The following is a 53,549-nucleotide window of genomic DNA, read 5'->3' on the forward strand; positions in this document are numbered from 1 at the left end:
GAAGGCGTTGTCGTCGGGGGTGGTGTTGCGCTGGTTCAGGCTGGCAAAGCACTGGACTCCCTGAAAGGTGCAAACGCCGATCAGGACGCAGGCATCAACATCGTTCGCAAGGCAATCGAAGCGCCGCTGCGCCAGATCGCTGAAAACGCGGGCGTCGACGGTGCGGTTGTTGCTGGCAAGGTTCGCGAAAGCGACGACGCCGCATTCGGCTTTAACGCTCAGACCGAAGAATATGGCGACATGTTCTCGTTCGGCGTGATCGATCCGGCCAAAGTTGTCCGTACCGCTCTGGAAGATGCGGCATCGGTTGCTGGCCTGCTGGTCACCACCGAAGCAATGGTCGCTGACAAGCCCGCCAAAGAAGGCGCGCCTGCTGGCGGCGGCATGCCCGACATGGGTGGCATGGGCGGCATGATGTAAGCTGCCGTAGCCATAGTGCTTAGGGACGGGGTCGCCTTCGGGCGGCCCCGTTTCGTTTTATGAACCGTTCCCGCAGGAAAGTGAGTGTGCAAATCGCCGAGGAACCGCTATGCGATTGATATGCGTCTGTTTCTGCTCACCGCTCTGACCATGTGCGCCTTTGCGACGAACTCGATCCTGAACCGTCTGGCAATCGACAGCGGTGCCAGCGATCCCACTGGGTTTGCGGTTGTGCGGGTCTTGGCTGGGGCTGTGGTGCTGGTCGCTTTGGTCTTGCTCAGGGCCGGGCGCCTGCCGCTGCGCAACCGGCGCCGGATCGCGGGGGCAGGGGCTCTGTCGCTCTATATGATCGGGTTCTCGCTCGCCTATCTGACGCTGGACGCCGGGCTAGGGGCGTTGATCCTGTTCGGCGTGGTGCAGATCACCATGTTTACGGTGGCCTCTGTGACGGGCAGCGCTCCAACCTTGCGCCAGATTGCCGGTGCCGCGACTGCGCTGACAGGGCTGGCCTATGTGCTCTGGCCGACCGGTGCGGTACAGGTCGATCCTGCGGGCGCGGTGCTGATGACGGCCGCAGGCGTGGGCTGGGCAGTTTATTCGCTGGTCGGACGGTCTGAACCGGACGCCTTGGCGGGTACGGCGGCCAATTTCGTTGTCGCGCTGCCGGTCACGGCATTGGCTCTTCTGGCGAACGGGGCAGAATGGCAGGTGACCGGTTTGGGCTATCTGCTGGCAGCTACCTCCGGCGGCGTCACGTCGGGTATGGGCTATGCGCTTTGGTATCGCGTATTGCCACAACTGGCGCCCACCACTGCGGCGGTGGTGCAATTGAGCGTGCCTATCATCGCCATTCTTGGCGGGGTTCTTCTGTTGGCAGAGGTGGCAAGCCTGAGGCTGATCTTTGGCGCGGCGCTGGTGTTGGGCGGCATTGCGCTGGCCGTTCTGCGCCTGAAACCGCGCTAGGGGTTTCAACACAATCGGAGAAGGCTTATCTGGCGGCTATGAGATATCTGCTTGCTCTGTTTCTGTTCCTTGTCCCCGCCGTTGCCCATGCAAAATGCGTGCTGCTGCTGCACGGGCTTGCGCGGACAGAGGCGTCGTTCACCGTGATGGAACAGCTGTTTCAGGCGCATGGATACACCGTTGTTCGACCGGGCTACCCCTCGACCGACCTGCCGATTCCGGAACTGGCGAAGCAGACGCTTCCGGCCGCTTTTGCGGCCTGTGGCGATGACACTGTGAATGTGGTGGCACATTCGATGGGCGGCATCCTGCTGCGCTATTGGTTGCAGGATCATCATCCTGAAAATCTGGGCCGCGTGGTTATGCTCGGCCCGCCCAATCAGGGCAGCCAACTGGTGGATGAATTGGGCGCCTGGGAGGTGTTTGGCATGTTGCATGGCCCTGCCGGGCTGGCGCTGGGCACTGGCTCTGAAGGCGTCCCTCGTCAGTTGCCGCCGGTGGATTTTGAGCTTGGCGTAATCGCGGGGGAGAACTCGTTGAATCCGGTGTTTTCGTCAATGATCGACGGCCGGGATGACGGCAAGGTGTCAATAGAGACGACGAAGGTCGAAGGGATGAATGATCATATCGTCCTGCCGGTGACCCATACGTTTATGATGAACAATCCGCGGGTCATGGCACAGGCGCTGCATTTCATCGAATTCGGGCAGTTTGATCCCCAGATCACCTGGCTGGACGGGGTGCTGGATATCATCGACGAAATCTGCATCGGGCAGGATTGCTCGGAACCGGCCTCGGAGCCGACGCAATGACCGCATTGAACCTGACCCTGACCGGCGCAGAGGTGCTGTTGCCGGAAGGGGGTCTTGTGCCCTCCGACTTGGCTATGGCGGAGGGCGTCATTCAGCCGGGTCGCACGGGGCAGGAGATCGACCTGTCCGGCTACCTCGTGCTGCCCGGTATCATCGATCTGCACGGAGACGGGTTCGAGCGCCATATCGCGCCGCGGCGCGGGGCGATGAAGCAGATGGACGAGGGCATCCTTTCGGTCGAGGCCGAACTGGCCGCCAACGGTATCACCACCGCTGTTCTGGCCCAATTCCACAGTTGGGAGGGCGGCGTGCGCGGTCCCGAATTCGCGGGGCAGGTGTTTGACGCCATTGCCGCCGTCAAGGATCGCGTCGTGACCGACCTGATGCCTCAACTGCGGTTCGAGACGCATATGCTGGACGATTATGCGGGCTTGCCCCAACGTATTGCCGAGTGGCAGGTGCCCTATGTGGTGTTTAACGACCATCTCCCACATGATCGGCTGGCCGAGCGACGCAAGCCGCCGCGCCTGACCGGGCAGGCGCTCAAAGCCGGGCGCAACCCGGAGAAACATTTCGAGTTGTTGCTGTCCATGCATGACCGCCGGTTCGAGGTACCTGCGGCGCTGGACGCGCTGTGTGCAGACCTGGCCAAGCTGGGGGTGCGCATGGGTAGTCACGACGATACCACTGCGCAAACCCGCGCTGACTGGCGCAAGCGAGGGGCACAAATTGCCGAGTTCCCCGAAACGCTGGCGGCCGCCGAGGCCGCCCGTGCCGCTGGCGACTACATCATTCTGGGTTCGCCCAATGTGGTGCGCGGGGGCTCGCACAAGGGCAATGTCAGCGCGCTGGACCTGATCACGATGGGGTATTGCGACGCGCTGGCCTCGGACTATCACTACCCCAGCCCCAGACGGGCGGCGCTGATGCTGGCCAAGTCCGGGTTGGTCGACATGGCAGGAGCTTGGGGGCTGGTGTCTTCGGGACCTGCACGTGTTTTGGGGTTGCATGACCGGGGCACGCTGACATCGGGCCAGCGCGCCGATCTGGTCATTTTAGATGCTAATACCTACAGGGTAGCCGCCACGTTGGCAGCGGGGCGGGTGAGCTATATGGCAGGTGATATCGCGGCGCGTTTCGTAGGCTAACTACCGTGCGATACGGTTGAAATGACCCATCTTGCGACCGGCCTTGACCTCGGCCTTGCCATATAGGTGCAGAGCCACATCGCGTTCCCGTGCCAATTCGGACACCCGGTTCATGTCGTCTCCAATAAGGTTCTCCATGACCACATCCGAATGCCGTTGCCCGTCACCCAGAGGCCATCCCGCCACCGCACGGATATGCTGTTCGAACTGATCCACAGCACAACCGTTCTGTGTCCAGTGACCCGAGTTGTGTACACGCGGCGCGATCTCATTCACAATCAACCCTGCGGGTGTGACGAACAGCTCAACCCCCATGACACCCACGTAATCCAGCGCGTTGAGGATATTGGCGGCCAGCAGAACGGCATCCGTACGCTGTGCGGGGCGCAGGCGGGCAGGGACAGTCGTGGTGTGCAGGATACCATCGCGGTGCACGTTCTCGCCGGGGTCGAAACAGGCGACCTGTCCGTCCAGACCACGGGCTGCAATGATTGAAACTTCGTGGCTGAACTCCACGAACCCTTCAAGGATCGCGGGAGCGCCCGCCATATCGGCCAGGGCGGCCTCGGCATCCTCAGGCCCACGCAACCGCGCCTGCCCCTTGCCGTCATAGCCGAAGCGACGGGTTTTCAGGATAGCGGGCGTGCCGATCTGTGCGATCGCCGCGTTCAGGCTGTCCAGATCGGTGATGTCGGCAAAGGGGGCTGTTTTCAGACCCAGCCCCTGCAAAAAGTTCTTCTCGGTCAGCCGGTCCTGACTGACCCGCAACGCCTCGCGACCCGGGCGGATCGGGCGGTGGGATTCCAGCAGATCCAGCGCCTCGGTCGGGATGTTCTCGAACTCATAGGTGATGATGTCGACCGACTCGGCAAATGCGCGCAGAGCGTCGGCATCGTCATAGGCGGCGGTGGTCACTCGGTCGGCCACCTGCCCGGCGGGCGGGTTGGCACCGGGTTCGAATATATGGGTTACAAAGCCCAAACGAGCCGCTGCAACGGACAACATCCGGCCCAGTTGACCGCCGCCCAGAATTCCGATCTTCGCACCGGGTTTCAATGTGTCGGTCATTCTTTTGTCTCCAACCGTGATCCAATCGCCGCCAGGGTCGCGCGCAAAACATCATGGGCGCGACCGGACTGCAATCCATCCGTCATCTGCAGGCTCAGCGTTCCGTCGGTCGCAAGGGCGTCGCGCTCTGCGGCCAGTCGCCCCGACGTACCCGTTTCCATCGTGGACAGGAACCCTGAGAGTAATTGTGTCGTGTAGAATTCGGCGGCATCCGCGTCGCCGGTTTGTTCGGTTAACCACGCCGCACCGGTCGCCATCAGGTCAAGCATACCGGGGACCATCGCGCAAATCGCGAAATGCGCATTCAGAGCTGCCTCATCCGAAACTGTGACGACCGGGTTTTCTGGTTCGAACAGGTCGGCCAGCAAAGCGCCGTTGCCAAAGGCTGCCAAGGGGCACCCGCCCTGTTGTAAAAAGCCCAAAGGGATCGTCTGTACAAAGTTCGAAGCCGGGGCGCATAGCTGCGCCAATTGCAATGCCGATACCGCGGCCATGACCGAAACGATTTGCTGATCCGCGCGAAACGTCAGTGACTCAAGGACGTCAGGTGCAATCTGTGGACGCAGGCACAGAAACACGATTTCCGACGCATCGATAACAGACTGGGCGTCAGCGACCGCCACACCCAGTTCAGCCTTTAGGGCGACCGAAACCTCGGTGTTGCGTTCGGTGACGGATATAGAATGCCCCTTCGAGGCCAGGAAACGAACCATCGGAGCCGCAATATGCCCGGTTCCGATGAACCCGATGCGGCTCATCCCTGTGGCTCCTCGGGGATTGATGCCGACAACGCCGCGCGCCAGTCATCCAACCGTTTTGCCAGGGCATCGTCCTGTAACGCCAGAATACCGGCGGCCATCAGACCCGCATTGGCTCCACCGGCCGCACCGATCGCCATGGTCGCCACAGGAAACCCTTTAGGCATTTGAACGATGGAATACAGCGAATCGACGCCTGACAGCGCGCGAGTCTGTACGGGTACACCAATCACCGGCACGCGCGTTTTCGAGGCCATCATGCCCGGCAGATGTGCAGCTCCTCCGGCCCCGGCAATGATCACATGCAGACCGCGCGAAACGGCGGTCTTGCCATAGTCCCACAACCGATCGGGAGTACGGTGTGCCGAAACGATGCGTTTTTCGTATGCGATGCCCAGCTCATCCAGAATGTCTGCGGCTTCTTTCATCGTGGGCCAGTCCGACTGGCTGCCCATGATGATCCCCACTTTGACGTCGCTCATCCGCTTGTTTCCCTGCCTTCTGAAAGAGCGCGCACTATAGCCAAATCCAAAATCGTGGCAATGCGTCAGGCGATGATGTCAGGGGTCAAACGGTCTTCGATCAGACGAATGATGTCCTTCAGCCGCAGTTTCTGCTTTTTCAGCCGCTTGATCGTCAGTTGATCGGCTGTGCCGGTGGCTTGCAGCGCCTCGATGGCTTCGTCCAGATCACGGTGCTGACGGCGGAAAACCTCCAGTTCAACCCGCAATACCTCGTCTGTTTTCATCGAAAGATCGGTGGGCGCGTTCATGAGCGACTCAGTGCCTTTTGTGGTGCTTAGCACACAAGATAGTGTGTCAGGCTTTATCCGGCCAGACCTTGTGGACATCCCTGCATATTCCCATATTCTATTCTACGCGGTCGCCAGAACGGGGCCGCACCACACGTCGCTTTGACAATAAAGGACGAAAATACGTGTCGAAACTTACTCTTGGCTCATACCCGCATCTTTTGGGGTTCGAGCAGCTGGAACGCCTTCTGGAACGGTCTGCAAAGGCTGGCAACGAAGGGTACCCGCCCTACAACATCGAGCAGACCTCGGATTTTTCGTACCGCATCACCCTGGCGGTGGCCGGTTTTGCGGAAGAGGATTTGTCGATCACCATCGAGGATCGCCAATTGGTGATCCGGGGCCGTCAACACGACGACAGCGAGGGGCGTATTTTCCTGCACCGTGGCATCGCGGCGCGTCAGTTCCAGCGCATGTTCGTGCTGGCCGACGGTGTTGAGGTGGGCGAGGCGATCATGGAGAACGGTCTGCTGCATGTGGACCTGACCCGCGCCGTGCCGGAAACCGTGGTGCAAACGATCAACATAAGAAAGGGGTAAGAGCAATGAATACACCGATTGAGCTGAACACCGAGGGCGACCGGATCGTCTATGTGAAAGCTGTCGACGTCGCTGATCTGCCTCGGGAAGTGCGCGAGCAGGCGGGCGATCTGGATCAGCTTTATGCCGTTCACGATTCCGACGGTCAGCAACTGGCGCTGGTCGCCGACCGCAAGCTGGCATTTGTTCTGGCGCGCGAACATGATTTTTCGCCGGTGGCCGTCCACTGAGCCACACGATTTCCCCGTGACATCTGCTGCCCCGCGGGCGAGATATGCGGACCTGAAGCGGTTCGCATATCGGAAGGGGCGAGACATGAGCTGGTTTGACTTTGACTGGGTAGACGCCTTCAGCGACCGTGCCTTTGGCGGCAATGGCTGTGCTGTTGTCCACGGCGGGGCGGTGCTGTCGCAGCAAGTCTGCATGGCCTATGTTCGCGAAACCTCTCTGGTCGAATGCACGTTTACCGGACCCTCCGATGTGGCCGATATCCGGGTACGTTATTTTCTGGCCAGCCGAGAGATTCCTTTTGCCGGGCACCCCACCATCGCGACTGTTGCCGCGATGCGGTCGCGCGGCCTGTTTCAGGGCGGCACGTTGAAATTGGAGACCGGCGCCGGGATCGTCTCGATCCGATTGAACGGGGATGAGATTGAGATGACGCAGGTCGCGCCGCAATTCGGCAATTCAGTACCGGCGGATTTGGTCGCCGCCGCCATTGGCCTGCCGGACGGCGCCATCATCTCTCCGCCGCAATTCGTATCCACTGGGCTGCCATTCTGCATCACCGTTTTGCGCGATCATGAGGCTTTGCGCACCGCAAAGCTGGACGAGGACGCGTTGCACAAAATCACCGAACTGGCCGGGTTTTCCGGGTCAGATATGGCCGAACCCTTCCTTGTTACGCTCAAAGGCGCGACTGACGCAGGTGATACATTCTCGCGCCTGTTGATGGCGCCGCCCAGCCCGCCCGAGGACCCGTTCACCGGATCGGCCACCGGCGCGATGGCGGCTTATTTGTGGAAACACGGGTTGATGTCCAAAGACACATTCACAGCCGAACAGGGGCACGACATGGGGCGGCCCGGACAGGCGACAGTCACCCGTGTTGGCCCGGCGGATGCGATGACGGGCATCAAGGTCGCAGGTCGCGGCCATGTGCTTATGCGCGGTCAGGTCGATCTGCCTGAGGCCGGGCTGTGACCCAGCCCGCGATTGCGATTTTGCCCTATGGGCACCGGCTTGGGCCGAAGTTGGCCTCGGTACCGTTGTCGGAGCTGATCTGGCCCGAGGGCTGCCCCGACCGCCTGACCGGCAAGACGGTTGGTGATCTGGAACCCGCCGATCACCTGATCATGTACCCGAATTCGACCGTGCATCTACGCCTGCGCCGGGGCACCCGCGCGCGGATCTCTCTTATGATGGGAGAGCCGTCGGCCATCCACGCCAAGCATGACCGGATGCTGCGCTATACTTGGCGCCGGTTCTTCCGGGTGCTGACGTTTCATGATGTGCTGCTGCAGAGCATTCCGAACGCGGTGTTCCTGCCCTATGGTGTCACCATGGTGCCCGACTGGCAGGATCTTGATGTCAGGAAATCTAAATCCTGCTCGCTGATAGCCTCAGCCAAGCGCGACCTGGAAGGTCACCGGCTGCGTCATTCGGTGATCGACTGGGTGCGGGAAACCGGCGCGGACGTGGATATCATGGGGCGCGGCTATACGCCCTTTGATCGCAAGTCTGACGGGCTGGCCCCGTATCGCTATTCCGTGGTGATCGAGAATGTGCGGGAACGGAACTATTTCTCGGAAAAACTGGCGGACGCGATCCTGTGCTCAACGGTGCCGATCTATTGGGGCTGTCCGAATATCGGGGATTTCTTCGATACGTCCGGCATGATCCTGTGCGAATCCGAGGGCGAAATTCAGCGCGCGGTTCAGACAGCTTCAGCCGAGGACTACAATGCCCGTCTACCGCGCCTGCAGGCGATCCAGCCCCAAGCGGCAGAGTTCGGAGATTTTGAATCCCGCGCCGTCGCAGCCATCCGCGCAGAACTCTGACCAAAAAAAGGCCCCCGCGTCGCGAGGGCCTTTGAGTGTTTCGGGTGCCGCCTTACGACGCGGCGATCAGACCCATGCTTTCCAGTTTCAACAGAACCTGATGGGCGCAGTTGTCGACGTCCACATTCTCGGTCTCGACGCTCAGTTCTGGGTTCTGAGGCACGTCATAGGGGTCCGAGATGCCGGTGAACTCCTTGATCTTGCCTTCACGCGCCAGCTTGTACAGGCCTTTGCGGTCGCGGCGTTCGCATTCCTCGATCGAGGTCGCAACGTGCACTTCGCAGAAGGCGCCGAACTGTTCGACTTCTTCCCGTACGGCCCGGCGGGTGGTGGCGTAAGGCGCGATCGGCGCACAGATAGCGATACCGCCATTCTTGGTGATTTCCGAGGCGACATAACCGATGCGACGGATGTTCAGGTCGCGGTGCTCTTTCGAGAAGCCCAGTTCCGAGGACAGGTTCTTACGAACGATGTCACCATCCAGCAGCGTCACAGGACGGCCACCCATCTCCATCAGTTTGACCATAAGCGCGTTGGCGATGGTGGACTTGCCCGAACCCGAGAAACCGGTGAAGAACACAGTAAAGCCCTGCTCTGAGCGAGGCGGTGATGTGCGGCGCAGTTCCGATACGACCTCCGGGAACGAGAACCATTCAGGAATTTCCAGACCTTCGCGCAGGCGGCGGCGTAGTTCGGTGCCCGAGATGTTCAGGATCGTGACGTTTTCCTTGTCTTCGATCTCGTCATTCGGCTCGTACTGGGCGCGCTCCTGCACATAGACCATGTGTTTGAAATCGACCATTTCGACGCCGACTTCATCCTGAAACTGGCGGAACAGATCCTGCGCGTCGTAGGGGCCATAAAAATCCTCGCCCTGGCTGTTCTTGCCGGGGCCGGCGTGGTCGCGGCCGACGATAAAGTGGGTGCAGCCGTGGTTGGCGCGGATCAGACCGTGCCAGACCGCCTCGCGCGGGCCAGCCATGCGCATCGCGAGGTTCAGCAGCGACATTGAGGTGGTCGAGGCCGGGTATTTGTCCAGCACTGCCTCATAGCAGCGGACACGGGTAAAGTGGTCCACGTCGCCGGGCTTGGTCATGCCAACGACGGGGTGGATCAGCAGGTTGGCCTGCGCTTCCTTGGCGGCGCGGAAGGTTAGTTCCTGGTGCGCGCGATGCAGCGGGTTGCGGGTCTGGAATGCAACGATCCGGCGCCAGCCCAGCTTGCGGAAATAGGCGCGCAGCTCATTCGGGGTGTCGCGGCGGCCACGGAAATCATAGTGAACCGGCTGTTGAATGCCGACCACGGGCCCACCCAAATAGACCTTGCCCGCCACGTTGTGCAGGTAGTTCACCGCCGGGTGCGCATCGTCATCGGCGCCAAAGACCTTCTCTGCCTCACGTGCCTTGTTCGGAGTCCAGCGGTCTGTCACGGTCATGGTGCCGAGGATGACACCTTCCTGATCGCGCAGGGCGATATCCTGACCCAGTTCGATGGTCTCGGCAAAACCTTCGCTGACGTCCAGCGTTATCGGCATCGGCCACAGGGTGCCATCGGCCAGTCGCATGTTTTCAACGACGTTGTCGTAGTCGGCCTCGGACAGGAAACCTTTGAGCGGGTTGAACCCGCCATTCATCAGAAGTTCCAGATCGCAGATCTGACGCGGGCTGAGGTCCCAGCTGGTCAGGTCGGCGGCTTCCACTTTCAGCTTTTGGGCCGATTCATAAGATACATAAAGCTCGGAAATCGGAGCCAGATTGCTTAACATCGTCATGGGAATACTCTTGTCGAAGTGCGGTTTAACCGGTGATTCAGGGGTGCTTGCGGGGCATTTGCCCCGACTACCGGTCGAAGTCCATATACATTCACGAAATTAAGGACGATATGCGCCGTTTTTACCCGGATTGGAAGGAAATTTTGGCAGGATCAACTTTTCACGACTTTATTCCCACTGACGCGCGGTTGTTGCGCGAATTCAGCACGTCTGTTCCTAACCTGCGGTGACCGGCGACAAATCTGCGGCGCTTGCTACCGGCAGGGCTGGAATCGGGCGGGTTACGCCGCGCAATTCGAATGACTTCATACCGCTCTGGTCGCCTTCATAGCCTGCCATCTGCAGCAATTCAGTCGAAACCAGAAGCTCGACCCCCAGTGCCTTGGTTTCACCCTCAAGCCGACTGGCCACGTTGACCGCGTCACCAATGATGGTGCGTGCGGCATGGCCGGCAGCGCCGATTTCCCCCAGCACCAGATCGCCCAGATGCAGCCCCATCCCAATGCGTATCCGCGGGCTGCCTTCGGCCTCAAGCCGCAGGTTGAACTGCTCGAGGGCGCGGCTGACATCGGTTGCAGCCTTCAACCCTGCCTGGGCCGAGCTTTCGGCGTCGGGCGTTTCGAACACGGCCAGTAGGCCATCGCCCATGTATTTGTCGACCACACCGCCATCGGCAGTGATCGATGGAACAATGGCGTCGAAAAACCGGTTCAGCAGAAAGACGATGTCATAGGGCAAATGGCCGGTCGTGCGTGAGGTGAAACCGCGCATATCCAGAAACAGAACGGCCAGCTTGCGCTCCTGTCCCTGGCTTGCATGGGCACGGTGCCGCCCTCCTTCCGGGCGGAACATCCGATACGCGGTAAGTGGTTCGGTGGGGCGGATCTGGCAGGCCAGCCGCGCGCCTTTCGGCGCACCAACAGCGGTGAGACTGCGAGCCTCGACCTCAGCGGGAGCGGGGAGTTTGTCGGCACCATCCTCGACGATCACACGGCATGTGGTGCACCGCCCCTTGCCGCCGCAAAGGGCCGTGTGCGGAATGCCATTGGCCTGCGAAATCTCAAGCAAGGTCATGCCCTTTTCAGCCACGACCTCGGGGCCCTCGACATACTTCACCCGCACGGCATGCCTGCGACGCCAGAGCTTGCGGAACGCAAACACTGCCAGCGCGGCTCCCAGCGCGATCCAAAAGGCCATCAGTGCATTGTTCTTGACGCTGAACATGGCCTCAAATGCCTCGGGCGAGGGCCAGTTGTAATGCTCGATATACTGTTCGCGCAGGAATGGATCGGCAAAATCCGCCCAGATGCGCCGCCCTTCGGTCAGCAGACCGGCCAGCGCAAAGGATGGAATGAACACCGCCGCACCAATCAGATAGGGCACGGTTCTCGACCACCAACGGGTCAGCCGCAGCCACATGTGCAGCCCGATGCAGCCATGAATCCATACCAGCAGTAACAGCAGGCTTTGCATCCAAATCACGGTGCCGGGCCACATCAGGATGATGATATAGCCCATCTCGTCATTTACATCGTAAATCTCATGTGCATAGCGCGTTTGCACGATATGAGAGATCAGTTGCAGCGGGATCAGCAGGCCAAGCACAACCTGCACTCCGGTCGCAACCGGCATTCGTAACGTCCTGCGCTGGCTGATCGAGTACAACGCCAGGCCGGCATGCACCAACAGGGCGGCATACAAAACCACGCTCATGACGTCGTGGCGGGTGACGGCTTTGCGGCCATCCTGCATTCCGTGCAGGTAGTCGGTGTGAAACAGACCCAGCCCGATATTGATGAAGTGAAAGAAGGCAAAGGTAAACAGGATCAGGCCGCTGCCGATCCTCAGCCGGGTTGCCCACCCGCCTCGCCATAGAGCGCTATTCAATCAGGTCACCTGCATTCGCATTGCGTGCGCCCGAGTCTGATACGGGTGGGCGAGTGGGTCAAGCAGAGGTTGTGCGGGGAAAGGAGGGCAGAATTCCCCGAACAGACCGGGGAATTCTTAAAAGTGTTTAGTCCTGCTCCGCCAGAAAACGTTCCGCGTCCAGCGCGGCCATGCAGCCCATGCCGGCGCTGGTAACGGCCTGACGATAAATGTGGTCGGTCAGGTCACCTGCGGCGAAGACACCGGGCACCGAAGTTTCGGTCGAGCCCGGATTGGTCACGACATAGCCGCCCATGTGGGTGTCCAGCGTATCCTTGACCAGCTCGTTGGCCGGGGCATGGCCGATGGCCACAAACACGCCTTTGCAGGGGATCTCGGTGATCTCGCCTGTCTTGACGTTCTTAACGCGGACACCTTCGACGCCCAGCGGGGCATCGGTGCCGACCACCTCTTCCAGCTCGTGGAACCACAGCGGTTCGATCTTTTCGTGCTTCAGTAGGCGATCCTGCAGGATTTTCTCGGCCCGCAGTTCGTCACGGCGGTGGATCAGAGTGACCTTGCTGGCGAAGTTGGTCAGGAACAGCGCCTCTTCCACGGCGGTGTTGCCGCCGCCAATTACCACGATTTCCTGCCCGCGATAGAAGAACCCGTCGCAGGTGGCACAAGCTGACACACCAAAACCCTTGAATTTCTCTTCCGATGGCAGACCCAGCCACTTCGCACGCGCGCCGGTGGCCAGAATGACGGCATCAGCTGTGTAGGTCGTGCCGTTGTCGCCCTTTGCAGTGAAGGGGCGTTTGGAGACATCGAGATCACTGATGAAGTCACCGATCACCTCACACCCCATGGCCTGCGCGTGCTCCTGCATCTTGATCATCAAATCAGGGCCCTGAACTTCGGTGAAGCCGGGGTAGTTTTCGACATCCGTGGTGGTCGTCAGCTGACCGCCGGGTTCGATGCCCTGAACCAGGATCGGCTCCAGCATCGCGCGACTTGCATAGACGCCCGCAGTATAACCTGCCGGTCCCGACCCGATGATCAGAACCTTGGTGTGACGTGTTTCGGACATGGTACCCCCAACTCGATATGCCTGATTTGGGCGCATGGCCCTTGGCCGATGGATATAGCGACCCCAGTGCCGCGCTTAAAGCCCCTTCCTGTTTCGCATCCGCTATGTGCCCCGAGAATGGCGCACAAAAAAAGGACATTGAAAATAAACAATATTGCGCGACCGCGAAAGATTATTGCGCATCCGCCGGGTGCTGATATAACAACCGAAAAATCAGGAGCATTAGATGGTCGCGATACGGCTGGATGAGATTGACCGCAAGATTCTGGCGGAATTGCAGGCAGACGGTCGCATGACTAACGTCGAGCTGGCGAAGCGCGTTGGTATTTCGGCACCTCCGTGCTTGCGGCGTGTGCGCACGCTGGAAGAATCGGGCCTGATCCGCGGCTACCACGCCGAGGTGAACTCGCGCGAGCTGGGATTCGAGGTTCAGGTCTTTGCCATGGTCGGCCTTGAAAGTCAGGCCGAATCCGAACTGAGCGCATTCGAGGAACGCTGTCGCGAATGGCCGCTGGTGCGGGAGTGCCACATGCTGAATGGTGAAGTTGATTTCATCCTGAAATGCGTGGCACCGGACCTAAGTAGTTTTCAGCAGTTCCTGACGGGCGAGTTACTGACCACGCCAAACGTGGCCAGCGTCAAGACCTCGCTGGTCATTCGCGGTGCAAAAGACGAGCCCGGCGTACCTTTTGATGTTCTGGAAGAACGAATGAGTCGGACGGCGTGAGCGCCGCCCCCTTCGGGTGCGGCTTCATCGGTGGCAGAAAAGCTGCCACCGTCATGTAAAACACCCAACTTAACAATAACTGCATAACGCCCCCACATTGCAGAAAAAGCCCGGATTCAAGCGGTTATCGCATTCACCTCTCCGTCCCCGGCGCGCGGCAAAACCAGCGGCCCGAAATCGTTCAACGTGTCGACATGCGAAAACAGGTTCAGATAGATCGACCTCAGTGACTGGCTGACTCTGCGAACGGCGTTGATGCCGGGGTGATAGGATTCGAATTGCAGCCCGTCGACCCTGATCACCGAATGGCGTTTCAGACAGATATGAAACAGCTCTACCGGTGTTGGAGGCAGCGTTTCGATGATGCTTGTACCGTCCTGGAACTCGTGGACCGGTGTCAGAATCTGATCGTCGCCGTGAAGATGCCGCAGGTGCGCAGGCGTTCCCAGCAACCGTGCGGCAGGGCCGGCGATGACGCCCGACATCGGTTTTTGCATCCCGAAAGTGTCGGCCATAATCCGTGTCAGTGGTCGTGTCTTGCCGCGAGCGTCTTCGCGTCCGGGTACCAGAGTGACAGACCCTTTCCACAGTACCGTTTCAGAAGCACCGCTGTGCGTCAGAACGGTATCGCCGGGCAGCAGGTCTTCGATCGCCATTGGCCCGAATTCGGTTTCAACCAGAGATCCCCGGGTAAAGGCGCAAAACGCGTCTTCGAACATGGGCAGGGCGGGCGCAATGTGACGGGTCTGTACGACATCCCCGTTTCTCATCAGTGTACTGACCTCATAGCGCCGCAACTGTGCCTTTTTTTGCGTCGTCGGCCTCGGTGCGTCGCGCAGCAACGACGAGGTTTCAACGGCATTTCTTGCAGCGCGCGATAACGAACGTGGAATATCCATTTGAATTCCGTCCCCTCTAACTACCGCACAGACAAGCTGAACCCCCGTACAGGCCCGCCTGATCGGATTTACTTTTGTCTCGCAAGAAACTGGTGACTGCAGGACGACAGGCACGGTTGGCGCTTGTCGAAATAATATTCCCTATGCTTTTAGTCACCACTGGTCCCCCCAGACAAACTCATACAAACGCAGGTGAAATAACCTGCGCACACACGCCCCAAACCTGATCCGCACACAATACTCGCGGCAGGCCACACATCGGATCGGAGCATTCCTCCGCTGTGCGTCTTTACCCCCAAGAACCGGCAGCTTGGTTCAGGGGGCCTTTTGATCAGCGACGCGCCGCCAGGCGGCGTGCAACTCTGATCGAGTGGCTGGAGACCCGTTTCCACGGCATTTCCGGCTGTTGCTCTCTGGTGGCCGCAACCACGGCGCTGAGAAAGCGTGATTTCATCTTCATGCTATGTCCTGCCCATTTGGGAGCCTTTGTCCCGTTTTCCTCTGAGCACCCAATGTGAATTGTCATTGCGGCGGCGATAAGGCTGATCCGGGATGAATTCAGGACAATGGACAGCTAGCGACTCCTCTTTTGCGGATATGTCGCGCTTGGCTGGCGTCTCGGCTGATAACCATCTGAGAGCGGACAATAAAAAATGAGTTGTTGCGACTCAGGTAGACTAAAGAATTGTGGCGAAAAAGCGGCGGGATTAACGCAGTCCGGACGAGTTCTTAAAGTTTTATGGCTGAAATCAGGCGGCCATAGTCGGCCTCTTTCGCGTGGGTCGACCGGCGGTAGGAATAGAATCTGTCAGGGTCCGAGTAGGTGCAATGCCGGGTCCATTCCGCTTGGCCGACGCCGGCCTGGCGCAGCCGGTGCAGGCCAAAGGCAGGCAGGTCAAATTGCAACCTGTCACCGTTGCCATTAGCGAAGAACTGCAGGTTTTCCGGGGCATCAGCGACGAACTCGTCCAGAAACTCGGGCCCCACCTCATAAGCGCGCTGCGAGATTGACGGCCCGATCACCGCTACGGTGTTTTCCCGATTGGCACCCAAGGCTTCCATCGCATCAAGGGTTGCCTCAAGTACCCCGTCCAGCGCACCGCGCCAACCGGCATGGGCTGCCCCGATCACATTTGCGTCAGAATCGGCAAACAGGACCGGCTGGCAGTCGGCCGTAAGAATCGTCAGAGCCAGATCGGGTGTTGCCGTGACCACCGCGTCAGCCTTGGGGTTTTCGCCATTAATGGGGGCCTCGACAGTCAGCACGGTTGGGGAATGGACCTGATGAACGCCTATCAGCGCTTCGGGCACGACGTCCATCGCTTGCGCCACGCGTCTGCGATTCACGGTGACGGCCTCGGTCTGGTCGGATGAGCCATAGCCGCAGTTGAGGCCGGCAAAAACACCTGAAGATGCCCCGCCGCGGCGGCTGAAAAAACCGTGACGCATGGGCGACAGTAAATCTGAGGTCAGAATCTCGAGGGTCATGGCTCCAGTCCGGGTGGCGGTGAAGAAGGGGTAGGGTAGAGGCCCAGCACTTTGAACAGGTTTCCCATTTCCTCGGGGTGGGTCAACCGGCGATGTGCAGCAACCAGCACTTCAAGCTCAGACCCGCCGAGGGGCTCTGCCAATGTCTTTGCGCGAGTGGTAATTCCCAACCGTTCAAGGAACACACCCTGCGGTGTCAGACGCGAGTGGGCGCATCCAGCGGCCCGGGTCGCCAGGGCCAACGGTTCAAAATCCACATGCGCCGTCAGGTCGGCCTGACCGGGCAGGGCCAGAGGATCAGTGTGTTCATGCGCCTTCAGCGCCTGAAGAGTATCGCCCAGAGAATGCCAGTCACCGTAATCCACGATCAGCCCTGCGCCGCCATGGGTGCCGATTCGCCCTGCGATCACGGTGATGATGGGAATCGCCGCTGCGCACAGTTCGATCAGATCGCCGTCTTTGGTGTCATCCAGCCTATCCTTCAGGGCAACCTGTTCGCCCCGTGGCCCCAGCCCCCAAGTCAGGGTTTCGCCATCCAAACCGATCAGACGTTCGCGCCAGCCATCGCCGTCACGCAGGAACTGGCGGACGGGCAAGGCGTCGAAAAACTCGTTCGCGACCAAAAACAGGGGGGCCTCGGGCAGGTCTGCAACCGAACCCATCCAGCGTGGGTTATAGTCCTTCAATGTCTGCGCTTGAATGTCCCGCAGGGTAGGCGAGGCCTCGACCAGCACAATTTCGGCTGCATCAAGAAATCCCGGCACGCGGGCCGCGGCGCGCAGCATATCGGCCATCAGCGTACCGCGTCCCGGACCAAGTTCGGCCAGAACGAAATGGTCCGGGTGCCCCTGATCCAACCAACTCTGCGCCAGTGACAGACCAATCAGTTCGCCGAACATCTGGCTGATTTCCGGAGCGGTGATGAAATCCCCCCGCGCGCCCAGCGGGTCGCGAGTGGTGTAGTAGCCATGCGTCGGGTGCAGCAGGCATTCGGTCATGTAGTCGGCCACGTTCATCGGGCCGTCCTGCGCGATACGCGCCAGCAGATGATATTTCAGGCTCATGGTGCCGATCTTGCACGCAAGGCAAACCACAAGCCAAGCGCGATCATCGGAAGCGACAGCAATTGTCCCATTGTCAGGCCATAACCACCGACCTGCAGGGCCAGCCCCAGCGGGTTACCGGCTGAGATGAACTGTGCGTCTGGCTGCCGGAAGAACTCGACAATGAATCGCGAGGCACCATAACCCGCCATGAACAGGCCCATGATCAGACCTGGCTTGTGAAAGGCACCGCGCCGATAGGCCAGCCACAGCAGCAGGGCGCCCAGCAGCAGCCCTTCCAATGCGGCCTCGTACAGTTGCGACGGATGCCGTGCGCACATGCCCGTCACTACGCCCGGGCAATCCTGTGCGGCCGCGCCCGGGAAGATCACGGCCCAGGGCAACTCGCTTGGTCGCCCCCAGAGTTCCGCATTGATGAAATTCGCCAGCCGCCCCAGCAACAAACCAGGCGGCACGGTATGGGCGATCAGGTCCGCCATGGACAGAACCGGAATCTGGTGACGACGTGCATAGAGGAAAGATGCAATCACTACACCCAGAAGCCCGCCATGAAAGGCCATACCGCCTTGCCAGACTTTCACGATCTCCAGCGGATTAGAAAGGTAGTAGGACGGCTGATAGAACAGCACGAACCCCAGGCGCCCCCCGAGAATCACGCCGAGGATGATCCAGGTGATCAGATCTTCAAGCTGTTCGGGTTTCATCGGCGGTGTCTTGTCGGGCCACAGTGCCGGGCGCTTCAGCGCCATAACGCCCAACCGCCATGCAATCAGGATACCGGCGATATAGGCCAACGCGTACCACCGGAGCGCGAACTCCATCCCAAACAGCGAGATCGAGAACAATTCGGGAGACAGATCGGGGAAATTCAAAACAGCCTGCATGTGCGTCTCATTGCCCGGGGTTCGCAGGGCAAGTCAACCTTGAGCCCGCGCCAATCATTCCCCATATAGAGGCCAACCACGATTTCGGAGTAAAGCCATGCAAACCCGCAACAAGATTCTCGACGACGTATCCCAGCTGATGACCAATGCCATGGGTGTGGCTCAGGGAGCGCGGGAAGAGGCAGAGAATGCGATGAAATCGATGATCGACCGCTGGCTGGCCGACCGTGATTTCGTCACGCGTGAGGAATTCGACGCCGTTCGCGCAATGGCCCAGAAGGCGCGCGAAGAGAATGCGGCGCTCGAAGCACGCATTGCCGCGCTTGAGGCGAAGCTGGAAAAGTAAGGCCACGTTCATTTCTTGATAAAAGAAAACCGCCGCGCAATCCGGACCCGGGTTGTGCGATGTCGGGCATCATGCCGTCTTGCGGAATTTAATCAAGTCAAAGCTGCGTGATGAGCCAATATTTTGATCGCAGTTGCCTTCTGTCCACAACTTATTGCTGTTATCCCCAATAAATAGGGTTGCCAGAACCCATCTTGCGTCGCACCATATTTAGTACAGGCCTACGGGGGAAGCCCGGCTTGTAGAGCAGGCAACTAGCGCTGGGGCGCTGCCAGCCCCGAAATGCTAGAGATTAGTGAGGTGGCATAATGGCCCTTTCCGAGCAGTTTCTCGAAGAAGACCTTCATCCGATCGATATTGTTGAACATTTGGCCGAACACCACGACTGGGATTTTGACCGGATCGGGGATGATCAGATCGCCATGGCTGTCGAAGGGCAGTGGCGGACATATTCGATCACTCTGGCCTGGTCGCACTATGATGAAACCCTGCGGATGGTCTGCTCCTTTGAAATGGAGCCTCCGTCCGAGCGCGAAAGCGAGCTGTACGAGCTGCTGAACAAGATGAATGATCAGTGCTGGGCAGGGGCGTTCACCTATTGGGCCAAGCAGAAACTGATGGTCTATCGGTACGGTCTGGTTCTGGCCGGCGGTCAGATGGCCAGCCCCGAGCAGATCGACACCCTGATCAACGCAGCGGTGCTGAGCGCCGAACGGTTCTACCCGGCAATCCAATTGGTCACATGGGGCAACCGTACCCCCGAAGATGCGATGCAAGTCGCCATTGCAGAGGCCTACGGCCGCGCGTAAAGCTTGCCCCAAACCGAGTAAGGGGAGGGGCAATCATGGACATGTCACGCGTCGCCGAGCAGGGGCTGGTGCTTCTGGGATGCGGCAAGATGGGATCGGCCATGCTCGCCGGATGGTTGGAGCATGGCCTTCCTGCGTCAACCGTCTGGGTGATCGACCCGAACCCCTCGGACTGGCTGAAGGCGCAGGGTGTCAATATCAACACACCTTTGCCCGAAGCGCCCGCGGTGGTGCTGGTGGCCGTCAAACCGCAGATGATGGGTGAGGCCCTGCCCGCCATAAAAGCTTTGGGAGGGGGGCGCAGTCTGTTCGTGTCTGTCGCTGCGGGCACGTCGATCGCCACATTCGAATCCGTTTTGGGTGACGGCACACCGATCGTGCGCGCCATGCCAAACACTCCGGCCGCGATCCGGCAGGGAATCACAGCCTTGATCGGCAACTCGGTTGCGTCGGATGCTGATGTAGCGCTGACCGAAAACCTGCTGTCGGCCATTGGTGAAACGGTTCTGTTGCAGGATGAGGCGCAGATGGACGCCGTCACCGGCCTCAGCGGCTCAGGTCCGGCCTATGTCTTCCATTTGATCGAAACACTGGCAACTGCCGGGCAGGCGCAGGGCCTGCCGCATGAGTTGGCGATGAAGCTGGCCAAGTCGACCGTTGCCGGGGCAGGCGCCTTGGCTATGGCAGCCGAGGAAGACCCGTCGCAACTACGCATCAACGTGACCTCGCCAAACGGCACCACGCAAGCCGCGCTTGAAGTGCTGATGCACGAAGAAGAAGGCTTCCCCGACCTGCTGCACCGCGCCGTCAAAGCGGCAACCGACCGATCCAAGGAGCTGTCCCGTGAGTGAGATTACCTTCGACGACTTTCTCAAGGTCGATATCCGCGTGGGTGAGGTGATCCGCGCCGAACCCTATCCCGAGGCCCGTAAGCCTGCGATCAAGATGTGGATCGATTTCGGTGATGAGATCGGCGAGCGGAAAACCTCGGCGCAGGTCACCACGCATTACGATCCTGCAACGTTGGTAGGTAAGCAAGTCATGGCCGTCGTGAACTTCCCGCCACGCCAGATCGGCCGGTTCATGTCTGAGGTTCTGGTACTGGGTCTGCCCGATGAAAACGGTGAAATCGTCCTGATCGGCCCGGATGGCGAGGTTCCTGTCGGCGGGCGGATGCACTGATGAAACTGTTTATCGCTCGCCCGATGACGGCTGCCGTCGAAGCCCGCGCCCGCGCAAAATTCGATGTCGAGTTTCGCAGTGAAACGCTGCCGATGACGCGCCATGAGATGCTAAGTGCGCTGATGGACTTTGACGTGGTCGTGCCCACTCTGGGCGACATTTTCTCGGCTCAGGTGTTCGCAGAAGCGCCCAATCCCCGCTGCAAACTGCTGGCGAATTTCGGCGTCGGCTACAATCATATCGACGTGGACGCGGCCCGTGCCGCTGGCGTTGCCGTCTCCAATACGCCCGGGGCAGTAACCGATGCCACCGCAGACATAGCCATGACCCTGCTGTTGTCGGCCGCGCGCCGCGCGGGCGAGGGTGAACGGCTGGTTCGCTCAGGCGACTGGCAGGGTTGGCACCCGACACAGATGCTGGGTCATCACGTCACCAGCAAACGAGTCGGCATCGTCGGCATGGGACGGATTGGTCAGGCCATCGCACGTCGTTGCCATTTCGGGTTTGGAATGCAGGTCGCCTATCAGTCTCGCAGCCCGAAGGACTTGGACTTTGCCGCCGAATTTATCCCCGACCTGGTCGCTTTGGTGGCGTCGGTCGATTTTCTGGTTCTGGCCGTCCCCGGCGGTGCCAAAACCCGCCACCTGATCAACGCACAGGTGTTGGAGGCCATGAACCCTTCCGCCATCCTAGTTAACATCGCGCGCGGAGAGGTTGTGGACGAGACCGCCCTGATCGCCGCGCTTCAATCGGGCCAGATCGCGGGTGCGGGGTTGGATGTCTACGAATTTGAACCCGCGGTTCCGCAGGCTCTGTGCGATATGGAGAACGTGACCCTGTTGCCTCATCTGGGTACCGCTACCGAAGAGGTGCGCACTGATATGGGGCATATTGCGCTGGACAACGTCGCCGCCTTCGTCGCGGGCCGCGCGCTGCCGAATCCGGTTTAAGACCCGATAGCCTCGCGCCAGTGTTTGCGGCAGAGCGAGACATAGGTCTCGTTCCCGCCTATCTGTACCTGTGCGCCCTCGGTGATGGTCTTGCCGTATTCGTCCTGGCGAATCACCATCGTTGCCTTGCGGCCGCATTTACAGATCGTGCGGACCTCTCGCATCTCATCCGCCAGTGCCAGCAGGGCCGCTGAGCCTGGGAACAGGTGCCCCTGAAAATCCACCCGCAGCCCATAGGTCAGGACCGGAACATGCAGATCGTCCACAGCGCGGGCCAGTTGCCAGACTTGCTCTTCAGTCAGAAACTGTGCCTCATCCACGAAAACACAGGCGATCTGACTTCGGTTCAGGCGCGCCTCAATCATAGCAAACACGTCATCGCCCACTGAGAACGTATCGGCATCGGCGGAAATCCCGATCCGCGAGGCGATCTTCCCTACGCCGTCCCGTCCGTCCAACGCAGCGGTCATCAGATAAGTGTCCATGCCCCTTTCACGATAGTTGTGCGAGGCCTGCAGCAACACGGTCGATTTACCCGCGTTCATGGTCGAATAATTGAAGTACAGCTTTGCCATGCGCCCGGGTCTAAAACGCCTTACCCCCTTGGGCAAGATACGAAACAAGCGACGTCGCCGTTGTTGCTACAGGGGCCGAGCCTAAGCTCAAGGGGGATGGATCCCCCGCTTTCACAACAACGACGCCGTTGGCCGACATGCGGCCAAAACAGAGCGAGGCTGGAATTCTGCCCCGCAATTACTCATCACCAGCCAAAACGGCCGCCACTCACTCACAAAACCCCCGAATATCTGAGGGATAGCCAATGTATGACATTTCAATTAAGACTCGAGTATGGGAAATTTCTTTTCCCTTTCCCCCACAGTGGCAGATGTTGTGGGAGAGACAGGCAGAAAAGGTAAAAACATGGCAGATATCGGGGCCTATCTGAAAAAACACACAGAAGCATTGGTCAAGGACGTCGGCATTGAATCCGCATGTGAGATCACCGGCAAATCCAAGGCGACTCTGGGCCGGTATTATTCAGACAACGCCGAACATGTTGATCGGTTCATGCCGGTGGATGCCGTGGCGCGGCTTGAGGCCGTGTCGAACTATCCGCACGTCACCTCGGCGCTGGCCGATCTGAAGAACATCACCTTGTCCTATGACGGCCGCAACTCGGAGAAACCGCGGACCGGAGGGGTAAACTCGGACGTCATCGCCCTGAGTCAGCGGTTCGCTATGCTGATGACCGAATACCAGGCTGCCATCGAAGACGGCATCATCACCGTAAACGAAGCCAAGCGCCTGCTGAAGGAAACCAGCCTGCTGCAACAGGTGTTGATCGAGATGAAGCTGCATCTGGAAGAGGAAAGCGTGAGCTGACACCTTCCGCAATGACCGACTACAAGGCTTGGTTTCCGTGCGCCGTGGGCGATTGATTCTGCTATGTTTACCTTCCAAACCCCCCGTTTGCCCAAGCCTTTGGAACTGGACCTTGCGACCCTGACCGGTGGAGGGTCATGCCCCAGTCAGTTTTACGGTCAGACGCATGATGATCTTGACGTCTATGTGCGCTACCGAGGAGGTCGCCTGAGTGTTCGGGTCGGCGCGCAGCTTGGTGACGGCGCTGTGCGGGCTGAGCCTTTGCTGGAGGTCGACATTGGCCCGACATATGACGGTTCAATCACACTGACCCAGTTTTGCAGATTGTTTGGCGTGACGGTTTGCGGAGAGATCCCGCCTGAAGCGAACCGGGAGGCTGATCACAGCACCGACCTGTCAGGCAAAACAACCTATTTGCGGGCTTATCTGGACCGTGTGACACCACCGACGGCTAATACTATCCTGAAGGCCGCGACGGAATGTTTCCCTGATGCACTTTTGGTGCAGCCCGTTGTGAACGAGAAATTCAAGCTGGAGGCATGGGCCCAAGCGGTGCTCGACGGATCAAATGACAGCTTTTGGTTGGTGGATGGAATCACCGATACGTCTCAGATCAAATCGACGCCGGAAAGGTTTATCTTGCCGGTCGACGGCCAATTGCAGATTGCGCTGGGATATACGCCCTGGAAATGGCCGGGGCCACGTTACTCCGGTATGGCACTGGAACGCGCGCATCAGGAATTGGGCAGACCGTTCTTCCAGCCAGGTATCCGAGGTGTGCCGCCAGAGCATGAATTGACGATCGACAGCTTTCAGATCAGCACCGCGTTTCCGACGGCCGATGCACGTATACGCGAACGGCTTTCTGCGCTGGGAGAGCGGTTAAAACCAGTCCTGCCAAGTACCGAGCTTGTCCAAGTCAACCTGACCACGGATCAGGTGATCGCCAAAATGATCCGCAGGCTTGATCTGGTAGTAAATGAATGGTGCCGGTCTGCGCCCAATCGTTGGCTCTCGATCCAGAAAGAAGGGCGGGATGGGGACTGGACTGGTGTTCGCCCGGCCTGACCCTTGCGTTACCCGTGTCGCTTCACGATCACCGATCCCACTGAATACCCCGCACCAAAGGAACAGATCAGCCCGACATCCCCGTCCGTCAGATCGTCGGAATACTTCGAGAACGCGATGATCGACCCGGCCGAGGACGTGTTGGCATAGTCCTGCAGGATATTGGGTTGCTCGCCAACCTCGGGTTCTCTGCCCAGAACCTTTTTGCCGATGAAATCATTCATCGTCTTGTTGGCCTGATGCAACCACAGGCGTTTCAGATCACCGCTGCCAACCCCTTCGGATTCCATGTGATCCGAGATGTGCTTGCTGACCATCGGCAGCACTTCCTTGAACACTTTGCGGCCGTTCTGCATGAACTGCATATCGCGCCTATCAACCACCCCGTCGGGGCGCGATCGGCGCAGGAAGCCATTGTTGTTGCGGATGTTGTTCGAGAACGACGTGGCGCAGCGGGTCGAGAGGATTTCGAAATGCGGGCCCTGCGCGTCTTCGATCCGCTCGATCAGGGTGGCCGTCGCCACATCGCCAAAGATGAAATGGCAATCGCGGTCGCGCCACTCCAGATGGCCGGAACAAATCTCGGGATTCACCACTAACGCCGACCGCACCGAACCCGAACGGATCATGTCCGCCGCCGCCTGTATACCGAACGTGGCCGAGGAACAGGCGACGTTCATATCAAATCCAAAGCCGTCAATGCCCAAAGCCTGTTGAATCTCGATCGCAATTGCCGGATAGGCGCGTTCGTGGTTCGAGGCGGCGCAGATCACCAGATCGACATCTTCGGCGCTGCGCCCGGCCTGCGTCAGCGCCTTTTTGCAGGCATCCACGGCCATCTCGGTCATAATGCCGGGCTCTTCATCGCTGCGCTGGTGCAACAGGGGGTGCATCACGCCCGGGTCCAGAACACCCGACTTGTTCATCACATAGCGGTTCTCAATTCCCGAGGCCTTTAGGATGAACTCTTCGGACGAATGCTGGATCGGCTCCATCTCGCCAGCCGCTATCGCCTCGGCATTCACAGCGTTCTGCTTGTCGGCATAGGCGTTGAAGGCGGCGACAAGCTCGGCATTGGTGATAACGCTTTCGGGCGTGAAAACACCGGTGCCGGTGATTGCAGGGGTATACATGGCTGGTCCTGGACGTTTCGAGTCTGCCTAAAATGCAGTCACAGCAGGGTTTGATCAAGGTATGGTGACCTAACGGAATGCACGGGGTTCAATCTATTTCAGCTTCATATCTTGAATAGTTCGAAATTCGAAGTATATGACCAGCCTGAATCATCCGGAGGGTTCGTATGTCAGACGATATCAGCACCCGGCTTAGCCGTCTCAGTCCTGAAATTCAGGCCATCATGGGGGTGTATGCGCTGTATTGGAAGCTGGAGGAGGCATTTGATTGCGTCGAAACCGATCTGAGCCATCTCGAATGCCATATGCTGATTAAACTGGATCAGCCGAAACGCATGGGCGTATTGGCTGCGGATATGCTGACCGTCCCTTCGACCATTACTGCAACAGCGGACGGTTTGGAAAAGGCGGGGCTGCTGATCCGCGAACGTGACCCGGAAGACCGCAGAGCCTGGCTACTGGTTTTAACAGAGCAGGGCCAGAATCTGCGCAACATGCTGGTGTCCGTGGCCGGAGACCTGTTCCACCGCTCCTCTGGTCTGAATGCGGAAGAAACTGCCCAATTCGCGCGGCTGGCGCGCAAAATCCGAGACAACATTCTGAAAACGGGAATTCCCGAGGGATTGACGAAATGAAACTCCTCTCTGTTCTGAGCGTGACACTGATCGCGCTGGCGACCACGGTTGCGGCACAAGACACGGCCAAGCCGGTCAAGCTGATGCAGGTGCGGGAAACCTCGCCCGGGTTTTCGCGGCAGTTTTTCGGGCGCGTGGCCGCCCTACAGACTGTTGACCTGGCCTTTCAGGTATCTGGTCAGATCGTGGAAATGCCGGTGAACGAAGGCTTTGTGATCCCCAAGGGTGAGTTGATTGCGCAACTGGATCAAGCCCCGTTCAAGCGCCGCTATGACCGGGCCGTGTTGCAAAAGGATCAGGCGGATCGAACCCTGGCCCGTCTGTCGCGCCTGCGCGGAACGACGGCCAGCCAGGTGGCAGTGGACGATGCGGAAACCGCAGCACAACTGGCCGAGATCGCGGTGCGGGATGCGGAATACGATTTGGAACACGCCACGCTGACAGCACCGTTTGATGCGCTGGTGTCCAGCCGGGCAGTCGAGGCCTTTACCACGGTGTCAGCCGGTGCGCCCATTGTCCGCATTCACGACATGTCCGAGTTGCGGATCGAGGTCGACGTACCAGAAATTCTGTTCCAGCGATCCTCTCAGGAGGATGAGCTGACAATCACCGCGAGATTCCCCGCCAGTGATGAAGTATTTCCCCTTGAAATCCGAGAGTTCGATGCCGAAACGTCCAGCGTGGGGCAGACGTTTCGTATTCAGTTTGGACTGACCCCGCCAGAGGGGCTGCAGATTCTGCCAGGCTCGTCTGTGACTGTGAACGTGAAGGTGCAGGATGCCCGGACCGGCATTATCGTACCGGCTTCTGCAATCGTTACCGATGCCGATGGTGCGCTGGGTGTCATGGTATTCTCTCCGGTCGGCGCCGATGAGGGCTCTATCCGTTACGTGCCTGTCACTATCGAACCGACCCAAACGGGTGATGTTCGGGTGCTGACCGGCCTGTCGGATGGCGATGAAATCGTTGTCGCCGGTGGGGGAGCACTGACCGATGGTCAGGCTGTGCGCCGCTTTGCCGGTTTCGCAAACTGAGGGTTGACAGATGAACATCGCACGCGCCTCAATTGACCGGCCACTTTATACTTGGCTGATCATCCTGTTCGCCCTGTTTGGCGGTATCTGGGGGTTCCTGTCGCTGGGCCGTCTGGAAGACCCGGCCTTCACCATCAAAAACGCCGTCATCGCAACCCAGTACCCGGGTGCCACTGCGGAGCAAGTGGCGTTGGAGGTTTCAGAGCCGCTGGAATCTGCCATTCAGCAGATGGGCGAAGTCGATACCATCACATCGGTCAACCAACCCGGTTTCTCGCTGATCGAGGTCGAAATCAAATCTACCTATGACGGCACGGAACTGCCGAGTATCTGGACCGAACTGCGTGCCAAGGTGCGCGATGCGGCGCGAAGCTTGCCTCCGGGTGTTGGCACGCCTTTGGTCAATGACGGGTTCGGCGATGTGTTTGGCCTGTTTTATGCAGTAACAGCCGAAGGCTTTACAGACGCCGAGAAACACGAGCTGGCGACCTTTCTGCGGCGCGAGCTGCTGACCGTATCCGGTGTGGCGGATGTCGAAGTTATGGGCCTGCCTCAAGAAGCCATCTTTGTTGAACCCGACCTCGCCATTTCCGTGAACCAGAATGTGCCCATTCCGACCATCAACGAAGCCATTGCCAATGCGGATTCGGTGAACGCATCCGGTTCGGTTCGGTCGGAGAATGACCGCACCACGATCCTGACGGCCGAAGGGTCGGACTCCGTTTCGGCCATTGCCGGGTTGTCGGTGGGCTCGCAAGGGCAGGTGATCAACCTGTTCGACATGTCCCACGTTTATCGGGGTCGTCAGAGCGACCCGGATGTCATGATCCGGTTCAATGGCGCCGAGGCGTTCACTCTGGGCATCGCGGGGCTGTCGACCGAGAATATCGTCGAGGTCGGCCAACGCGCCGATGCCAAATTTGCCGAGCTGGATTCTCAAATCCCCTTTGGCGTAGAGATTCTGCCGATCTATCAGCAGCATGTGGTCGTCGAGCAGGCCTCGAATGACTTTCTGCTGAACCTGGCGATGTCCGTCAGTATTGTGGTTGCCGTGCTGGGTATCTTCATGGGTTGGCGTGCGGCGGTGGTCGTTGGCTCGACCCTATTACTGACCGTTGTGGGGACGCTGCTGTTCATGTCGATCTTCTCGATCGAGATGGAACGGATTTCGCTGGGCGCGCTGATTATTGCGATGGGGATGCTGGTGGACAATGCCATCGTTGTCGCCGAGGGGATGCAGATCGCCATGCTGCGCGGTAAGAACTCGCGCGATGCGGCGGATGAGGCCGCGTCCAAGACGCAGATACCGCTGCTGGGGGCCACGGTAATCGGCATCATGGCGTTTGCCGGGATCGGTCTCAGCCCCGATGCGACTGGCGAATTCCTGTTCTCGCTGTTTGCGGTGATCGGAATCTCACTGATGCTGAGCTGGGTGCTGGCGCTGACCGTGACACCTTTGTTGGGGCACTACTTCTTCAAACAGGGCAAAGCAGGTGAGGTTGATGCCTATGGCGGTATCATGTTCCGTGTCTACGGGGCGATCCTGCGTTGGTCGCTGCGGATGCGCTGGCTGGTGATTGCCGCCTTGGTCGGGATCACGGTGGCCTGTTTCGCGGGTTTCGGCCTTGTGAAACAGCAGTTCTTTCCGGACTCGAATACGCCGCTTTTCTTCGTGCATTACAACCTGCCGCAAGGCACGCCGATTGCCCGCACGGCCGAAGACATGGCCGTGTTCGAAGACTGGTTGGCCGAGCGCGACGATGTTGTGTCCGTCACCACCTTTGTCGGGCAAGGTGCGACCCGGTTTCTGCTTACCTATTCGGCGGAAAAGCCAAACCCCAGCTATGGCCATATGATCATTCGTACCAATACGCTGGATGAAATCCCGGCGCTGCGGGCAGAACTTGAGGCATTCGGTCAGGCGCAATTCCCCGAAGGTCAGTTCCGCACCAAGCGTCTGATCTTTGGTCCGGGCGGAGGTGATCCGGTTCAGGCGCGGTTCTCGGGCAGTGATCCGGCGGTGTTGCGTGAACTGGCCGACGCTGCGGTGCTGAAAATGCGCGAGGCTTCACCAAACGCGCTGAACGTCTATCACGACTGGCGCGAGCAGGAGCTGGCAGTGCAGCCGATCTACGCGACCGAGAGGGCCCAGACCGCCGGTGTCTCGCGCGAGGACATTGCAGCAACATTGCAGTTTTCGACAGATGGCATCACTGCCGGGGGATTCCGCGAGCGGGACCGCCAGATCCCGATCATCCTGCGCCGCCCTGCCGACGGAGACTACTCAATAGTGGATCAGGTCGTGTACTCGGATCAGTCGGAGAAGTTTGTTCCCATCGAGCAAATGGTCGATGGGTTCGAATACAAGGCGCTCAACACGTTGGTGCATCGCCGTGACCGGGTGCTGACGATCACCGTGGGCGCTGACATCCCGCCGGATTTGACGGCAGCACAGGTTCACTCCGAAGTCCGCGCTGCCATCGAGGGCATGGAGCTGCCGCCGGGGTATCGGATGGAATGGGGGGGGGAGTTCGAAAACGCTGGAGAAGCGAATGAAAGTCTTGGCCGCCAGCTGCCGCTGAGCCTGCTGATCATGGTGCTGATCTCGGTGTTGATCTTCAACGCAATCCGTCAGCCGATCATCATCTGGCTGCTGGTTCCGATGTCGGTGAACGGCGTGGTGATCGGTCTGCTTGGCACCGGTCTTCCATTTACCTTTACCGCGCTGCTTGGATTGCTCAGCCTGTCGGGGATGCTGATCAAGAACGGCATCGTTCTGGTCGAAGAGATCGATCTGGTCCGCGCCACCGGCAAACCCTTGAGAGAAGCGATTGTCGAGGCTTCAGTCTCGCGTCTGCGCCCCGTGATGCTGGCGGCAATCACCACCATTCTGGGGATGGCACCGCTGCTGACCGATGCGTTCTTCCGGTCCATGGCGGTGACGATCATGGGGGGCTTGGCCTTCGCCACGATCCTGACAATGGTTGCCGCGCCGGTCTTTTACCTCGTGTTTTTTGCACGGGATGAAAAGCGCGAGGCCGCAACGACCTGACGAATACCGGGTGGCTGCTTCAGTCGCCCGGATCTTCTGCCGGGTCGTAGTGATAGAAAAAACACGACAGCTTGTTGCCATCCGGGTCGCGCAGATAGGCGACATAGAAATCGGGCGCGTAGGAATCACGTGTGCCCGGAGCACCTTCGTCGGTGCCGCCGTGGTGCAGCCCCGTCGCGTGAAACCGCCGGACCTGCGCGGCACTTTGGGCAGGGAAGGCCATCATGGTTCCGTTGCCGACGCTGGCGGCCCTGCCGTCAAAAGGGGAACAGACCCAAAATCCGGTTCCGTCTTCCGGTTGCTTTCCCCAACCCGCGCGATTCCCGGACCATCCTGGCAGGCGGGGCTGTACCAGAATAGCAAAGATCGCGTCATAGAACCGGATGGCCCGTTTCAGGTCATTTGTGCCGTATGTGGTGTAAAGGCGCATGGCGCTCCTGCTGGTTTCAAGAAAGCATCATGCAGCGCACGTACGCACAGGGACATCAAAAACAGTGCTGAAGGCCGCTTCAGATCAGCGGAACCAGCGGTATGTCACACGCGGCCAACGTCATCAGAGTGGCGAAAACCATAAACCTGCGCATTTCTTTATCCTTCTGCTCGTTTGCAGAAAAGATGCGCGCCCGAAGACTCGGGGTCAACGGGCGCGTAAAAGGTGTTGGATATAAGCGGGTTCGGGCCGATCAGCCCTGCAGCGACTTCACCTCGACATCCCCTTCGGCCTGCGCCTTGATCGCCAACGCTGCGGCATGGCTGGCGGCAGCGGTGGTGAAATAGGGGATCTTGTCATAGAGCGCGATCGAGCGGATGGATTTACTGTCCTCGACCGCCTGTGCGCCTTCGGTGGTGTTCATCAGCAGTTGAACCTGACCGTCTTTCAGCATGTCAACGACGTCCGGACGGCCTTCATAGACCTTGTTGACCACGTCGCAGTTCACGCCGTGATTGGACAGCCAGCTTTGGGTGCCGCGGGTCGCAATCAGCTTGAACCCTTGCTGGGTCAAGACCTGAACGGCCTCGAGCATCGCGGCGGTCTTGTCAGCATCCTTGATCGAGATAAACGCGCGGCCCGAGGACGGCAGCACCATACCGGCCCCCATCTGTGCCTTAAGAAAAGCGCGCGGGAAGTCGCGGTCCCAGCCCATCACCTCACCGGTCGAGCGCATTTCCGGGCCCAAAATGGTGTCAACGCCGGGGAAACGGGCAAAGGGCAGCACGGCCTCTTTCACCGAGAACCACGGCATGTCCGGATCGGCCAGGGTCATCTGGTCGGCGATCTTGGTGTCCTTGCCTTCCTGATACGGCGGACGCATCGGGAAGTTCGACAGTTTCTCGCCTGCCATGACTCGCGCGGCAATCGAGGCAATCGCGCTGTCTGTCGCCTTGGCCACAAAGGGCACGGTGCGCGAGGCACGCGGGTTGACTTCGATCAGGTAGATTTCATCATCCTTGATCGCGAACTGTACGTTCATCAGGCCAACGACATTCAGTGCCTTGGCCAGTTTGAAGGTCTGATCCTTGATCTGTTCGATAATCTCTTTTGACAGCGAGTAGGGCGGCAACGAACAGGCCGAGTCACCCGAGTGAACACCGGCTTCTTCGATGTGCTGCATGATGCCTGCGACGTGCACGTCGGTGCCGTCGCACAGCGCGTCGACGTCCAGTTCGACCGCACCGGCCAAATAGCTGTCCAGCAGAACGGGGCTATCGCCTGAGACCACCACTGCCTCGTTGATGTAACGCTTCAACTGATCCATATCGCGCACGATTTCCATCGCGCGGCCACCCAAAACGTAAGAGGGGCGGATAACCAGCGGAAAGCCAATCTCTTCGGCAATTTCCAGCGCCTTTTCGTCGGTCGAAGCGATGCCGTTTTTCGGCTGTTTCAGGCCCAGATCGTTGACCAACGCCTGGAACCGCTCACGGTCTTCGGCCAGATCGATGGCGTCAGGCGTGGTGCCGAGGATCGGGATGCCCTCGACCTCGAGCGCATTGGCCAGTTTCAGCGGGGTCTGGCCGCCGAACTGAACAATGACGCCGTGCAGAGTGCCGTTTTCCTGTTCCTTCGCCAGGATTTCCATGACGTGTTCGAAGGTCAGCGGCTCGAAATACAGACGGTCCGAGGTGTCGTAGTCGGTCGAGACCGTCTCGGGATTGCAATTGACCATGATGGTCTCATACCCAGCCTCGGTCAGCGCGAAGCAGGCATGACAGCAGCAATAGTCGAACTCGATGCCCTGACCGATCCGGTTCGGACCACCGCCGAGAATGACAACCTTCTTACGGTCACTCGGACGAGCCTCACACTCGACTTCACCCATCATTGGCGCTTCATAGGTCGAATACATATAAGGTGTCTGAGCCTCGAACTCGGCCGCGCAGGTGTCGATGCGTTTGAACACAGCGGTGACGCCCAGATTGCGGCGGGCACGGCGGACGTTGTCCTCGTCCCGGCCCGTCAGGTTACCCAAGCGCGCATCAGTGAAGCCCAGCATTTTCAGCCTACGGATGCCTGCTTCGGTGACGGGCAGGCCGTCTTTGCGGACCTGGCGCTCGGCTTCGATAATCTCGCGAATACGGGCAAGAAACCATGGGTCGAACTTGGTGACGCCAAAGATCTCGTCATCAGTCAGGCCGTGACGCATCGCCTGTGCGATGGTGCGCAGACGGTCGGGCGTCTGCTGGCTGATTGCCTTGATCACAGCCGCCTTGTCGTCGGCTTCTTCCCAGACACCGACATTCAGGCCGGGAATCTCGATTTCGTCAAAGCCGGTCAGGCCGGATTCCATCGAGGCCAGCGCCTTTTGCATCGACTCGTGGATGGTGCGGCCAATGGACATGGCCTCACCCACCGATTTCATGGCGGTGGTCAGGTAGGGTTCTGAGCCTGGGAACTTCTCGAACGCAAACTTCGGGATCTTGGTGACGACATAATCGATGGTCGGCTCGAACGAGGCCGGGGTGACCTTGGTGATGTCGTTGTCCAACTCGTCAAGGGTGTAACCTACGGCCAGCTTTGCGGCGATCTTGGCAATTGGGAAACCGGTCGCCTTGGACGCCAGCGCGGACGACCGCGACACGCGCGGGTTCATCTCGATCACGACCATCCGGCCATCTTCAGGATTGATCGCCCACTGAACGTTCGAACCGCCGGTTTCGACCCCAATCTCACGCAGAACGGCAATCGAGCCGTTACGCATGATCTGGTATTCCTTGTCGGTCAGCGTCAGGGCAGGGGCCACGGTGATCGAGTCACCAGTGTGCACGCCCATCGGGTCAATGTTTTCGATGGAACAGACGATGATCGCGTTGTCGGCGGTGTCGCGCACCACCTCCATCTCGTACTCTTTCCAGCCCAGCAGGCTTTCGTCGACGAGGATCTGGTTGACCGGCGAGGCATCCATGCCAGAGCGGCAGAAATGGATATAATCCTCGCGGTTATAAGCCACACCGCCGCCGGTACCGCCCAAAGTAAAGGCGGGGCGGATGATGGCAGGCAGGCCGATCTCTTCCAACTCGTCCAGCGCCATCTGTACGCCTGCGTCCAGATCGGTGCCGCCGTTTTCGGTCTTGGGCGCGGTTATGATAGTAGCCTTGGGATTTTCCAGACCCAGCCGGTCCATCGCCTCGCGGAACAGTTTGCGGTCTTCGGCCATCTCGATAGCGTCCCGCTTGGCTCCGATCATCTCAACGCCGAATTTGTCTAAAACCCCCATCTCTTCCAGTGCCAGTGAGGTGTTCAGGCCGGTCTGCCCGCCCATGGTGGGTAGCAGCGCGTCGGGACGTTCTTTTTCGATGATCTTGGCAACAACCTCGGGGGTGATAGGCTCGATATAGGTGGCGTCCGCTAGCCCGGGGTCGGTCATGATCGTCGCCGGGTTTGAATTCACCAGAATGACCCGGTATCCTTCTTCGCGCAGCGCCTTACAGGCCTGAGCGCCGGAATAGTCGAACTCGCAGGCCTGACCAATAACAATGGGGCCCGCCCCGATGATCATGATCGACTTGATGTCGGTTCTTCTCGGCATGGCCCTGTTCCTTCGATTGTCCGCGAGTCAGGGCACCCCCAAGTGCCCAAATTGTCCTGCGTTATAGGGACCGCGCGAAAAGGTTCAAGGGGTATCGGAATTGGGTGTGAAATTGCCGCTTTCCCCTCTTTCCCTTGCCGCCCTATCCTCTATACCGCGCAACACGGCAAATGAGGATGCAATTGCGTATTCGTTTTGATCAGGGGCCGGCCGGGCCCGGAACCAATTTCGACCGGCCTGCTAAGGTGATCCGCGCGGACAAGGCGGAAGACGTGCCCCACGCGTTGGCGGCGCTGGATGAGGCGCGTGTGGAAGGGGCGTGGCTGGCGGGCTATGCCAGCTACGAGTTGGGCTATGCGCTGGAGCCCCGACTGACCGACCGTTTACCACAGGATCGCCGCCTGCCTTTGTTGTGCTTTGGCGTCTATGATGCACCTGCCCAACATGAGCTGCCTGCGGCCTCGGGCGGTGTCACCGGATTTGAGCCGCGCTGGGACGAACCCCGCTATACCAGAGCCTTTCAGCAGGTTCACGATGCCATCGGGGCCGGGGATATCTATCAGGCCAACCTAACCTTTCCCATCGACCTGACCGTCGAGGGTGACAGCGCCGCGCTTTATGCTGCTTTGGCGAGCGGGCAGCCGGTAGGTCACGGTGCGCTGGTTCAGCAGGACGGTCTGCCTGATCTTCTCAGCCGCTCGCCCGAGTTGTTCTTTCGCACCGAGGCGGATCGGATGATCGAAACCCGTCCGATGAAGGGTACCCAACCCCGCAGCGAGGATATGGCCGAGGACGCTCGGCGGCGAGCCTTCCTTTCGATCGACGAAAAGAATCGGGCCGAGAACCTGATGATCGTCGATCTGCTGCGCAATGATATCAGCCGCGTCGCGCTGCCCGGTTCGGTTAAGGTGCCCGAGCTGTTCAAGGTCGAAACTTATGCCACCGTGCACCAGATGATCTCTCTGGTGCAGGCGCAGCTGCATCTGGGGGCTGAACTGTCAGACATCCTGATGGCACTGTTTCCCTGTGGTTCGATCACTGGCGCACCGAAAATCCGCGCGATGGAGATCCTTTCCGACCTCGAACCCTGGCCCCGCGACATTTATTGTGGCGCCATTGGCTGGGCCGCGCCCGACGGGCGTTCCGAATTCAACGTGGCAATACGAACACTGATGGTTGAAGATGGCACGGCTACCCTTAACGTGGGTGGCGGTGTGGTCTGGGACAGCACGGCCCCGTCCGAATATGAGGAAGCGCTATGGAAAGCCCGCTTTGCCCACCAGCTGACCCTGAATTCCGCCTGATAGAGACTCTGGCCTTTCGGCCGGGGCAGGGGTTTGTTCGGTGTGACCGTCATCTGGCCCGCATGGCCCGGTCGGCCAAAGCTTTTGGGATTCCATTCGATGCCGGCCTGGCTGCTGAATTGCTTAGTGATGTTGTGGATTCATCGACGTTGCGGTGCCGGTTGACGCTGGCAGCAAACGGACGGTTGGATGTGACGACTGGAGCACTGGCCGACACCCCTCCGGTCTGGCGGATGGCCATCGCAAAGCCACGTCTGACCGCGTCTGACATCTGGTTGCAGCACAAGACGACACAACGCGCGATTTATGACACCGCCCGCGCGTCGCTGCCGGAAGGGGTCGATGAGATCCTGTTTCTCAACGAGCGTGATGAGCTGTGCGAAGGTACGATCACTAACCTGTTTCTGCGTATGCCGGACGGCCGCCAATTGACGCCTGCCTTACGCTGTGGGGTTCTGCCGGGTATCCTGCGCGAAGAATTGCTGGAAAGTAAGCAGGTTACCGAAGCCTCCCTGACCTTGACCGACCTGAAAAACGCAACAAAGGTCTATATGGGAAATTCGTTGCGTGGTCTGATCCAGACGGAGTTGGCAATACAGTGAGCAAACAAACAGATTGGGCGGGCAATGCTGCCGCACATCTGCGATTGCGACTGGAATTCGGTTTGTTTTTCATCGCCGCACCAGTTTTGATCGCGGTGTTTCTTCCACCGAACTGGATGTTTCCGTCACTGTTTGCCTTCACGGCCATTGGGATTGTCCTGTTACATATTACGCCGGGATTTGCCTGGGCCGAGCTGCGGTATAACTGGCGCAACTGGTCCTGGAGCGAGATCACTGCCTTTGCGCTTGCCATGACGGCCGTCTGTTCTGCCCTCGTGATGGCCACGCGCCCCGATGCCGCTTTTTTCCTGCTGCGAAACCGCCCCGAGTTCCTGATGGTAATCTGGTTTGCATACCCGATCATGTCAGCGCTGCCACAAGAACTGTTGTTCCGGTCCCTGTTCTTCCGCCGTTATTACGCGATCCTGCCAGATGGGCGGGCGGCTTATCTTCTGAACGCTTCGCTGTTTTCACTGGCGCATCTGATGTACTGGAGTTGGCTTGTCGCCGTCATGACCTTTGCCGGAGGGTTGCTGTTCACCTGGGCATATCGCAAGCGCGGATCGTTTTTCTATGCGGTCCTGCTGCACGCAATTGCGGGGAACGTCATCTTTGCGGCAGGTCTTGGCATCTATTTCTACTCGGGCAACGTGCAAAGGCCGTTTTGAGCGGGATACTTGCCTTGACTTTCCAAGCCTGACGGGGTGTATCGGCGCGACGAATTCTGCGCCCGAAGGGATATGATCCATGCACGCCTATCGCAGCCACACCTGCGCCGCTCTGACCGCCGCCAATGTCGGCGAAACCGTTCGCTTGTCCGGCTGGGTACATCGGGTTCGAGATCACGGTGGCGTTCTGTTCATCGACCTGCGCGACCATTTCGGCGTAACGCAGGTTCTGTGCGACGGCGACAGCGCGGCCTTTGCCGAGTTGGAGAAGGTGCGTTCGGAATGGTGTATCCGGATCGACGGCACCGTTAAAGCGCGTGATCCGGAACTGGTGAACCCAAAACTGCCCACCGGTGAAATCGAAGTTTACGTGCGTGGGCTTGAGGTTCTGGGTGCCGCCGATGAGCTGCCGCTGATGGTGTTCGGCGATCAGGAATACCCCGAGGAAACCCGCCTGCGCTATCGCTATCTGGACCTGCGCCGTGAGGCGATGCAGCAGAATATGACCCTGCGTTCGGACGTCGTGGCCTCGATGCGCCGCCGTATGTGGGATCAGGGCTTCCGTGAGTATCAAACGCCGATCATCACGGCATCCTCGCCCGAAGGTGCGCGTGATTTCCTGGTGCCTTCGCGTCTGCATCCGGGCAAGTTCTATGCGCTACCGCAGGCACCGCAACTGTTCAAACAGCTGATCATGGTGTCGGGCTTTGACAAGTATTTCCAGATCGCACCGTGTTTCCGCGACGAAGACCCGCGCGCCGACCGCTCGCCTACCGATTTCTACCAGCTTGACCTCGAGATGTCGTTTGTCGAGCAGCAGGACGTGTTCGACACCATCCAACCCGTTCTGACCGGCGTGTTCGAAGAGTTCGGCGGTGGCCGCAAGGTTGACCAGGACTGGCCGCAGATTTCCTATAAGGACGCGGCGCTGTGGTACGGTTCTGACAAGCCCGACCTGCGCAATCCGATTAAAATGCAAGTGGTCTCCGACCACTTCCGCGGGTCCGGCTTCGCGATTTTCGCGAAGCTGCTGGAGCAGGAAGGCACCGAAATCCGCGCCATCCCTGCACCAACTGGCGGCAGCCGCAAGTTCTGCGACCGCATGAACGCCTTTGCCCAGAAAGAGGGTCTGCCCGGTATGGGCTACATCTTCTGGCGCGATCAGGGTGAGGGTATGGAGGCTGCGGGACCGCTGGCCAAGAACATCGGCCCCGAGCGGACCGAAGCGATCCGGCAGCAGCTGGGTCTGGGCGTCGGCGATGCTGCGTTCTTCCTCGGCGGCAAGCCGAAAGCCTTTGAAAAGGTCGCAGGCAAGGCGCGCGATGTGATCGGTGAGGAACTGAACCTGACCGAAAAAGACCGTTTCGCCTTTGCCTGGATCGTGGACTTCCCGATCTACGAGCAGGACGAGGAAACCGGCGCGATTGATTTTGAACACAACCCGTTCTCGATGCCGCAGGGTGGTTTGGATGCCCTGAACGGTAACCCGCTGGATGTTCGCGGCTATCAGTACGATCTGGCCTGCAACGGCTATGAGCTGGTTTCGGGCGCGATCCGGAACCACAAGCCCGAAATCATGCTGAAAGCCTTTGAACTGGCAGGTTATGGCGAGGACGAAGTAAAATCTCGCTTTGGTGCTTTGTTCAGCGCTTTCCACTACGGCGCCCCGCCGCACGGCGGCTGTGCTGCCGGGATCGACCGGATCGTGATGCTGCTGGCTGATGAGGCCAACATCCGCGAAGTCATGATGTTCCCGATGAACCAGCGCGCCGAGGACCTGATGATGGACGCGCCCTCGGATCCGACCTCGGATCAGTTGATGGAACTGGGATTGCGCATCATCCCGCAGGATTGAGCAAAGGCCCGTCGCAAACTATGCGGCGGGTTTTTCGTTTGGAACTCTCTCGGAGAGTGCGTGGTTCAATCACTTACCGGGCCTGACAAGCGCGGGGCTGCTGTCTGACGCGGTACACATGGGGCAGGGGGTTGTTCCACGCGCGACCCGGATGTTCCTGGCCGTCGTTCTGGTCTGATAATAGGCCCAGATACTCAGGATCGTGGCGGTCAGAAAGTAAGCTGTCGCCATCTCAGATCGCCTCGCGCTGTTCCAGCCGCGCCTGAACTATGCCGGCAACCTGAGCGGCCAGCGCGGTAACGGGCGTACCACGTGCACGGGATTCCGCCAGTTTTTGGGCCGCACCGGCCAGAATCGTGTCCTCGGCATCCCGGGCAACGCCGCGCAGGAATTGCGCCGCATAGTCCAGTGTGCGGCGATCGTTCGGCCCGGCCAGAACATCCGCGATATGTGCCATGTCGTCCTGATAGGCCATCGGGTCGGGGCGAATGACCTCATCCCGAATGGCATGCAGGCTGTTGGGACGGCGGTCTTCGGGCAAGCTTTCTAAAATGAACTGCTGGAAGTGCGACAGTGATTTCAGCGGTTTGGCCAGAAACCCGTCGGCCCCCGCCTGCAGTGCGGAGTTCTGTGCATGGTCATCCCCGGACATCCCCAGAATGGCACCGATACGCGGGCTGGCCGCGGTCAGTTCGGCGATCAGATCAGCCCCGGAGCCATCCGGAAGGCCGATATCCACCAGGATGACCGACGGACGATAAATCTGAAGGTGACGTCGCGCCGATGTCAGGCAATCGGCGCGCCGGATGCGGGCACCGCTGTGCAGGCACATAAGCCGGATCGCATCGCAGGCATAGCGGCTGTCTTCAACAACCAGGATGGTTTGACCCAGCAGAGGCCGCGTGGCCGTCGGCTGCGCGGGGGAGGTGAAGGGGCTCGAATCGTCCATGGCAGAACTCCTAATCAGCAGATGCCCCACGCTAGGAAGTTCTGGCTAACACGACGTTAACGGCAATTTGGCGCACTTGTTCTTTGGTCAAACAGTCCCCATAACCGCTGCAACGCAGAACGGAGGAGAGTTCCATGATTGGTCGTCTGAACCATGTCGCCATTGCCGTGCCCGATCTTGAGGCCGCATCCGAGCAGTATCGCAGCGCACTGGGTGCCAAGGTCGGCGCGCCGCAAGACGAACCCGATCACGGCGTGACTGTGGTGTTCATTGAACTGCCCAACACCAAGATCGAACTGCTCTATCCGCTGGGCGACGACAGCCCGATCAACGGATTTCTGGAAAAGAACCCGGCCGGCGGCATTCACCATGTGTGCTATGAGGTTGAGGATATCATCGCGGCCCGCGACCATCTGAAGGAATCCGGTGCCCGCGTTCTGGGATCAGGAGAACCCAAGATCGGCGCGCATGGCAAGCCGGTGCTGTTCCTGCACCCCAAGGATTTCAACGGCTGCCTGGTCGAACTGGAACAGGTCTGAACCAAGCGAGGCTGTCATGACGATCACCGCTGCACTGGTTTTGTTTGCCGTCATCTGGTTCATGACACTGTTGGTTGTGCTGCCGATCCGCATCAAGACGCAGGGTGATCTGGGCGACATCGTTCCGGGCACCCATGCAGGTGCGCCGGAAGTGCATCACATGAAGAAAAAGCTCTGGATCACCACCGGGATTTCGGTGGTGCTCTGGGCGATCATTGCCGGGATCATAATCTCGGGCGTGATCTCGGTGCGCGACTTTGACTGGCTGAACCAGCTTGAGCCGCGGGATTAAGTGTCAGGACGCAGGCCCCGACAGCTTGTGATAGATATGGGTGAAGGTGGCTGCCCCGAGGATCGGGATCACCAGATTCACCAGCGGCACCGACAGTGGTATGGCCATCAGGGTGCCGGCCAGCCAGATAGTAGGTGTATGCTTGGCGCGCAGCTTGCGCGCGCCTTCACGTCCGATCCGACGCATCGCGGCCAGTGTGAAATACTCCCGACCCAGCAGAAACCCGTTCATCGCCCAGAAAATGAACGGGGCCAGCGGCGTGAAAATCGCATATAGGATCAGCGCCAGCAGGTTGGCAATAATCAGAACGCCCATAAAGCTCAGAGCGTCGCGCATTCCTTCGCTGAGAGGAATGCCGGGCACGGTGGGCAGTGTGGGATAGTGCTTGTCCTCAACCGCCTGCGCGACCTCTTCCAGAAACATCGAAATGATGGCCGAGGCGACAGGCATCATCAGGAAAACCGGCAGGATCAGCACCACGAATATGCCGGAGTAGTTCAACACGTCGTTCAGCCACGGCACAGCGCCGATCCAGGGCAGCGAAATCTCATCCCCGGACAGCCAGTTGATCAGCCAGATTGCACCGGCACAGGCTGCGATCAACAGCACAATCGTCAGACCAACACCGCGCAGCAGAACGGCGCGGAACTTGGGATCTCCGATCTGACCAAGCGCTGCGAAGAACGCGTTGAAGATCATCATTCCGAGACCCACTCGGTCAGTGCCGTCACATCGGGGCGTGGACGTTCGGGCGGGGCGCTGCCTTCTGTTGCAATATGGATCAGGCCGGCGATGCGTTCGTTGTTTTGCAGCCCAAAGGCCTGACGACAGAACGCGGGGTCATGGACCTGCCAGCCGGACAGCCAGTTCGCGCCCCAACCGGTCGCCAATGCTGCATTCAATAGCGCCAGGCACACAGCACCTGCGGAGTAGGTCTGTTCGATCGCCGGGACCTTTTCCGACGGCTTTTGGACCTCGACCACCGCCACGGCCAGATGGCCCATGTCAAACTGGCTCCGGGCTTTTGCGATGTCCTCGGGTGCTTTTCCCAGTCTCTCGCCACAGTCCTGCGTTAATGCCGACAGGCGGTCCATTGCGCCTTTTTCAAGTACGATAAAACGCCAGGGTTCCAGCTTGCCGTGATCCGGGCTGCGGGCGGCGGCAGTCAGCAAGGGCAAAAGCTCTTCGCGTGTTGGTGCCGGAGCGACCAGCGTCTTCGCAGGACGGGACCGGCGCGATTGAAGAAATTCCAGGGCGGCCGGGTTTTTCAAGGACATATGTTAACTTCCTTTACATGGGCAGTCTGTATCTGGTTGAGCATCTGGCGCGTTTCAAGTGCAAACAGCTGGAGATGCGGGATCAATTTCATTCCCCGATCCGCCGTGCAAGAGTGTTTGCGAGCAAGAGGAAAAAGATGGCAAAACCTAAACTGCGCGATGTGCCGGATTTAAGTGCCCATGCCACTGCCGGCGCGGCAATTCCGGTCCGGGTGACGCCCAAAGCGGCAAAGGACAGCATTGTCTTGGAAAAGGGCACAATCCGCATCACCGTGACCGCTCCACCCGAAAACGGCAAAGCGAATGACGCCGTGCGTCGGATACTGGCCGTTGCCATGGGCGTTGCCCCGTCCGAATTGACCCTGAAACAGGGGCAGACCGCGCGGGACAAGCTGTTTGTCTATGCGCCCTGATCCGGTTTTTCGTGGATCTGATACACGCCCTCGGGCAGGTCCAGCGCGGCAGCCAGATCGCGCACCTGTTCGGGCGACAGGGTTATCTTCTGAATCTGGTCCGTACGAGGGTCCAATTGCTCAAGCGTCACACATTCGGCGAAGCTGTTGATGACGACATCCTCTTGCAAAGGCTTGGGGCCTTCGTCCACCAGAGTAATGACTGTCGAGTCGAATTCATGCTCAATCGAAAACATGAAACCAAAGTGCAGGGCGTTGGGCGGCAATGCAACCCGTTCCCTTGCAGTCACGTGGTGGCAGTCCCGCGCGGGGCGCGCTATGGTTTTTCAAACGGGATCGCCGTTTCAAAGGAATATGAATGCGCCGTCTGACCTATTTACTGTTTCCTCTGGTGCTGGCGGCCTGCAGCACCGGTGTCCTGCGTGTACAACCGGCGGCGGAATGGTCGCAGGATTCGAGTGAATTTCTCGTCGATGCGAAAACCTTTCAGGAGATCAGCCGCGCAGTTGGCAAAGAGGCCCGGACGGAGTGCCTGCGCCAGGCCCGGGTCAGCAATTGTGATTTCACGGTTCTGGTCGATCTGAATCCGCGTGCACCGGCTAATGCGTTTCAGACTCGCGACGACAGGGATCAGCCAGTGATCATCTTTACTCGTGCGATGATTCAGTCGGCGGAAAATGCCGACGAGCTGGCCTTTGTGATGGGGCATGAAGCGGCCCATCACGTGTTGGGGCATATCGACCGGCAATCGCAAAACGCGCAGGAAAGTGCCGCGATCTTCAACGATCTGGGCAAGCTGCATGGCGAGGATGGCGAAGACCTCGAGCGCTCGCAGAAGCTGGGGGCCGAGGTCGGCGTGCAGGTGAATGTAAAGGCCTTTGAACTGGAAGCGGATCAACTGGGAACAATCATCACCCACAACGCAGGATATAACCCTCTGATCGGCGCAAAATATTTCGACCGCCTTCCTGATCCGGGGGATAAGTTTCTGGGCACACATCCCCCAAATGCAGCGCGGGTTCAGATCGTTCAGGATACAGCAAGACAGTTGGGTCTGACACAATGACGTCTGTGACACGACTGGGCGTGATCCTGACGGACCGGGGATCCAAATATGCAGTGACGGGTGCACGCGTCAGCACGCGTGCGGATGTTGACGCGGTGTTGCAGGACCTCAAGTCGGACAAGGCCTATGCGAAGGCCACGCACAACACCTGGGCGGCTGTTTTGTCCACGGGTGCGCTCAAGGCGGATGACGGCGAAAGCGGCGCTGGCATGGTGATCCTGCGTATGTTGGAACGTGCAGGGATGGATAACCACGTGGTGATCGTCACCCGCTGGTATGGCGGAAAAAAGCTGGGTGGGGACCGTTTCCGCCGCGTGCAGGATGCCACCCGGGCCTATCTGGATCACATCGGAATGGGGTCTTGACCTGAGTCAAAGGCCCGTTTGGGGCGTTGAGCTATCCTGTTCTGGACGCGTGACAGAAAGGATCTTCGATGCCCAACCGAGAAGTTCTGAAACTCCATGCCGGTCTGGTGGACCGGATGGCCTCCAAACTGGGGGTGGATTTGCAAGAGGCGGCTATCGGTGGCGACGTGTCGATCGACCAGCTGTCCGACGCTGTACTGAATTGCACGGACTGCCCGAACCCCGGCCATTGCCTGCGTTTTCTGAATCAGTCCGCCTTGGTTACCCGAACGCCGGAATACTGTCGCAACCAGGAACTGCTCGGCAGACTTACCCCCTAACCACCGGAGAACCCGATGCCGCATCTCGGAGAGATCATGACCCATCTGCGTCTTGTCCTGCATATGGGACAGGTGACCGGAACGGACATGGTCGAGGCGCACCAGAAAGGGCACCTGACCCAGCAGGACTGGTCAGAGATGATACAATATTGTCGGGGCTGCAGTTGGGCCAACCGGTGCCCCGACTGGCTGGATCAACATGAAACCGTAGCTGGCGCTCCGCAAACCTGCAAAAACCGACAACGGTTTGCGGCGCTCAAAGCAAGACAAGTGCAGGAAAACGCATGAAACGGGTTGCTCTGGGAGATGTCGAGAAACACTTTTGGCTCAGCCGGTCTGTGGCGCGGTGCATGAATATCTCGCTGACCGAAGCGATGGCCGAAGGTCGACTGTCACCGGATCGATACGCTGAACTGGTGACTCGCTGCCGAGCATCGAGTTGCAGTGGCCAATGCGCAATATGGTTGTCCGAACAACAATCCGAGGCCCACGCGGCCCCGGATTTCTGCGCCAATGCCGATCTGTTGAACGCGCTGAAGTCCTGATCAGACCTTGGAGTGAGTCCCGTCACATAGCGGCGGTTTTGCGCTGTGCTTGCACCCACAGAAAAAGACTTTCTTGCTGCCGTTCGCCGTGTATTTGACCGGCTCGAACCCGGTGCCCTTGTGGGATCCGTCGCAAAACGGTTGCCGCTTGGATTGGCCGCACGCGCACCAGAAATAGCTTTTTCCTTCGGTTACCTCGACCGGGAAGGGACCTTTTTGCGCGATGGTGGGGCTGTCTGACATGGGGCTACTCCGTCTTTGGCTGATGTCATCCCAAGAGTGTAGACCGATGCGTGGAAAACGGTAGCTTATACTCATAAATCCGCTGTTTCTGAGGGGGTTACCAGCGTGGTTCCGCCTTTACTCACAAACCTGTGATTGAATTCGTTGCAAAAAAATCTTCAAGGCCCTATTCTATGCCCGGCCCCGAATTCTTGGGCAATATCAGGAAATTAATAGAGGAATGACGGACATGAAACTCAAATTTGCTGCCGTAGGTGCATTTGCCCTTGTTTTGGCTGCTTGCTCTCAGCAGGAAGAGCCGGCACCGGTATACATCACGCCTGAGTATGACAAATACGGCACGCCGAGCTGCCCGGCAGGGACCGAGCTGGCCACGACCGAAGCTGGTCAGACCGTCTGTAACCCGGTCGCTCAATAAGAACTCCGCGGGTGGCTTTTTGCCAAAGCCGCCCGCACAAATATCACTGACATGGCCGCCCACTGGGCGGTTTCTTCTTGTCTGCCGGGCACTATTTCGGTTTCAGTTTCAGCCAGCAAAAGTTGAGGGCAGATGAGAACCTTTTTTACCCGTCTCAAGGACCGCACCCGCTGGAGTTGGCAGGGCGTCGTCGCCACATGGCATGCAGAATACTCGTTCCGGTCGTGGGTCTGGGCGAACCTGGTGTCCGCAGCATTGGCGCTGTGGTTGCCGGTGGGCGATGGAATACGCGCATTGATACTGGCTTTGGGGCTGCTTGTCCTGGTGGCCGAATTGCTCAACACCGCGATTGAGCGTGCCGTTGACCACACCTCAACCGATCACAATGTGCTGGCCGGTCAGGCCAAGGACGCAGCCAGTGCAGCAGTTGCGTTGACGGCTGTGGCCACAGGGGTGGCCTGGATAGTCGGGTTAGTCAGCCTTCTCTGAGGCAAGCCGCGGCTTTCCTACCAGCCAAAGCGAAAACCCCGGCGCTGTATGCCGTAGTTTTGTGGAATGTGGTAAGGCGAGGTGTGTCTCTTTGGGAATCCCCGCGCCGAGCGGTGGTGTCGTTTCGTCGGTTTCAGGTAATAAGCTTTGGGCTTGGTCTTTTGGTAGTAGACCTTGGGTTTCGCCTTGTGATGATAAACCTTGGTCTTAGGCTGATGAACCCTGGCCTTGGAGTGATAGGCGTTGGGCGCGCCATAGTATCTGTGCACGTGGTGCTTGCTGCGAAGATGAAGGCTCAGCGGTTTGGAGCCGATGATAATGAACCCGCCCGAGCTGACGCTTTCGGCAATGGCGGGCACCGCATAAAGCTGGGCGGCAAGGATCGTTGCTATACATTTCAGGCCGAAGGGGCGCGGACAAGACATTGAACCCTCCTTCACACAAGGCGGAATGTCCTGTCATCATCCACGAATCGCGTCGTAAACGCCAATAAACTTGGCTCACGCTTTGCCCAGACAAGGTGAATGGGTCAGACCAGCTTGCCCCACAGGTCGTATTCGCCGGCCTCATCGACCTCGACCGAGACGATATCGCCGGGTTTGAGGGTTTCAAAGCCTTCGTCGATGAACAGATTGCCATCAATCTCGGGCGCGTCGGACTTAGTACGGCAGGTGGCGGCCTCGTCATCGACCTCGTCTACGATCACGTCAATTGTCTGGCCAGCCTTTGCGGCCAGCTTGGCCTCAGAGATCGCCTGCGCCTTTTCCATGAACCTTTCCCAGCGATCCTGCTTGACCTCGGCCGGAATGTGATCGGGCAGGTCGTTCGACCGCGCACCATCCACGTTTTCGTATTGAAAGCATCCCACACGATCCAGTTGCGCCTCATCCATCCAGTCCAGCAGAGTTTGGAACTCGGCGTCGGTCTCACCGGGATAGCCAACGATGAAGGTCGACCGCAAGGTGATGTCGGGGCAGGTCGCGCGCCACGCCGCGATTTCGTCCAGCGTCCTGGCGGCCGCAGCTGGCCGGGCCATGCGCTTCAGAACGTCCGGGTGGGCGTGTTGGAACGGAATGTCCAGATAAGGCAGCACGTTACAGCCTGCATCTGCCATCAGCGGAATCAACTCACGTACATGCGGGTAGGGATAGACGTAATGCAGGCGGACCCAGGCATTGAGCTGCCCGAGTTCACGCGCCAGATCCGTGACGTGGCTGCGCACCTCACGGTCTTTCCACGGGTTCACATCATATTTTCGGTCGAGCCCATAGGCCGAGGTGTCCTGCGAGATCACCAGCAATTCACGCACGCCATTGGCGACCAGCTTTTCGGCTTCACGCAACACCGCATGAGCCGGACGGCTGACCAGTTTGCCGCGCATGTCCGGGATGATGCAGAACTTGCACTTGTGGTTACAGCCCTCGGAGATTTTCAGGTAGCTGTAGTGGCGCGGGGTCAGTTGCACACTGGCGGCGGGCAGCAGGTCCACGAAGGGGTCTGGGTCGGGTGGAACAGCGGTGTGCACGGCATCCAGCACCTGTTCGTACTGATGCGGCCCTGTCACGGCCATGATACGGGGATGATGTTCGCGGATGTAATCTGGCTCAGCCCCCAGACATCCGGTCACGATGACTTTGCCGTTTTCCACTAAAGCTTCGCCAATAGCATCCAGAGATTCAGCCTTTGCGCTGTCGAGGAACCCGCAAGTGTTCACAATCACGGCATCGGCCCCGGAGTAATCCGGCGAAATACCGTACCCTTCTGCTCGCAGGCGGGTCAGAATCCGCTCGCTATCGACCAACGCCTTGGGGCAACCCAGTGACACCATACCAATGGTCGGCTGGTTCAGACGCGGCGTGTCGGTGATCCGGGCAGCAGGTGCCAGGTCGGGGCGGAGGTTTGGCGGGTTTGAGCTCATGGCGCGGCATATAGTGGGGAAAGCTTCCCCTTGCAAATGGGGGCTAGGCTTTGAATGATCTTTTCAACGCATGCCCAATAAGCGGAGAGCAGAAAAATGAAGTGGCTGTTGCGCATTCTCTTCCTGTTTGTGGTCGCCATCGGCCTTGTCATCGGCGCGTTATTGCTGATGCCGGGCGACAAGCTGGCCGCGATCCTGGTCGAACAGGTCAAAAAGGAGACGGGCCGCGAGTTGACCCTGTCCGGAGAAGTGAACCTGTCTTTTTGGCCGGTTCTGGGGGTTGAGACCGGTCCTGTTACGTTCGGCAATGCGCCTTGGGCAGGGCCGGACCCGATGCTCAGTGCCGAAAGCCTGGCGGTTGGGGTTGATGCTGCCGGATTGTGGAATGGTGACTTCCGGATACGTCGAGTCATTGCAGACAAGCCGGTCCTACGGTTGGAACTGTCAGACGGGCGCGGGAATTGGGAGCTAAGCACCGCCAGCCCTCAGCCGACCTCTGGTGGCGGCACTGCACCTTCCGAAGCGTCTTCGCAGGGGGTGGTGACTCTGGACCGTCTGGAACTGACCAACGCGCGCCTTCTTTATATCGAGAATGGCACGACGACGTATGATTTTTCGAATGTTGATCTGTCCGCCAACTGGCCTGACCCGACTGCTCCTATGATAATGGAGGCGCGGATGGCCGTTCCGGGCGGCAACGTGAAGGTGGATTTGGAAATCCCGGACCTGCCCGCCTACGCCTCGGGTGCTGTAACGCCGCTGCAACTGGCCCTGACAGCGCCGGGAGGAGAGTTCGGGTTTGACGGCCGCGTCAACACTGCAGGCGAGATGGACGGAAATCTGGAGGTTAAGACCAAAAGTACAGAAAAGATGCTGGCCGCATTCGGGCAGGACGGTGTCGGGGTGCCGTTGGGGTTGGGTCGTGCCGCCGATGTGACGGGACATATGACCTATACGAGTGATGGCCGTATATCGTTGCGAAACTTGGTGGCGCAGCTGGATCACAACCGTTTCACCGGTGAGGCGGATATCGAGATTTCGGACCCACCCAAAATCACAGCGCGGCTAAAGGGCGGCGATATCGACCTGTCCCGCTACAACGACCCACCTACTCTGACCGGGGGTGAATCCGATACGACATCAACACCGGAAAGCGGTTGGTCAGCCGTTCCAATCGATGCTTCTGCCTTGGCCTTGGCGAATGGAGAGATTCGCCTGACGGCTTCATCCATTGCCGTACCAGAACTGACATTGGGGCCAAGTGACCTGACGCTCAGCCTCGACCGGTCGCGGGCGGTGCTGCGGATGAGCCCGGCCACTTTGTTTGCAGGTCAGGTGAACGGGCAGGTGGTTGCCAATAACAGGAACGGTCTGTCAGTCGGCGGTAAGCTGAACGCCCAAGGCATCGACCTGAAACAAGCCCTGTCCGCAGTGGCCGGGATAAACCGTTTGACGGGTGCAGCTTCCGGTGATTTCGAGTTTTTGGGCGTCGGGCAGACCGAGGACCAGATTATGCGATCCCTCAGCGGCAAAGGTAGCCTGAATGTAGGGCAGGGTGTAATTTCGGGCTTTGACCTAGACCGCCTGATGGGGCGGGGCAAGGGGGCTGGCGGGACGACGGTGTTCAACAGTCTGACGGCCAGCTTCATCATCGATCAGGGTATTCTGACCAACAATGACCTGTTGATGTCGCTGGATAATTTCCGGGCTGACGGAACTGGACAGGTCAATATCGGGGCGCAAACGATTGACTATCTGTTCACGCCTACTGCTCTCAGGGCCAATTCCGGGCAGGGCTTGTCGGTACCGGTTCGCGTTGTTGGGCCGTGGAGCGACCCGTCCATCAAGCCTGACCTGACAAAAGTGATCGAAGCCGCAGCCGAGGGGCAACTCAAGGACCTGGAAGACGACGCCAAGCAAAAGGTGCTGGACAAGGTCAGCGATGAGTTGGGCACCGTGGTGACCGACAGTGAAAGCGCAGAGGACGCTTTAAAAAACAAGCTGGAAGAAGAGGCTAGGAAAGGCCTGCTCAAGCTGTTGGGCGGAGACTAAAACGGGGCGCCCACGGGCACCCCAATTCTGTTTCCGATCAGATGGTCTGGTCGTAATCGCCGACGCCGGGTTCGGTCCGGATCACGGCGTCGATATCGGCGAAGATGGCGCGCATTTCGTCTTCGCTGTGGCTGCTTTCGCAGACCACAACAAGGTTGGGCGTGTTCGAGGACGCGCGCACCAGCCCCCAGCTGCCATTGTCCAGAATGACCCGCGCGCCGTTGACGGTGACTACCTCCTTGATCGCGCGACCCGCAAACGCCTCGCCCGCGTCGGCTTTGGCGACCAGCTTGTCGACCAGACGCTTGAGGATGTCGTACTTTTCGGTGTCGGCGGCATAGGGCGACATGGTCGGGGTCGACCAGGTTTTCGGCAGCGCCTTGCGCAGGTCCGACATGCTTTTGTCCGGGTTACGATCCATCAGTTTGCAGATTTCAACCGCGACCCGCATGCCGCAGTCATAGCCGCGCCCGATCGGCTCGGCCAGGAAGTAGTGGCCCGATTTCTCAAACCCGGCCAGAGCGTTGATTTCCTTGACCCGGCGCTTCATATGGCTGTGACCGGTTTTCCAATAGTCAGCTTTGACCCCATGGGCCTGCAACTCGGGGTCGCTGGCGAAAAGACCGGTTGATTTGACATCAGCCACAAACGTCGCGTTGGGGTACAGCTTGGCCAGATCGCGGGCCATGATCACGCCGACCTTGTCGGCAAAAATTTCTTCACCCTCGTCATCAACAACGCCGCAACGGTCGCCGTCCCCATCAAACCCCAGCGCCATGTCAGCGCCGCTGGATTTCACGGTGTCGGACATGTCGTGCAGCATCTCCATGGCCTCGGGGTTGGGGTTGTAGTTCGAGAAAGTGTAGTCCAGTCGGTTGTGGCTGGGCACCACCTCGACACCCATCCGTTCAAAAACCTCCGGTGCAAAGGCCGAGGCCGTTCCGTTGCCAGTCGCGCATACGACCTTCAACGGACGGGACATTTTGAAATCACCGACCAGATCGTCGATATACGCCTCTTTCACGCCATCCACAAATTCGTACGAGCCGCCTTCGTGCGGATCACCTTCGCCGTTCAGAACAATATCGCGCAGCTCCGACATCTCGTCCGGGCCATGGGTCAGCGGGCGCTCAAAGCCCATCTTCACACCCGTCCAGCCGTTGGGATTGTGGCTGGCGGTGACCATGGCCACGGCGGGCACGTCCAGATGGAACTGGGCGAAATAGGCCATGGGGCTAAGCGCCGGGCCGATATCCTTGACTTGGATTCCTGCCTGCATCAGGCCCAGGATCAGCGCGTTTTTGATCGCCAGAGAATAGTCGCGATAATCATTGCCGACCGCAATCACAGGCTCGATCCCGCGTTTGCGCATCTGGGTGCCCAGACCCAGACCCAATGCTGTCATACCGGGCAGATTGATCTCTTCGGGATATTTCCAGCGGGCATCGTATTCCCGGAAACCCGTGGGTTTTATCATTGGGTCGCGTAAAAAGCTCCAGGTGTTCGGGGTCACCTCAGGGATGGGTTTGGTCATGCTATCGCTCTTGATTAAATCTGAATTGGGTTGGCTTTGGCCAATGCATCAAAGCGCATCAATGTGTCAATCAATTGAGGCATTTGGTCCAGATAGATCATATTCGGACCATCACAGGGCGCGTTGTCCGGGTCCTGATGCGTTTCCATAAACACAGCTCCAGTACCAACCGCCACCGCAGCCCGTGCCATGACCGGGGCAAATTCTCTCTGTCCGCCAGACGAACCGCCCTGTCCACCGGGTTGCTGCACCGAATGGGTGGCGTCCATCACCACCGGGTACCCAGTCTGGGCCATCTGCGGCAGCGACCGCATGTCGGCAACCAGCGTATTGTATCCAAACGACGAGCCGCGTTCCGTCAGCAGGATTTTCGTGTTCCCGGTGCTTTCGATCTTGGCCACGATGTTCGGCATTTCCCACGGGGCAAGAAACTGACCCTTCTTGACGTTGATCACAGCGCCGGTGTTGCCAGCAGCCAGCAGCATATCGGTCTGGCGGCACAGGAAAGCCGGGATTTGCAGTACATCAACCGCATCGGCGACAATGGCGCACTGGGTCTCAGTGTGAACGTCAGTCAGAACCGGAATGCCCATCGTCTTGCGGATATCGTCCAGAACCTTCAGCCCGGCATCAATCCCCATGCCGCGCGCGCCGGACAATGATGTCCGGTTGGCTTTGTCATACGAAGCCTTGAAGACATACTGCGCACCGGCGGCATCGCAGGCCTCTTTCATTTTACCGGCGATCATCTGGGCATGATCTGCGGTTTCAAGCTGGCAAGGACCGGCAATGATCGTCAGAGGCAGATCATTGCCGACCGTGAGATCGGAGATTTTTACATGTTTCATGGGTCTTAAGAGGATACCTGTTCACGAAGGACCGACGCGGTAAGCGAGATCATCAGGTAGATACCAGCAAACAACAGGAAAGCCAAAATCGTATTTTCGAACTTGCGCGGATAGGTCGGTTCTTCGCTTGCGACGGGGTTCACCGAAACCGTCAGGTAACGCACTTTGCGGTTGGCCTCGGTCCGCGTGGTTTCCATCTGCTCCATTGCGGTTTGCAGCATCAAATCGCGTGCCACAAGGTCGGCCTGCGCCATCTGAATCCGCACACTCAGCCGTGCCAACGAGTTTTCACCTGCCGAGACGTCCAGCATTTCGTCATTCAGTTCGGCCAATACGACCTCGAGCCTTTGAATGTCTGCGCGGACACCGTCAACCTTGGCCTGGTTCGGGCGCAGGTTGTCCAGAAGAGCGGCGAGCTGCAGTTCCTTTTCCTGCAATTCGATTTCGATCACATTGATCCGCGCCCGCAGCCCGGCAAGGACGTTTTCCGGATCCAGCACCGCCCCCTGCAATTGCAGTTCAATCAGTTCTTCCTGCGCTTTTCTGCGTTCTTCCTGCGCCAGTTCAAATCCGGCCCGGGCATCGCGCATCTGATCTTCGCGCTTCAATTCAGTCAAACCGTTGATGGTTTCCTCGGCGTAAGACAGCAGAAGAGAGGACAGCTCGACCGATATTTCCGGGCTTGGGGCCGCTACCTCCATACGGATGATGCCGTCACTTGGGTCATACCCGATGGTGACCATCCGTTTGTACAGCTTATAAGTATCCTCCAGCGTCGCGTCCTGAGGCAGGCGCTGAATCGGGTCTATCCACTCCTGCTTGAAAATCTCCGAGAAATCAGTGTCGTTCTCAAGCCGGACCAGCGCGTCCTTTGATTCCAGAAACTCCTGTGTGGCGACCGAGTCCTGCGCGGTGGCGTATTGGGTGCCTGCCAGGAACCCGCCAAAGGACGCACCACCGCCATCTGCCTGCAGGATCGAAAAGGCCGAGTCGCTTGCATACATCGGTGTTGCAACCCGGTAGAAATAAGTACCGACGGTCACAGTCGGGAGCAGAACAAACACCGCGAGCCGAGCGAACAGCGCAAACAGTTTACGTCTGCGACGGCGCGCGATGTCCCTTTGGATTTCACCGATTTCCAGATTGCGCCGTTCTGCAGGGCTCAACTCGGGGCCCGGCAGGGTTTGGGGTGATTCTTTGACCGTCTGCGGCAGCTGGATGGTGATTTTGTCCCTGGCCTTGTCTTCCACGTCTTTCTTCTCGGCCGCCAGATCCAGCAGATTGGCCCTCTCGAAGGGGTCGATGCCCTTTTGACGCAGCAGTCGCACCGCGTCGTAATCCGACGTCGCTGCTAGGCCGTTTTTCTGCGCCAGGCGCCGCGCCACGCGAAGTTGCCGCCCGGTCAGACCCTCACGCTTGATCGCATCTATATCGGTCGCGGGCTGAGGATCATTTGCAACCTCAGATGTTTGCGTTGCCTTTCTTATGCGCGAAATGGCATCGGCACGCGCGTCCGCTGAGCTCGCGTCCTGACGGTCGCGTCGCCAGCGGTATTTCTTAGCCTTGGGCTTGGTAGTCATATAGCTGTCGTGCCTCTTCCAAGGTTTCGAACATGTAAAGCTGCCCGTCCAGAAGAACGGCAGCTTGCTGTGCAAACTTCTCGAGAACGGTGGGGCTGTGCGATACAATGACCAGAGTCGTTGTGCGCAACCGCTCTTTCAGGATGTCGCCCGCCTTTCGGTTGAATTCCACATCCGTTGTTGCCGGCATCCCTTCGTCAATCAGGTACATGTCGAAATCCAACGCCAACATCAGGGCAAAGGTAAAGCGTGCCCGCATACCGGATGAATAGGTGCCGAGCGGT

The 53,549-nt window shown here is 59.0% G+C and carries 61 protein-coding genes (1 of these 61 running past the window's edge); 34 read left to right on the top strand and 27 right to left on the bottom strand.

All coding sequences use genetic code 11. From position 1 onward, the window contains the following. From AC2FEE_RS11140 to AC2FEE_RS11155, 4 genes are all read left to right on the top strand, one after another. Positions 1–420 (top strand): TCP-1/cpn60 chaperonin family protein (locus AC2FEE_RS11140; protein WP_496865212.1); only part of this gene is annotated, 420 nt, incomplete at its 5' end. 120 nt (positions 421–540) lie between these two features. Next, a complete protein-coding gene (locus tag AC2FEE_RS11145; RefSeq protein WP_496865214.1) occupies positions 541–1,383 on the top strand; it encodes a DMT family transporter in 843 nt (280 codons plus the stop codon). A 38-nt stretch (positions 1,384–1,421) separates the two neighbouring features. Then, a complete protein-coding gene (locus AC2FEE_RS11150) occupies positions 1,422–2,195 on the top strand; it encodes an esterase/lipase family protein (protein WP_496865216.1) in 774 nt (257 codons plus the stop codon). Then, a complete protein-coding gene (locus AC2FEE_RS11155) occupies positions 2,192–3,343 on the top strand; it encodes an alpha-D-ribose 1-methylphosphonate 5-triphosphate diphosphatase (protein WP_496865218.1) in 1,152 nt (383 codons plus the stop codon). Before AC2FEE_RS11150 ends, AC2FEE_RS11155 begins: the two co-directional genes overlap by 4 nt. Here the strand turns inward: AC2FEE_RS11155 and AC2FEE_RS11160 are convergent, their stop codons facing one another. The 4 genes from AC2FEE_RS11160 to AC2FEE_RS11175 all read right to left on the bottom strand — a co-directional run bounded on the left by AC2FEE_RS11160 (position 3,344) and on the right by AC2FEE_RS11175 (position 5,941). After that, on the bottom strand, positions 3,344–4,411 hold the full coding sequence (locus AC2FEE_RS11160) for a 5-(carboxyamino)imidazole ribonucleotide synthase (RefSeq protein WP_496865220.1): 1,068 nt from the start codon (positions 4,409–4,411) through the stop codon (positions 3,344–3,346). Beyond that, on the bottom strand, positions 4,408–5,169 hold the full coding sequence (locus AC2FEE_RS11165) for an NAD(P)-binding domain-containing protein (RefSeq protein ID WP_496865222.1): 762 nt from the start codon (positions 5,167–5,169) through the stop codon (positions 4,408–4,410). The genes AC2FEE_RS11160 and AC2FEE_RS11165 overlap by 4 nt, the downstream gene beginning before the upstream one ends. Then, complete coding sequence (gene purE, locus AC2FEE_RS11170) at positions 5,166–5,651, bottom strand: 5-(carboxyamino)imidazole ribonucleotide mutase (protein WP_496865224.1); 486 nt, start codon at positions 5,649–5,651, stop codon at positions 5,166–5,168. Before purE ends, AC2FEE_RS11165 begins: the two co-directional genes overlap by 4 nt. Positions 5,652–5,716: 65 nt before the next feature. Beyond that, the gene (locus tag AC2FEE_RS11175; protein ID WP_170325931.1) at positions 5,717–5,941 is read right to left on the bottom strand and encodes a YdcH family protein; all 225 of its coding nucleotides are present in this window, start codon (positions 5,939–5,941) and stop codon (positions 5,717–5,719) included. Between the two features lie 164 nt (positions 5,942–6,105). Here AC2FEE_RS11175 and AC2FEE_RS11180 point away from each other — a divergent pair, with 164 nt between their 5' ends. The 4 genes from AC2FEE_RS11180 to AC2FEE_RS11195 all read left to right on the top strand — a co-directional run bounded on the left by AC2FEE_RS11180 (position 6,106) and on the right by AC2FEE_RS11195 (position 8,579). Next, entirely contained in the window at positions 6,106–6,519 is a 414-nt protein-coding gene (locus AC2FEE_RS11180) for an Hsp20 family protein (protein ID WP_480590255.1), read from the top strand. Between the two features lie 5 nt (positions 6,520–6,524). Continuing rightward, entirely contained in the window at positions 6,525–6,749 is a 225-nt protein-coding gene (locus tag AC2FEE_RS11185) for a DUF1150 family protein (RefSeq protein ID WP_170423088.1), read from the top strand. A gap of 85 nt (positions 6,750–6,834) precedes the next feature. After that, positions 6,835–7,722, top strand: a complete 888-nt coding sequence (locus AC2FEE_RS11190) for a PhzF family phenazine biosynthesis protein (RefSeq protein ID WP_496865227.1) — start codon at positions 6,835–6,837, stop codon at positions 7,720–7,722. Beyond that, on the top strand, positions 7,719–8,579 hold the full coding sequence (locus tag AC2FEE_RS11195) for a hypothetical protein (RefSeq protein ID WP_496865228.1): 861 nt from the start codon (positions 7,719–7,721) through the stop codon (positions 8,577–8,579). The genes AC2FEE_RS11190 and AC2FEE_RS11195 overlap by 4 nt, the downstream gene beginning before the upstream one ends. A gap of 52 nt (positions 8,580–8,631) precedes the next feature. On the opposite strand, the gene AC2FEE_RS11200 is transcribed toward AC2FEE_RS11195, so the two are convergent. The 3 genes from AC2FEE_RS11200 to trxB all read right to left on the bottom strand — a co-directional run bounded on the left by AC2FEE_RS11200 (position 8,632) and on the right by trxB (position 13,306). Further along, a complete protein-coding gene (locus AC2FEE_RS11200) occupies positions 8,632–10,350 on the bottom strand; it encodes a bifunctional sulfate adenylyltransferase/adenylylsulfate kinase (protein ID WP_496865230.1) in 1,719 nt (572 codons plus the stop codon). Between the two features lie 216 nt (positions 10,351–10,566). Beyond that, positions 10,567–12,237, bottom strand: a complete 1,671-nt coding sequence (locus AC2FEE_RS11205) for an adenylate/guanylate cyclase domain-containing protein (protein ID WP_496865231.1) — start codon at positions 12,235–12,237, stop codon at positions 10,567–10,569. Between the two features lie 127 nt (positions 12,238–12,364). Then, entirely contained in the window at positions 12,365–13,306 is a 942-nt protein-coding gene (trxB, locus tag AC2FEE_RS11210) for a thioredoxin-disulfide reductase (RefSeq protein ID WP_496865232.1), read from the bottom strand. A 226-nt stretch (positions 13,307–13,532) separates the two neighbouring features. Here trxB and AC2FEE_RS11215 point away from each other — a divergent pair, with 226 nt between their 5' ends. Further along, on the top strand, positions 13,533–14,033 hold the full coding sequence (locus AC2FEE_RS11215; protein WP_058280045.1) for an Lrp/AsnC family transcriptional regulator: 501 nt from the start codon (positions 13,533–13,535) through the stop codon (positions 14,031–14,033). A 116-nt stretch (positions 14,034–14,149) separates the two neighbouring features. On the opposite strand, the gene AC2FEE_RS11220 is transcribed toward AC2FEE_RS11215, so the two are convergent. The 5 genes from AC2FEE_RS11220 to lgt form a co-directional block, all read right to left on the bottom strand. Beyond that, positions 14,150–14,932: a Hint domain-containing protein gene (locus tag AC2FEE_RS11220; protein WP_496865233.1), complete on the bottom strand. Its 783-nt coding sequence runs from the start codon at positions 14,930–14,932 to the stop codon at positions 14,150–14,152. Between the two features lie 331 nt (positions 14,933–15,263). Then, entirely contained in the window at positions 15,264–15,392 is a 129-nt protein-coding gene (locus AC2FEE_RS11225; protein ID WP_496865234.1) for a hypothetical protein, read from the bottom strand. A 269-nt stretch (positions 15,393–15,661) separates the two neighbouring features. Next, positions 15,662–16,420, bottom strand: coding sequence for a peptidoglycan editing factor PgeF (gene pgeF / locus AC2FEE_RS11230; protein WP_496865236.1), 759 nt, complete (start codon positions 16,418–16,420; stop codon positions 15,662–15,664). Beyond that, on the bottom strand, positions 16,417–17,484 hold the full coding sequence (locus AC2FEE_RS11235; RefSeq protein WP_496865237.1) for a class I SAM-dependent methyltransferase: 1,068 nt from the start codon (positions 17,482–17,484) through the stop codon (positions 16,417–16,419). The genes pgeF and AC2FEE_RS11235 overlap by 4 nt, the downstream gene beginning before the upstream one ends. Further along, positions 17,481–18,368: a prolipoprotein diacylglyceryl transferase gene (gene lgt / locus AC2FEE_RS11240; protein ID WP_496865238.1), complete on the bottom strand. Its 888-nt coding sequence runs from the start codon at positions 18,366–18,368 to the stop codon at positions 17,481–17,483. Before lgt ends, AC2FEE_RS11235 begins: the two co-directional genes overlap by 4 nt. A gap of 97 nt (positions 18,369–18,465) precedes the next feature. Here lgt and AC2FEE_RS11245 point away from each other — a divergent pair, with 97 nt between their 5' ends. The 5 genes from AC2FEE_RS11245 (at position 18,466) to AC2FEE_RS11265 (ending at position 21,655) form a co-directional block, all read left to right on the top strand. Continuing rightward, positions 18,466–18,714: an accessory factor UbiK family protein gene (locus AC2FEE_RS11245; protein ID WP_171669487.1), complete on the top strand. Its 249-nt coding sequence runs from the start codon at positions 18,466–18,468 to the stop codon at positions 18,712–18,714. Between the two features lie 308 nt (positions 18,715–19,022). Further along, positions 19,023–19,523 carry a type III secretion system chaperone family protein gene (locus AC2FEE_RS11250; protein WP_496865240.1) on the top strand — a complete coding sequence of 167 codons (501 nt, stop codon included), beginning with the start codon at positions 19,023–19,025 and terminating at the stop codon, positions 19,521–19,523. A gap of 35 nt (positions 19,524–19,558) precedes the next feature. Continuing rightward, positions 19,559–20,374 (top strand): pyrroline-5-carboxylate reductase, encoded by an 816-nt coding sequence (gene proC, locus AC2FEE_RS11255; RefSeq protein ID WP_496865241.1) that lies wholly within the window; start codon positions 19,559–19,561, stop codon positions 20,372–20,374. After that, the gene (locus tag AC2FEE_RS11260; RefSeq protein ID WP_496865242.1) at positions 20,367–20,705 is read left to right on the top strand and encodes a tRNA-binding protein; all 339 of its coding nucleotides are present in this window, start codon (positions 20,367–20,369) and stop codon (positions 20,703–20,705) included. Before proC ends, AC2FEE_RS11260 begins: the two co-directional genes overlap by 8 nt. Then, complete coding sequence (locus tag AC2FEE_RS11265) at positions 20,705–21,655, top strand: 2-hydroxyacid dehydrogenase (protein ID WP_496865243.1); 951 nt, start codon at positions 20,705–20,707, stop codon at positions 21,653–21,655. The genes AC2FEE_RS11260 and AC2FEE_RS11265 overlap by 1 nt, the downstream gene beginning before the upstream one ends. On the opposite strand, the gene AC2FEE_RS11270 is transcribed toward AC2FEE_RS11265, so the two are convergent. Further along, positions 21,652–22,230: a thymidine kinase gene (locus AC2FEE_RS11270; protein ID WP_496865245.1), complete on the bottom strand. Its 579-nt coding sequence runs from the start codon at positions 22,228–22,230 to the stop codon at positions 21,652–21,654. The two genes, AC2FEE_RS11265 and AC2FEE_RS11270, sit on opposite strands and share 4 nt — an antisense overlap. A gap of 346 nt (positions 22,231–22,576) precedes the next feature. On the opposite strand from AC2FEE_RS11270, the gene AC2FEE_RS11275 reads away from it, so the two are divergent. Both AC2FEE_RS11275 and AC2FEE_RS11280 read left to right on the top strand, forming a co-directional pair. Next, positions 22,577–23,038, top strand: a complete 462-nt coding sequence (locus AC2FEE_RS11275; RefSeq protein WP_496865247.1) for a hypothetical protein — start codon at positions 22,577–22,579, stop codon at positions 23,036–23,038. 99 nt (positions 23,039–23,137) lie between these two features. Further along, the gene (locus tag AC2FEE_RS11280) at positions 23,138–24,106 is read left to right on the top strand and encodes a hypothetical protein (RefSeq protein WP_496865249.1); all 969 of its coding nucleotides are present in this window, start codon (positions 23,138–23,140) and stop codon (positions 24,104–24,106) included. 8 nt (positions 24,107–24,114) lie between these two features. Here the strand turns inward: AC2FEE_RS11280 and AC2FEE_RS11285 are convergent, their stop codons facing one another. After that, entirely contained in the window at positions 24,115–25,239 is a 1,125-nt protein-coding gene (locus AC2FEE_RS11285; protein ID WP_496865251.1) for a beta-ketoacyl-ACP synthase III, read from the bottom strand. Between the two features lie 167 nt (positions 25,240–25,406). Between AC2FEE_RS11285 and AC2FEE_RS11290 the strand changes: the two genes are divergently transcribed. From AC2FEE_RS11290 to AC2FEE_RS11300, 3 genes are read left to right on the top strand one after another with little or no spacing between them, the layout of a single operon-like run. Then, positions 25,407–25,874 carry a MarR family winged helix-turn-helix transcriptional regulator gene (locus AC2FEE_RS11290; RefSeq protein ID WP_496865253.1) on the top strand — a complete coding sequence of 156 codons (468 nt, stop codon included), beginning with the start codon at positions 25,407–25,409 and terminating at the stop codon, positions 25,872–25,874. Next, positions 25,871–26,908 (top strand): efflux RND transporter periplasmic adaptor subunit, encoded by a 1,038-nt coding sequence (locus AC2FEE_RS11295; protein WP_496865255.1) that lies wholly within the window; start codon positions 25,871–25,873, stop codon positions 26,906–26,908. Before AC2FEE_RS11290 ends, AC2FEE_RS11295 begins: the two co-directional genes overlap by 4 nt. 10 nt (positions 26,909–26,918) lie before the next feature. Continuing rightward, entirely contained in the window at positions 26,919–29,960 is a 3,042-nt protein-coding gene (locus tag AC2FEE_RS11300; RefSeq protein ID WP_496865257.1) for an efflux RND transporter permease subunit, read from the top strand. Between the two features lie 19 nt (positions 29,961–29,979). Here the strand turns inward: AC2FEE_RS11300 and AC2FEE_RS11305 are convergent, their stop codons facing one another. Continuing rightward, positions 29,980–30,390: a VOC family protein gene (locus AC2FEE_RS11305; protein WP_496865259.1), complete on the bottom strand. Its 411-nt coding sequence runs from the start codon at positions 30,388–30,390 to the stop codon at positions 29,980–29,982. 253 nt (positions 30,391–30,643) lie between these two features. Next, entirely contained in the window at positions 30,644–33,988 is a 3,345-nt protein-coding gene (carB, locus tag AC2FEE_RS11310; protein WP_496865261.1) for a carbamoyl-phosphate synthase large subunit, read from the bottom strand. 176 nt (positions 33,989–34,164) lie between these two features. Here carB and AC2FEE_RS11315 point away from each other — a divergent pair, with 176 nt between their 5' ends. The 4 genes from AC2FEE_RS11315 (at position 34,165) to aspS (ending at position 38,417) form a co-directional block, all read left to right on the top strand. After that, complete coding sequence (locus AC2FEE_RS11315; RefSeq protein ID WP_496865497.1) at positions 34,165–35,292, top strand: aminodeoxychorismate synthase component I; 1,128 nt, start codon at positions 34,165–34,167, stop codon at positions 35,290–35,292. Beyond that, positions 35,247–35,894 carry an aminotransferase class IV family protein gene (locus tag AC2FEE_RS11320; protein ID WP_496865263.1) on the top strand — a complete coding sequence of 216 codons (648 nt, stop codon included), beginning with the start codon at positions 35,247–35,249 and terminating at the stop codon, positions 35,892–35,894. The genes AC2FEE_RS11315 and AC2FEE_RS11320 overlap by 46 nt, the downstream gene beginning before the upstream one ends. Beyond that, positions 35,891–36,562, top strand: coding sequence for a CPBP family intramembrane glutamic endopeptidase (locus tag AC2FEE_RS11325; RefSeq protein ID WP_496865265.1), 672 nt, complete (start codon positions 35,891–35,893; stop codon positions 36,560–36,562). The genes AC2FEE_RS11320 and AC2FEE_RS11325 overlap by 4 nt, the downstream gene beginning before the upstream one ends. 79 nt (positions 36,563–36,641) lie before the next feature. Then, complete coding sequence (aspS, locus tag AC2FEE_RS11330) at positions 36,642–38,417, top strand: aspartate--tRNA ligase (protein ID WP_496865267.1); 1,776 nt, start codon at positions 36,642–36,644, stop codon at positions 38,415–38,417. Between the two features lie 232 nt (positions 38,418–38,649). Here the strand turns inward: aspS and AC2FEE_RS11335 are convergent, their stop codons facing one another. Then, the gene (locus AC2FEE_RS11335; RefSeq protein WP_496865269.1) at positions 38,650–39,366 is read right to left on the bottom strand and encodes a response regulator; all 717 of its coding nucleotides are present in this window, start codon (positions 39,364–39,366) and stop codon (positions 38,650–38,652) included. A 134-nt stretch (positions 39,367–39,500) separates the two neighbouring features. Here AC2FEE_RS11335 and mce point away from each other — a divergent pair, with 134 nt between their 5' ends. Continuing rightward, on the top strand, positions 39,501–39,905 hold the full coding sequence (gene mce, locus AC2FEE_RS11340; protein WP_170452613.1) for a methylmalonyl-CoA epimerase: 405 nt from the start codon (positions 39,501–39,503) through the stop codon (positions 39,903–39,905). A gap of 16 nt (positions 39,906–39,921) precedes the next feature. Continuing rightward, positions 39,922–40,197, top strand: coding sequence for a DUF1467 family protein (locus AC2FEE_RS11345; RefSeq protein ID WP_496865271.1), 276 nt, complete (start codon positions 39,922–39,924; stop codon positions 40,195–40,197). A 3-nt stretch (positions 40,198–40,200) separates the two neighbouring features. On the opposite strand, the gene AC2FEE_RS11350 is transcribed toward AC2FEE_RS11345, so the two are convergent. After that, positions 40,201–40,896, bottom strand: coding sequence for an EI24 domain-containing protein (locus AC2FEE_RS11350; protein ID WP_496865498.1), 696 nt, complete (start codon positions 40,894–40,896; stop codon positions 40,201–40,203). Then, positions 40,896–41,474: a nitroreductase family protein gene (locus AC2FEE_RS11355; protein ID WP_496865273.1), complete on the bottom strand. Its 579-nt coding sequence runs from the start codon at positions 41,472–41,474 to the stop codon at positions 40,896–40,898. Before AC2FEE_RS11355 ends, AC2FEE_RS11350 begins: the two co-directional genes overlap by 1 nt. A gap of 137 nt (positions 41,475–41,611) precedes the next feature. On the opposite strand from AC2FEE_RS11355, the gene AC2FEE_RS11360 reads away from it, so the two are divergent. Beyond that, positions 41,612–41,887: a DUF167 domain-containing protein gene (locus AC2FEE_RS11360; RefSeq protein ID WP_496865274.1), complete on the top strand. Its 276-nt coding sequence runs from the start codon at positions 41,612–41,614 to the stop codon at positions 41,885–41,887. Here AC2FEE_RS11360 and AC2FEE_RS11365 read toward each other — a convergent pair. After that, positions 41,875–42,123 carry a DUF8831 family protein gene (locus AC2FEE_RS11365; protein WP_496865276.1) on the bottom strand — a complete coding sequence of 83 codons (249 nt, stop codon included), beginning with the start codon at positions 42,121–42,123 and terminating at the stop codon, positions 41,875–41,877. The genes AC2FEE_RS11360 and AC2FEE_RS11365 overlap by 13 nt on opposite strands. Before the next feature lie 122 nt (positions 42,124–42,245). Here AC2FEE_RS11365 and AC2FEE_RS11370 point away from each other — a divergent pair, with 122 nt between their 5' ends. From AC2FEE_RS11370 to AC2FEE_RS11390, 5 genes are all read left to right on the top strand, one after another. Continuing rightward, positions 42,246–42,953 carry a M48 family metallopeptidase gene (locus AC2FEE_RS11370; RefSeq protein ID WP_496865278.1) on the top strand — a complete coding sequence of 236 codons (708 nt, stop codon included), beginning with the start codon at positions 42,246–42,248 and terminating at the stop codon, positions 42,951–42,953. Then, the gene (locus AC2FEE_RS11375; RefSeq protein WP_496865280.1) at positions 42,950–43,318 is read left to right on the top strand and encodes a YigZ family protein; all 369 of its coding nucleotides are present in this window, start codon (positions 42,950–42,952) and stop codon (positions 43,316–43,318) included. The genes AC2FEE_RS11370 and AC2FEE_RS11375 overlap by 4 nt, the downstream gene beginning before the upstream one ends. Positions 43,319–43,386: 68 nt before the next feature. Next, on the top strand, positions 43,387–43,638 hold the full coding sequence (locus AC2FEE_RS11380; protein ID WP_496865281.1) for a DUF6455 family protein: 252 nt from the start codon (positions 43,387–43,389) through the stop codon (positions 43,636–43,638). Positions 43,639–43,653: 15 nt separating this feature from the next. Next, on the top strand, positions 43,654–43,926 hold the full coding sequence (locus tag AC2FEE_RS11385; protein ID WP_496865282.1) for a DUF6455 family protein: 273 nt from the start codon (positions 43,654–43,656) through the stop codon (positions 43,924–43,926). Next, positions 43,923–44,183: a DUF6455 family protein gene (locus tag AC2FEE_RS11390; RefSeq protein ID WP_496865283.1), complete on the top strand. Its 261-nt coding sequence runs from the start codon at positions 43,923–43,925 to the stop codon at positions 44,181–44,183. The genes AC2FEE_RS11385 and AC2FEE_RS11390 overlap by 4 nt, the downstream gene beginning before the upstream one ends. Here the strand turns inward: AC2FEE_RS11390 and AC2FEE_RS11395 are convergent, their stop codons facing one another. Further along, positions 44,184–44,426, bottom strand: coding sequence for a CDGSH iron-sulfur domain-containing protein (locus AC2FEE_RS11395; protein WP_496865285.1), 243 nt, complete (start codon positions 44,424–44,426; stop codon positions 44,184–44,186). It lies immediately after the preceding gene. A gap of 229 nt (positions 44,427–44,655) precedes the next feature. On the opposite strand from AC2FEE_RS11395, the gene AC2FEE_RS11400 reads away from it, so the two are divergent. Beyond that, complete coding sequence (locus tag AC2FEE_RS11400; protein WP_170325890.1) at positions 44,656–44,844, top strand: hypothetical protein; 189 nt, start codon at positions 44,656–44,658, stop codon at positions 44,842–44,844. Positions 44,845–44,976: 132 nt separating this feature from the next. After that, the gene (locus tag AC2FEE_RS11405) at positions 44,977–45,333 is read left to right on the top strand and encodes a diacylglycerol kinase (protein WP_496865287.1); all 357 of its coding nucleotides are present in this window, start codon (positions 44,977–44,979) and stop codon (positions 45,331–45,333) included. Between the two features lie 17 nt (positions 45,334–45,350). Here the strand turns inward: AC2FEE_RS11405 and AC2FEE_RS11410 are convergent, their stop codons facing one another. Together AC2FEE_RS11410 and rimO are read right to left on the bottom strand one after the other, a co-directional pair. After that, positions 45,351–45,758, bottom strand: a complete 408-nt coding sequence (locus AC2FEE_RS11410) for a hypothetical protein (protein WP_496865288.1) — start codon at positions 45,756–45,758, stop codon at positions 45,351–45,353. Positions 45,759–45,862: 104 nt separating this feature from the next. Continuing rightward, positions 45,863–47,251, bottom strand: a complete 1,389-nt coding sequence (gene rimO, locus AC2FEE_RS11415) for a 30S ribosomal protein S12 methylthiotransferase RimO (RefSeq protein ID WP_496865289.1) — start codon at positions 47,249–47,251, stop codon at positions 45,863–45,865. 96 nt (positions 47,252–47,347) lie between these two features. Here rimO and AC2FEE_RS11420 point away from each other — a divergent pair, with 96 nt between their 5' ends. After that, complete coding sequence (locus tag AC2FEE_RS11420; protein WP_496865290.1) at positions 47,348–49,303, top strand: AsmA family protein; 1,956 nt, start codon at positions 47,348–47,350, stop codon at positions 49,301–49,303. Between the two features lie 37 nt (positions 49,304–49,340). Here the strand turns inward: AC2FEE_RS11420 and AC2FEE_RS11425 are convergent, their stop codons facing one another. The 4 genes in view from AC2FEE_RS11425 to AC2FEE_RS11440 are tightly spaced (at most 14 nt apart) and all read right to left on the bottom strand, a layout consistent with a single transcriptional unit that may run on beyond the window. Next, on the bottom strand, positions 49,341–50,837 hold the full coding sequence (locus AC2FEE_RS11425) for a phosphomannomutase/phosphoglucomutase (RefSeq protein ID WP_496865292.1): 1,497 nt from the start codon (positions 50,835–50,837) through the stop codon (positions 49,341–49,343). A gap of 14 nt (positions 50,838–50,851) precedes the next feature. Then, a complete protein-coding gene (gene kdsA, locus AC2FEE_RS11430) occupies positions 50,852–51,685 on the bottom strand; it encodes a 3-deoxy-8-phosphooctulonate synthase (RefSeq protein ID WP_496865293.1) in 834 nt (277 codons plus the stop codon). A gap of 5 nt (positions 51,686–51,690) precedes the next feature. Continuing rightward, entirely contained in the window at positions 51,691–53,265 is a 1,575-nt protein-coding gene (locus AC2FEE_RS11435; RefSeq protein WP_496865294.1) for a KpsE/RkpR family capsule polysaccharide export protein, read from the bottom strand. After that, a protein-coding gene (locus AC2FEE_RS11440) for an ABC transporter ATP-binding protein (RefSeq protein WP_496865295.1) crosses the window boundary here: on the bottom strand, positions 53,243–53,549 show its end. It continues 353 nt past the right edge of the window; 307 of the gene's 660 nt are visible here — the last part of the coding sequence; its start codon lies beyond the right edge, outside the window; its stop codon occupies positions 53,243–53,245. The genes AC2FEE_RS11435 and AC2FEE_RS11440 overlap by 23 nt, the downstream gene beginning before the upstream one ends.

It is taken from the genome of Ruegeria sp. YTSC199, assembly GCF_059609725.1.

What these genes read in the sequence shown, in the direction of transcription:
- AC2FEE_RS11145 (WP_496865214.1), top strand. Translation starts at nt 541, where the DNA reads ATGCGTCTGTTTCTGCTCACCGCTCTGACCATGTGCGCCTTTGCGACG.
- AC2FEE_RS11150 (WP_496865216.1), top strand. Translation starts at nt 1,422, where the DNA reads ATGAGATATCTGCTTGCTCTGTTTCTGTTCCTTGTCCCCGCCGTTGCC.
- AC2FEE_RS11155 (WP_496865218.1), top strand. Translation starts at nt 2,192, where the DNA reads ATGACCGCATTGAACCTGACCCTGACCGGCGCAGAGGTGCTGTTGCCG.
- AC2FEE_RS11160 (WP_496865220.1), bottom strand. Translation starts at nt 4,411, where the DNA reads ATGACCGACACATTGAAACCCGGTGCGAAGATCGGAATTCTGGGCGGC.
- AC2FEE_RS11165 (WP_496865222.1), bottom strand. Translation starts at nt 5,169, where the DNA reads ATGAGCCGCATCGGGTTCATCGGAACCGGGCATATTGCGGCTCCGATG.
- purE (WP_496865224.1), bottom strand. Translation starts at nt 5,651, where the DNA reads ATGAGCGACGTCAAAGTGGGGATCATCATGGGCAGCCAGTCGGACTGG.
- AC2FEE_RS11175 (WP_170325931.1), bottom strand. Translation starts at nt 5,941, where the DNA reads ATGAACGCGCCCACCGATCTTTCGATGAAAACAGACGAGGTATTGCGG.
- AC2FEE_RS11185 (WP_170423088.1), top strand. Translation starts at nt 6,525, where the DNA reads ATGAATACACCGATTGAGCTGAACACCGAGGGCGACCGGATCGTCTAT.
- AC2FEE_RS11190 (WP_496865227.1), top strand. Translation starts at nt 6,835, where the DNA reads ATGAGCTGGTTTGACTTTGACTGGGTAGACGCCTTCAGCGACCGTGCC.
- AC2FEE_RS11200 (WP_496865230.1), bottom strand. Translation starts at nt 10,350, where the DNA reads ATGACGATGTTAAGCAATCTGGCTCCGATTTCCGAGCTTTATGTATCT.
- trxB (WP_496865232.1), bottom strand. Translation starts at nt 13,306, where the DNA reads ATGTCCGAAACACGTCACACCAAGGTTCTGATCATCGGGTCGGGACCG.
- AC2FEE_RS11215 (WP_058280045.1), top strand. Translation starts at nt 13,533, where the DNA reads ATGGTCGCGATACGGCTGGATGAGATTGACCGCAAGATTCTGGCGGAA.
- AC2FEE_RS11220 (WP_496865233.1), bottom strand. Translation starts at nt 14,932, where the DNA reads ATGGATATTCCACGTTCGTTATCGCGCGCTGCAAGAAATGCCGTTGAA.
- AC2FEE_RS11225 (WP_496865234.1), bottom strand. Translation starts at nt 15,392, where the DNA reads ATGAAGATGAAATCACGCTTTCTCAGCGCCGTGGTTGCGGCCACCAGA.
- pgeF (WP_496865236.1), bottom strand. Translation starts at nt 16,420, where the DNA reads ATGACCCTCGAGATTCTGACCTCAGATTTACTGTCGCCCATGCGTCAC.
- AC2FEE_RS11235 (WP_496865237.1), bottom strand. Translation starts at nt 17,484, where the DNA reads ATGAGCCTGAAATATCATCTGCTGGCGCGTATCGCGCAGGACGGCCCG.
- lgt (WP_496865238.1), bottom strand. Translation starts at nt 18,368, where the DNA reads ATGCAGGCTGTTTTGAATTTCCCCGATCTGTCTCCCGAATTGTTCTCG.
- AC2FEE_RS11245 (WP_171669487.1), top strand. Translation starts at nt 18,466, where the DNA reads ATGCAAACCCGCAACAAGATTCTCGACGACGTATCCCAGCTGATGACC.
- AC2FEE_RS11250 (WP_496865240.1), top strand. Translation starts at nt 19,023, where the DNA reads ATGGCCCTTTCCGAGCAGTTTCTCGAAGAAGACCTTCATCCGATCGAT.
- proC (WP_496865241.1), top strand. Translation starts at nt 19,559, where the DNA reads ATGGACATGTCACGCGTCGCCGAGCAGGGGCTGGTGCTTCTGGGATGC.
- AC2FEE_RS11265 (WP_496865243.1), top strand. Translation starts at nt 20,705, where the DNA reads ATGAAACTGTTTATCGCTCGCCCGATGACGGCTGCCGTCGAAGCCCGC.
- AC2FEE_RS11270 (WP_496865245.1), bottom strand. Translation starts at nt 22,230, where the DNA reads ATGGCAAAGCTGTACTTCAATTATTCGACCATGAACGCGGGTAAATCG.
- AC2FEE_RS11275 (WP_496865247.1), top strand. Translation starts at nt 22,577, where the DNA reads ATGGCAGATATCGGGGCCTATCTGAAAAAACACACAGAAGCATTGGTC.
- AC2FEE_RS11285 (WP_496865251.1), bottom strand. Translation starts at nt 25,239, where the DNA reads ATGTATACCCCTGCAATCACCGGCACCGGTGTTTTCACGCCCGAAAGC.
- AC2FEE_RS11290 (WP_496865253.1), top strand. Translation starts at nt 25,407, where the DNA reads ATGTCAGACGATATCAGCACCCGGCTTAGCCGTCTCAGTCCTGAAATT.
- AC2FEE_RS11295 (WP_496865255.1), top strand. Translation starts at nt 25,871, where the DNA reads ATGAAACTCCTCTCTGTTCTGAGCGTGACACTGATCGCGCTGGCGACC.
- AC2FEE_RS11300 (WP_496865257.1), top strand. Translation starts at nt 26,919, where the DNA reads ATGAACATCGCACGCGCCTCAATTGACCGGCCACTTTATACTTGGCTG.
- AC2FEE_RS11305 (WP_496865259.1), bottom strand. Translation starts at nt 30,390, where the DNA reads ATGCGCCTTTACACCACATACGGCACAAATGACCTGAAACGGGCCATC.
- carB (WP_496865261.1), bottom strand. Translation starts at nt 33,988, where the DNA reads ATGCCGAGAAGAACCGACATCAAGTCGATCATGATCATCGGGGCGGGC.
- AC2FEE_RS11315 (WP_496865497.1), top strand. Translation starts at nt 34,165, where the DNA reads ATGCAATTGCGTATTCGTTTTGATCAGGGGCCGGCCGGGCCCGGAACC.
- AC2FEE_RS11320 (WP_496865263.1), top strand. Translation starts at nt 35,247, where the DNA reads ATGGAAAGCCCGCTTTGCCCACCAGCTGACCCTGAATTCCGCCTGATA.
- aspS (WP_496865267.1), top strand. Translation starts at nt 36,642, where the DNA reads ATGCACGCCTATCGCAGCCACACCTGCGCCGCTCTGACCGCCGCCAAT.
- AC2FEE_RS11335 (WP_496865269.1), bottom strand. Translation starts at nt 39,366, where the DNA reads ATGGACGATTCGAGCCCCTTCACCTCCCCCGCGCAGCCGACGGCCACG.
- mce (WP_170452613.1), top strand. Translation starts at nt 39,501, where the DNA reads ATGATTGGTCGTCTGAACCATGTCGCCATTGCCGTGCCCGATCTTGAG.
- AC2FEE_RS11345 (WP_496865271.1), top strand. Translation starts at nt 39,922, where the DNA reads ATGACGATCACCGCTGCACTGGTTTTGTTTGCCGTCATCTGGTTCATG.
- AC2FEE_RS11350 (WP_496865498.1), bottom strand. Translation starts at nt 40,896, where the DNA reads ATGATCTTCAACGCGTTCTTCGCAGCGCTTGGTCAGATCGGAGATCCC.
- AC2FEE_RS11355 (WP_496865273.1), bottom strand. Translation starts at nt 41,474, where the DNA reads ATGTCCTTGAAAAACCCGGCCGCCCTGGAATTTCTTCAATCGCGCCGG.
- AC2FEE_RS11360 (WP_496865274.1), top strand. Translation starts at nt 41,612, where the DNA reads ATGGCAAAACCTAAACTGCGCGATGTGCCGGATTTAAGTGCCCATGCC.
- AC2FEE_RS11365 (WP_496865276.1), bottom strand. Translation starts at nt 42,123, where the DNA reads ATGTTTTCGATTGAGCATGAATTCGACTCGACAGTCATTACTCTGGTG.
- AC2FEE_RS11370 (WP_496865278.1), top strand. Translation starts at nt 42,246, where the DNA reads ATGCGCCGTCTGACCTATTTACTGTTTCCTCTGGTGCTGGCGGCCTGC.
- AC2FEE_RS11375 (WP_496865280.1), top strand. Translation starts at nt 42,950, where the DNA reads ATGACGTCTGTGACACGACTGGGCGTGATCCTGACGGACCGGGGATCC.
- AC2FEE_RS11380 (WP_496865281.1), top strand. Translation starts at nt 43,387, where the DNA reads ATGCCCAACCGAGAAGTTCTGAAACTCCATGCCGGTCTGGTGGACCGG.
- AC2FEE_RS11385 (WP_496865282.1), top strand. Translation starts at nt 43,654, where the DNA reads ATGCCGCATCTCGGAGAGATCATGACCCATCTGCGTCTTGTCCTGCAT.
- AC2FEE_RS11390 (WP_496865283.1), top strand. Translation starts at nt 43,923, where the DNA reads ATGAAACGGGTTGCTCTGGGAGATGTCGAGAAACACTTTTGGCTCAGC.
- AC2FEE_RS11395 (WP_496865285.1), bottom strand. Translation starts at nt 44,426, where the DNA reads ATGTCAGACAGCCCCACCATCGCGCAAAAAGGTCCCTTCCCGGTCGAG.
- AC2FEE_RS11400 (WP_170325890.1), top strand. Translation starts at nt 44,656, where the DNA reads ATGAAACTCAAATTTGCTGCCGTAGGTGCATTTGCCCTTGTTTTGGCT.
- AC2FEE_RS11405 (WP_496865287.1), top strand. Translation starts at nt 44,977, where the DNA reads ATGAGAACCTTTTTTACCCGTCTCAAGGACCGCACCCGCTGGAGTTGG.
- AC2FEE_RS11410 (WP_496865288.1), bottom strand. Translation starts at nt 45,758, where the DNA reads ATGTCTTGTCCGCGCCCCTTCGGCCTGAAATGTATAGCAACGATCCTT.
- rimO (WP_496865289.1), bottom strand. Translation starts at nt 47,251, where the DNA reads ATGAGCTCAAACCCGCCAAACCTCCGCCCCGACCTGGCACCTGCTGCC.
- AC2FEE_RS11420 (WP_496865290.1), top strand. Translation starts at nt 47,348, where the DNA reads ATGAAGTGGCTGTTGCGCATTCTCTTCCTGTTTGTGGTCGCCATCGGC.
- AC2FEE_RS11425 (WP_496865292.1), bottom strand. Translation starts at nt 50,837, where the DNA reads ATGACCAAACCCATCCCTGAGGTGACCCCGAACACCTGGAGCTTTTTA.
- kdsA (WP_496865293.1), bottom strand. Translation starts at nt 51,685, where the DNA reads ATGAAACATGTAAAAATCTCCGATCTCACGGTCGGCAATGATCTGCCT.
- AC2FEE_RS11435 (WP_496865294.1), bottom strand. Translation starts at nt 53,265, where the DNA reads ATGACTACCAAGCCCAAGGCTAAGAAATACCGCTGGCGACGCGACCGT.